At 62.4% G+C, this 57671-nt stretch carries 39 protein-coding genes and 1 pseudogene (1 of these 40 running past the window's edge); 11 read left to right on the plus strand and 29 right to left on the minus strand.

The features are described 5' to 3' along the window. Positions 1-603 (minus strand): pyruvate dehydrogenase (acetyl-transferring), homodimeric type (locus H7A19_16500; GenBank protein MCP5476431.1); only part of this gene is annotated, 603 nt, incomplete at its 3' end. Positions 604-975: 372 nt separating this feature from the next. Here H7A19_16500 and H7A19_16505 point away from each other — a divergent pair. Beyond that, entirely contained in the window at positions 976-1515 is a 540-nt protein-coding gene (locus tag H7A19_16505) for a transposase (protein ID MCP5476432.1), read from the plus strand. A gap of 227 nt (positions 1516-1742) precedes the next feature. Beyond that, positions 1743-4061, plus strand: coding sequence for a hypothetical protein (locus H7A19_16510; protein MCP5476433.1), 2319 nt, complete (start codon positions 1743-1745; stop codon positions 4059-4061). A gap of 50 nt (positions 4062-4111) precedes the next feature. Here H7A19_16510 and H7A19_16515 read toward each other — a convergent pair whose 3' ends face one another. The 5 genes from H7A19_16515 to H7A19_16535 form a co-directional block, all read right to left on the minus strand. Beyond that, the gene (locus H7A19_16515) at positions 4112-4279 is read right to left on the minus strand and encodes a hypothetical protein (protein MCP5476434.1); all 168 of its coding nucleotides are present in this window, start codon (positions 4277-4279) and stop codon (positions 4112-4114) included. Next, positions 4276-4518: an AbrB/MazE/SpoVT family DNA-binding domain-containing protein gene (locus tag H7A19_16520; protein MCP5476435.1), complete on the minus strand. Its 243-nt coding sequence runs from the start codon at positions 4516-4518 to the stop codon at positions 4276-4278. The genes H7A19_16515 and H7A19_16520 overlap by 4 nt, the downstream gene beginning before the upstream one ends. 62 nt (positions 4519-4580) lie before the next feature. Beyond that, the gene (locus H7A19_16525; GenBank protein ID MCP5476436.1) at positions 4581-5921 is read right to left on the minus strand and encodes a copper oxidase; all 1341 of its coding nucleotides are present in this window, start codon (positions 5919-5921) and stop codon (positions 4581-4583) included. A 106-nt stretch (positions 5922-6027) separates the two neighbouring features. After that, positions 6028-7473 carry a TolC family protein gene (locus H7A19_16530; protein MCP5476437.1) on the minus strand — a complete coding sequence of 482 codons (1446 nt, stop codon included), beginning with the start codon at positions 7471-7473 and terminating at the stop codon, positions 6028-6030. 63 nt (positions 7474-7536) lie between these two features. Then, positions 7537-9135, minus strand: coding sequence for a solute:sodium symporter family transporter (locus H7A19_16535; protein MCP5476438.1), 1599 nt, complete (start codon positions 9133-9135; stop codon positions 7537-7539). 323 nt (positions 9136-9458) lie between these two features. On the opposite strand from H7A19_16535, the gene H7A19_16540 reads away from it, so the two are divergent. Then, positions 9459-10250, plus strand: coding sequence for an RcnB family protein (locus H7A19_16540; protein ID MCP5476439.1), 792 nt, complete (start codon positions 9459-9461; stop codon positions 10248-10250). A 303-nt stretch (positions 10251-10553) separates the two neighbouring features. Here H7A19_16540 and H7A19_16545 read toward each other — a convergent pair whose 3' ends face one another. The 14 genes and pseudogenes from H7A19_16545 to H7A19_16610 form a co-directional block, all read right to left on the minus strand. Then, a complete protein-coding gene (locus H7A19_16545; protein MCP5476440.1) occupies positions 10554-12215 on the minus strand; it encodes a serine hydrolase in 1662 nt (553 codons plus the stop codon). Between the two features lie 102 nt (positions 12216-12317). Further along, positions 12318-12725 carry a glutaredoxin family protein gene (locus tag H7A19_16550; protein ID MCP5476441.1) on the minus strand — a complete coding sequence of 136 codons (408 nt, stop codon included), beginning with the start codon at positions 12723-12725 and terminating at the stop codon, positions 12318-12320. Between the two features lie 119 nt (positions 12726-12844). Continuing rightward, entirely contained in the window at positions 12845-13045 is a 201-nt protein-coding gene (locus tag H7A19_16555) for a hypothetical protein (protein MCP5476442.1), read from the minus strand. Between the two features lie 136 nt (positions 13046-13181). Next, positions 13182-13652, minus strand: coding sequence for a hypothetical protein (locus tag H7A19_16560; GenBank protein ID MCP5476443.1), 471 nt, complete (start codon positions 13650-13652; stop codon positions 13182-13184). Positions 13653-13722: 70 nt separating this feature from the next. Then, the gene (locus H7A19_16565) at positions 13723-16239 is read right to left on the minus strand and encodes a serine/threonine protein kinase (GenBank protein MCP5476444.1); all 2517 of its coding nucleotides are present in this window, start codon (positions 16237-16239) and stop codon (positions 13723-13725) included. 9 nt (positions 16240-16248) lie between these two features. Beyond that, a complete protein-coding gene (locus H7A19_16570; GenBank protein MCP5476445.1) occupies positions 16249-16818 on the minus strand; it encodes a sigma-70 family RNA polymerase sigma factor in 570 nt (189 codons plus the stop codon). A gap of 168 nt (positions 16819-16986) precedes the next feature. Further along, positions 16987-18342 carry an NADH:flavin oxidoreductase/NADH oxidase family protein gene (locus tag H7A19_16575; GenBank protein ID MCP5476446.1) on the minus strand — a complete coding sequence of 452 codons (1356 nt, stop codon included), beginning with the start codon at positions 18340-18342 and terminating at the stop codon, positions 16987-16989. Further along, a pseudogene (locus H7A19_16580) lies at positions 18326-18609 on the minus strand (PIN domain-containing protein). The gene H7A19_16575 and the pseudogene H7A19_16580 overlap by 17 nt, the downstream one beginning before the upstream one ends. Positions 18610-18653: 44 nt before the next feature. Continuing rightward, positions 18654-18890, minus strand: coding sequence for an antitoxin (locus H7A19_16585; protein MCP5476447.1), 237 nt, complete (start codon positions 18888-18890; stop codon positions 18654-18656). Positions 18891-19045: 155 nt separating this feature from the next. Further along, positions 19046-19957 carry a hypothetical protein gene (locus tag H7A19_16590; GenBank protein ID MCP5476448.1) on the minus strand — a complete coding sequence of 304 codons (912 nt, stop codon included), beginning with the start codon at positions 19955-19957 and terminating at the stop codon, positions 19046-19048. Next, positions 19954-22716, minus strand: a complete 2763-nt coding sequence (locus H7A19_16595; GenBank protein ID MCP5476449.1) for a hypothetical protein — start codon at positions 22714-22716, stop codon at positions 19954-19956. Before H7A19_16595 ends, H7A19_16590 begins: the two co-directional genes overlap by 4 nt. A gap of 262 nt (positions 22717-22978) precedes the next feature. Further along, positions 22979-23560, minus strand: a complete 582-nt coding sequence (locus H7A19_16600) for a hypothetical protein (GenBank protein ID MCP5476450.1) — start codon at positions 23558-23560, stop codon at positions 22979-22981. Further along, positions 23557-24807, minus strand: coding sequence for a hypothetical protein (locus H7A19_16605; GenBank protein MCP5476451.1), 1251 nt, complete (start codon positions 24805-24807; stop codon positions 23557-23559). The genes H7A19_16600 and H7A19_16605 overlap by 4 nt, the downstream gene beginning before the upstream one ends. A 126-nt stretch (positions 24808-24933) precedes the next feature. After that, positions 24934-25716, minus strand: a complete 783-nt coding sequence (locus H7A19_16610) for an SDR family oxidoreductase (GenBank protein ID MCP5476452.1) — start codon at positions 25714-25716, stop codon at positions 24934-24936. 425 nt (positions 25717-26141) lie between these two features. On the opposite strand from H7A19_16610, the gene H7A19_16615 reads away from it, so the two are divergent. Next, positions 26142-27377: an acyl-CoA dehydrogenase family protein gene (locus H7A19_16615; protein ID MCP5476453.1), complete on the plus strand. Its 1236-nt coding sequence runs from the start codon at positions 26142-26144 to the stop codon at positions 27375-27377. Between the two features lie 13 nt (positions 27378-27390). Continuing rightward, positions 27391-28209, plus strand: coding sequence for an IclR family transcriptional regulator (locus H7A19_16620; GenBank protein ID MCP5476454.1), 819 nt, complete (start codon positions 27391-27393; stop codon positions 28207-28209). A 145-nt stretch (positions 28210-28354) separates the two neighbouring features. Here the strand turns inward: H7A19_16620 and H7A19_16625 are convergent, their stop codons facing one another. The 7 genes from H7A19_16625 to H7A19_16655 all read right to left on the minus strand — a co-directional run bounded on the left by H7A19_16625 (position 28355) and on the right by H7A19_16655 (position 39514). After that, positions 28355-28789, minus strand: a complete 435-nt coding sequence (locus H7A19_16625) for a type II toxin-antitoxin system VapC family toxin (protein ID MCP5476455.1) — start codon at positions 28787-28789, stop codon at positions 28355-28357. Then, positions 28789-29043 (minus strand): type II toxin-antitoxin system Phd/YefM family antitoxin, encoded by a 255-nt coding sequence (locus H7A19_16630; protein MCP5476456.1) that lies wholly within the window; start codon positions 29041-29043, stop codon positions 28789-28791. The genes H7A19_16625 and H7A19_16630 overlap by 1 nt, the downstream gene beginning before the upstream one ends. Positions 29044-29247: 204 nt before the next feature. After that, positions 29248-32133, minus strand: coding sequence for a PQQ-binding-like beta-propeller repeat protein (locus tag H7A19_16635; GenBank protein MCP5476457.1), 2886 nt, complete (start codon positions 32131-32133; stop codon positions 29248-29250). Positions 32134-32274: 141 nt separating this feature from the next. Further along, on the minus strand, positions 32275-35298 hold the full coding sequence (locus H7A19_16640) for a hypothetical protein (GenBank protein ID MCP5476458.1): 3024 nt from the start codon (positions 35296-35298) through the stop codon (positions 32275-32277). A 345-nt stretch (positions 35299-35643) separates the two neighbouring features. Then, the gene (locus H7A19_16645; protein MCP5476459.1) at positions 35644-35883 is read right to left on the minus strand and encodes a hypothetical protein; all 240 of its coding nucleotides are present in this window, start codon (positions 35881-35883) and stop codon (positions 35644-35646) included. Next, complete coding sequence (locus H7A19_16650) at positions 35884-38364, minus strand: hypothetical protein (GenBank protein ID MCP5476460.1); 2481 nt, start codon at positions 38362-38364, stop codon at positions 35884-35886. 175 nt (positions 38365-38539) lie between these two features. Beyond that, positions 38540-39514 carry a tyrosine-type recombinase/integrase gene (locus H7A19_16655; GenBank protein MCP5476461.1) on the minus strand — a complete coding sequence of 325 codons (975 nt, stop codon included), beginning with the start codon at positions 39512-39514 and terminating at the stop codon, positions 38540-38542. 1208 nt (positions 39515-40722) lie between these two features. Between H7A19_16655 and H7A19_16660 the strand changes: the two genes are divergently transcribed. Further along, complete coding sequence (locus tag H7A19_16660) at positions 40723-41028, plus strand: transposase (protein ID MCP5476462.1); 306 nt, start codon at positions 40723-40725, stop codon at positions 41026-41028. A gap of 120 nt (positions 41029-41148) precedes the next feature. Here H7A19_16660 and H7A19_16665 read toward each other — a convergent pair whose 3' ends face one another. Both H7A19_16665 and H7A19_16670 read right to left on the minus strand, forming a co-directional pair. Beyond that, positions 41149-41586 (minus strand): hypothetical protein, encoded by a 438-nt coding sequence (locus H7A19_16665; GenBank protein ID MCP5476463.1) that lies wholly within the window; start codon positions 41584-41586, stop codon positions 41149-41151. An 11-nt stretch (positions 41587-41597) separates the two neighbouring features. Next, positions 41598-51734, minus strand: a complete 10137-nt coding sequence (locus tag H7A19_16670; protein MCP5476464.1) for a VCBS repeat-containing protein — start codon at positions 51732-51734, stop codon at positions 41598-41600. 504 nt (positions 51735-52238) lie between these two features. On the opposite strand from H7A19_16670, the gene H7A19_16675 reads away from it, so the two are divergent. The 5 genes from H7A19_16675 to H7A19_16695 form a co-directional block, all read left to right on the plus strand. Beyond that, complete coding sequence (locus tag H7A19_16675) at positions 52239-52823, plus strand: recombinase family protein (protein ID MCP5476465.1); 585 nt, start codon at positions 52239-52241, stop codon at positions 52821-52823. Positions 52824-52951: 128 nt separating this feature from the next. Continuing rightward, a complete protein-coding gene (locus H7A19_16680) occupies positions 52952-54544 on the plus strand; it encodes a hypothetical protein (GenBank protein MCP5476466.1) in 1593 nt (530 codons plus the stop codon). Between the two features lie 218 nt (positions 54545-54762). Beyond that, entirely contained in the window at positions 54763-56223 is a 1461-nt protein-coding gene (locus H7A19_16685; protein ID MCP5476467.1) for a hypothetical protein, read from the plus strand. Positions 56224-56366: 143 nt separating this feature from the next. Next, positions 56367-56969, plus strand: a complete 603-nt coding sequence (locus H7A19_16690) for a sigma-70 family RNA polymerase sigma factor (protein ID MCP5476468.1) — start codon at positions 56367-56369, stop codon at positions 56967-56969. Between the two features lie 2 nt (positions 56970-56971). Continuing rightward, positions 56972-57671, plus strand: partial view of a serine/threonine protein kinase gene (locus H7A19_16695; protein ID MCP5476469.1) — the 5' portion only. Its footprint extends 1193 nt past the window's final position; only the first 700 of its 1893 coding nucleotides appear in the window; its start codon is at positions 56972-56974; its stop codon lies off the right edge, out of view.

The raw sequence follows: 57671 nt of genomic DNA on the forward strand, positions 1-57671 counted from the left end.
GATCGGCCCGAGTCCCATCGAGCCTGTCGGAAACTGCCAGAAATCCGGCATCAGCCAGGGATGCGGGTAGGAACACAGCCCGGGCTCGCCGATCTCGCGTCGATAGCGGGCGAGGCGTTCCTCGGATAGAAAGCCCTCGAGAAAGGCACGGGCGTAGACGCCGGGCGAGGAGTGCGGCTGGAAATAGACCAGATCAGAGCCGTCAGCGTGCCCGTCGGCCTTGAAGAAATGATGGAAGCCAACCTCGAACAGATCGGCTGCCGAGGCGTAACTGGCGATATGTCCACCAAGCTCGCCGGCCTCGGTGTTGGCGCGCACCACCATGGCCAGTGCATTCCAGCGCATGGCCGCGCCCAGACGGGCCTCCAGCTCCAGATCGCCGGGATAAGGCGGCTGTGCGCTGAGCGCAACGGTGTTGCGGTAGGGCGTGATCCGCGCCCGGGCCGATTGCACGCCACGGGTGAGCGCGTGATCGGCCAGACGGTCGAACAGATACTGGGCGCGCTCCTTGCCATCGGCGTGGACCACCGCATCCAGCGCGTCCAGCCATTCCCCGGTTTCGGCAGGATCGACATCATCGATGGCAGGCGCGGCCGCCAGCACGCGCTCGGCGGCCCGGGGGAAATCGCGGTCAGGATCGCTCGGATGCATGGACGGCTCGGTGGCAATGGGACTGGCGCGAAGACTAGAGCCTGGGCGGGCTCGATGGGGTCAAGACCGAAGAATCTTCGGCGGGACCGACGTTGGGCACGCTGCGCTTGGCCCAACCCACCACTTCGGCGCGATCGACGTTGGGCACGCTGCGCTTAGCCCAACCTACCACGCCTGTAGGTTGGGCTAAGGCCAAAGGCCGTGCCCAACAGGCAGTCCCTTGCAGATCTTGTAGGAAATTTCGGACAGAAAGATCCGAAATCACGGATCGATCAGCGGCGCAGAGGAGCGAAACATGGCGATACCTAGGCTGGAGGCCCTGCCATGCGCTACAGACGCTGCCTTGAAGGCAACTGCTACTTCTTCACCGTGGTCACCTTCAATCGTCGACCACTCTTTGCTGACACCCATCTGGTCGACAGACTGCGCATGGCGTTTGGCCATGTCAGGCAGAAGGCCCCATTTTCCATGCCCGCGTGCGTGGTATTGCCCGACCATCTGCACTGCATCTGGACCATGCCAGACGCTGACTCCGATTTCCCCAGACGCTGGTCGATGATCAAACACCGTTTCAGTGTGGGCCTCCAGCTGGCGGGCGAAACCACCAGTCAATCTCGGCTGCGAAAACGCGAGCGAGGAATCTGGCAACGGCGCTACTGGGAGCATCAGATCCGGGATGACGTGGATCTGGCGCGGCATCTGGACTACATCCACTTCAATCCGGTGAAGCATGGCTATGTCGCGACGCCCTGGGACTGGCCATACAGCTCGTTGGCCGCATGCGCTCGACGTGGCTGGTATCTGGCCGATTGGGGCAACGAGCCCGCGGATGTCGCCGAAGCACCTGCTCAGACGGGTGAATAGCTGGTTCGAGCGATGTTGTGCACGCTGCGCTTGGCCCAACCTACCACTTCGGCGGGACCGATGTTGGGCACGCTGCGCTTAGCCCAACCTACCACGCCTGTAGGTTGGGCCAAGGCCAAAGGCCGTGCCTAACAGCATCGCCAGCCGAACCCTGTCATCAGTCAAGGTGGCGCAGGCCCGCCGCAGGCGCTAGCCTTCCTCCACCTTCAGGATGATTCGAGGTCTGCATGTCCGCCCCAACCAGGATCGCGGCTGCTGCCGCACTTTGGCTTTGCATGTTCGGCACCGCCGTCGCCACCGGTCCGGTTCTGACGCCTGTGGCGACAGTGCCACCGCTTGAACCTGTCAGCTGGCAATTGCCGATCCCCTTGGCGGAAAGCTATGAGGGCCCGGAACTGTCTGACGCCGAACCGGTGGATCCGGCCGAACAACGAGTACAGACCATCCCGCCGCCGCGACCGCTGCAGCGCGGCAGCGGCAACGCCTGGGTGCACCTCGGCCCATCGCCTACCCGAAACGCCCAGGTGTCGGTGCCCCCCACCAACGAGGTGGCCGGCGGTGTGCATCGCCTGGCGCCGCATCCGAGCAACGCCGACGTCCTCTACATCGGCTCGGTCAATGGCGGCATCTGGAAAACGACCAACGCCACAGCGACCAGCCCCACCTGGATTCCGCTGACGGATGATCAGCCCTCGCAGTCCATCGGCGCGCTGGCGCTGGACCCGCTGGATGCCAGTGGCAATACGGTCATCGGTGGCACCGGTCGCTGGAGCAACTTCGCCCAGCGCGGCGATGACGAGATCGGCGTCTACTACTCCACCAATGGCGGCAGCGCCTGGTCATTGCTCGGCCAATCGGTCTTCGTCGGCCAGAAGATCACGGCGGTGGCCGCACGCGGCGCCACCTTGATGGCCGCCACCCGCGGCAATGGCCTGTTCCGAAGCGTCAATACCGGCGCAAACTGGACCCAGATCTCCGGCAACGGCAATCTGGCCTCCGGCGCCGTCAGCGATATGGCGGCCGATCCTGCCAACACGGCGCGCTTCTACATTTCGGTGATTGGCGCCGCGCCGACGGTTTGGCGCAGCGACAACACCGGCGCCACCTGGACGGATATCACCACCGGCATCAGCGGGCTCAGCAGCTCGACCGGCACCATTCGTCTGGGCGTGGGTCCGAGTGGCGTGGTCTTCGCCGCCGTGGTCAACAACGGCGTGCTCGCTGGGGTCTACCGATCGGCCAACAATGGCGCCAACTGGACCTCCATGGATGTCCCGGCAGTGCATCCGGGCGGGCAGGGCACCACCAACACGGCGCTGGCGGTTGACCCGACCGACTCGAACATCGTCTACATCGCCGGCGATCGCATCACCTCCAGCCCTTTCACTGGCAATGTCCAGCGCGGCAACGCCAGCCTGGCACCCGGCAGCCAGTTTTCCACGATCGTCAATGCCGGAGCGGCCAGCAACTCGGCGCCACACGCCGACAGCCGCGACATGGCTTTCGATGCCAACGGCAATCTGCTGGAGGTGGATGATGGCGGCGTCTACCGTCGCACCAATCCGCGCTCGTCCACAGGCGTGTGGCAATCGGTGAACGGTGATTTGTCGGTGCTCGAAGTGCACGATCTGGACCACGACCGCGTATCCAACATCGTCACCATCGGCACCCAGGACAACGGTACGCACATGCAGCAAACACCGAACGATCCGGTGTGGACCTTCATCAACGGTGGCGACGGTGGCGATATCGCCGTCAATGATGAGTCGCTGGGCAGCAGCGGCAGCTATCGCTTCATGAGCAGCCAGAATCTGGGCGGATTCTCGCGTCGCCAGTACAACCCGGCCAATGCCCAGGTGGGCAGCATCGGCATGCCCTCGATCAGCGGCCCACAGTTCGTGACGCCGGTGGAAACCAATCTGGCGGCGGCCAACCGACTGCTGGTCGGCGGCACCAGCCTGCTGTTCGAATCGCTCAATGCCGACACCGCCAGCCCGACATTGACCTCCATCGGCGGCCCGGGGGCCAACCGCAACGCCATGACCTATGGCAGCAATGCCAACCCGGATGCCGGTTACGTCGGCAAGAACGCGCAAGTCTTCCGGCGCGACCCCGGTGGCTTCGTCGCCACCAGCGCACTGCCGGCCGGTGCCGCCACCATCACCGATGTGACCATGGATCCGGACAATCCCAGTCTGGTGTTTGCCGTCGACGACAATCAGGTGTTCCGCAGCACGGACGCCGGCGCCACCTGGCAAGACGCCACCTTCAATCTGGCCAGTATCTCGGCGCTGGATTTCCGCACGATCGAATTCATCGCCCAGACCAGCGGCGACGTGGTTGCCGTGGGCACGCGTTCGGGCGTGTTCGTGCTGCCGACTTCAGGCAACACCTGGTCGATGCTCGGCAATGCCTTGCCCGACGTGCTGGTATTCGATCTCCGTTACCAGCCGAGCAACCAGACGCTCTACGCCGGCACCCTGGGACGGGGTGTCTGGAGCTATTCGCTGGCCGTGGATACGCTGTTCGCGAACGGCTTCGAGTAGGCGATCGAGAACCTGACGGCGCCCCGAACAGGAGTTTCGGGGCGCCTCTGTCAGCCGATCAGCACCATGCCGGCGTCGCGGGCGGCGGCTCGATCGAAGGTCACGAATCCAGGCTGCTCGGCATTCAGAGAGTGCATCAAGGCATCGGCCAGACTCGCCTGACCGGGATCATCCTGCATGATGTAGCGAGCCAGGACATTGGTATCCAGGCCGATCATTTCGCGGCTGCGCCGCGTGCCGCGATGGCAGCGTTCATTTCCTCGATGGTCACAACCGTCGTCGCCTTGCCGAACATGCCCCTGAGCGCAGTCACCGGTTCGGTGGCAGCCACCAGTTCGAAGCGTCCCGGCTGAACTTCGATGAACTCGACGCGATCGCCCGCGGCGATCTGCATGGCTTCACGCACGGCCACGGGGATCGTGATCTGGCCCTTGCTGGTGACTGTTGCGGCGCCCATCGCCTCCATTCCTTACATTGACGTAAGGAATTCTAGTGCGCAGCTTGGATCTGCAGTTCCCTTCAATGCCCCTCATGCCGATGCCGCATTGGCTTGGCCTGACTCATCGGCGCGTCGGCCGGTGGCAAGGGTTCACGTCGAACCGGCTTGCCGAAATCCGGATCCTGGCTGATGCAGCGGGCCACCGTGCCTTCGGGGTGCGGGTACCAGCCCGGATCGCTGTAGTCGCCGGTCTTGAGGTCGTCGCGCACCTTGATCACGGTGAACATGCCACCCATTTCCAGATTGCCGAACGGACCCACGCCCATCATCATCGGCAGGGTGTTCTCAGGGCCCGGCATGTGGCCCATCTGGGTGTGGTCCTGATGTTCGGCCATGCCGGTCTCGCCCATGGCCATGTAGCCCGGCAGCAGCCTGCGGATCTCGGACTCGACGCCGCTCTGGTCCACGCCCAGCGTGTTCGGAACGTCATGGCCCATGGCGTTCATGGTGTGATGCGACTTGTGGCAGTGGAAGGCCCAGTCACCCGCCTGGGCGATGAACTCGATATCGCGGGTCTGTCCCACCGCCACGGTCTCGGTAACCTCGGTACGCCACAGATTGCGGGGCCAGCGCCCGCCATCGCCGCCGGTCACCCAGAAGCGCGGCCCGTGCATGTGGATGGGATGATCGTGCATGGACAGATTGCCGATGCGGATGCGCACGCGCTCGCCACTGCGGGCGACAATCGGATCGATCGCCGGGAACACCTTGGAGTTGAAGGTCCAGAGGTCGAATTCAGTCATCACCGAGGGATCCGGCCGCCAGGTGCCCGGATGCAGCGCCCAGTTGTGCAGCAGCAGGGCGTAGTCGCGGTCGATGCGCTCAGGCTCGGCTTGCCGCGGATGAATGATGAACAGCCCCATCATGCCTACCGCCATCTGCACCATCTCATCGGCATGCGGGTGGTACATGTGGGTGCCGTGCTGGCGCAGCGTGAACTCGTAGACATAGGTTTCGCCGGGCTTGATGTGCGGCTGGCTCAAGCCACCCACACCATCCATGCCCGAGGGCAGATCGATGCCGTGCCAGTGGATGGTGGTGTGCTCGGGCAGGCGATTGGTCACCAGGATGCGCACCCGATCGCCTTCGTTGACTTCGATCGTCGGCCCCGGCGTGCTGCCGTTGTAACCCCAGCACTTGGCGCGGGTGCCCGGCGCAAATTCGTGTTCGATTTCTTCCGCCACCAGGTGGAATTCCTTGACCCCGTCTTTCATCTGATGGGGCAAGGTCCAGCCATTCAGCGTGCGCACCTTGGGATGGCGGCGTGGGCCACTGGCAGTGGCTTCGGCCAGCGCCGCGGCCGGCACGGTCGCCGCCAGCGTGGCGGCGCCGGTGTTCAAGAAGAAATCACGTCGATTCATGGCAGTTTCGCTTCGTAGTTCAGGTGGCGCCAAGGGCGCTGCCGGACGTCGTTGATGCGGATCGCTGAGTCACCTGGACCATTGCGCAGCCAGATGACCGAGGTTTTCAATGGTGGTGGTGCTGATGCCAATCGTCGGGCGCCTCGTCGGTGTCGGGAAGCACCGCGTCGACACCGATGCTGGGCTCGCCCCTTTCCCCGTCATCGGGCAATCGTCCCCCCACCGCGCGGCGCAGCTCGGCCCGCGCCACCCAGTAATCGCGCACGGCTTCCAGGTAGTCCTGATAGGCGGCGTACTGCTCCTGTTTCACCAGCAGCAGCTCGAACGCCCCCTTGAACATGAAGTTCAGCTCGCGCTGGGTGCCGTCGACGATACCTTCGCGCTGCGGCAGCAGCCGGGACTGGTATTGCCCGGCGACATCGCTCTGCATCTGCAGGCGCTCCAGGGCCAGATCCACCTGGTTGTCGATGGCCAGTTCCAGTTCCGACAGCCGCGCCGCGGCAGCGTCGCGCTCGGCTTCGGCTCGGGCGATGGCGGCCTGTCCCTGCTGGAAGATCGGCAGTTCCAGACTGGCTTCCAGACCGCGAAAACGGGCACCATCGGTCTCGGTTTCGCGTTCGACGCCAAGCTCGATCTCGCCCAGCCAGCGCCAGTTGCGGGCCAGCTTGAGGGCGTCTTCGCGCATCGCCAGCTCGGCCTGGGCGGCGGCGTAATCGAGTCGCTGCTCGTGTGCAAATTGCACCAGGGCCTGGCCATCAAGCGTCCCTGAAACCGGCCCGGGCAGCCGCGCAGGAAGGCTCCATGGCATGCGGCTGCGCAGGCCCAGCAGCGCGGCCAGCTCCGCGCGTGCCTCGGCCACATCGGCGCCGGCCCGGCGTGCCTCTATGCTGGCCTGGGTGGCTGCGGCCTGCTCCATCAACAGCTCGAGGCGCGGCAAATTGCCGGCCGCGTGGAAACGCTGCGCCAGCTCGGCCGACAGCTGCGCGGCATTCGCAATCGCCTCGCGCATGGCTTGGGCCTGCAGGGCCGCCACCGCACGGTACCAGGCCACTTCCACATCCACCGCCAGATCCAGCACCGCGGCACCGATCTGCTGCTGGGTGCGCGCGAACTCGGCCTTGGCCATCTGCGTGCGCGCCGGCAGCAACAGCAGCTCGGTGAAGCTTTGACTGATATGGCGGGTGTAGCCGCGACCGTCACCACCGCCTTCATCCTTGCGCAGCAGGGCAAAACGGGGATTTGACAATCGGCTGGCTTCGATCAGATCGGCGCGGGCGAGTCCAAGCTGGGCATATTCAGCCTGCAGACCCGGGTTGTTGATCAGGGCCAGCTGCAGGGCTCGCTCCAGGGACAGTTCGCCTTGAGCGAGTTCGGCGACCCGCGTCGCCACCGAAGCGGTGTCGGCGCCCTCCGGCGCAGCCGTGGCCGGCAACCGGCTGGCCGTCAGCTGGTCCACCGCCAGGCGTCCATCCTGGCGCGAAGGGCTGGCGCAGCCCGCAAGCACTGTCAGCATCAGGGCCATGGGAAGGTATCGCCTGTGTGGGTTGGTCATCGACACTCCAAAGTTCGCTGTGCCCGCGACTGTCAAGCAGGATTCGCGAATGCGGCTATACCCTCAGTATTGGGCAAAGCCGATATAAATCAGCAACACGATCAGGATCAGTGCGGCACCGGCAGCCCGGGCCAGCGGCCAGGGGCGGAGATCGACTTCGCCGCTGTCCTGCTGCACCCAGGGCTGCGGCAATGGCCGTGCCTGTCCTATGGCCAGCATCAGCAGCACCAGCGTCACGAAGACCGCACCCAGGAAATGGAATTCGTGCATCGCCGCTACCATGCGATCGAAGGGGGGCACGAAATAACCCACCGCGATCAGCGCACAGCCGCCAATCAGAGCCACCTTGGCCGCCACGGGCGGCACTCGTCGTGCCAGCATGCCGACCACCACCACCGCAAAGATCGGGATGAAATAGATGCCATTCATCTTCTGCAGGTAGCCAAAGATGCTGCCGGTATGGGCCAGCAAGGGCGCGATGGTCATCGAGACGGCGGCCAGCACCCAGCCAAAGACCTTGCCCGAGCGCACCACGCTGGCCTCATCCGCATCGGTGCGCAGTACCGTCTTGTACAGGCCCAGACTGAACAGCGTGCAGGTGGAATTGAGCGCCGAATTGAAGGAACTGAGGATGGCTCCCACCATGACCGCGGCGAAGAATCCGGTGAGCGGGGCGGGCAGTACCTCGTGCACCAGTCGCCCGTAGGCGTGGTCGGGCGCAATGCCTTCGGCCGCGAACAGCTGCCAGGCAATCATGCCGGGAATGACCAGGTACAAGGGGCCGAACAGCTTGAGTGCGCCCGTCAGCAGCACACCCTTCTGACCCTCCGCCAGACTGCTCGCACCGAAGGTACGCTGGATGATCTGCTGGTTGGTGCACCAGTAAAACAGGTGAAGCAGCAGTACGCCGGTGAACAGCGTCGAAAACGGTACCGACTGCTGCTCGGTGCCGACCGATGTGAAGCGTTCCGGTTGTGCCGAGACCAGCAACCGCCAGCCCTCGGCCACGCCGCGTCCGTCACTGACCGCCTGCAGGCCGAACCAGGTGATCAACAGGCCGCCGATCAGCAAGCCGATGCCGTTCAGCAGATCCGAAACCGCCACGGTGCGCAACCCTCCGAAGAGCGCGTACACCGAGCCGATGATCCCGACCAGCCACACCAGCAGCCAGAGATTGGTGGTCGGACTGTCGATGCCGGTCAGTGCCGGCACATCCAGGATGCCGCTCAGCCCGGTGGCGCCCGTGTAGAGAATGATTGGCAACAGGATGACCGCGTAGGCAACCAGGAAAATCAGGTTGGTGATGACCTGGGTGCCGTGGTCGAAGCGCAGCGCCAGATACTGAGGCAGGGTGGCGATGCCGCTCTTGAGAAAGCGCGGCAGGAAGAACAGCGCCATCAGCACCAGCGCGAGAACCGCGATCACTTCCCAGGCCATCACGCTCAAGCCATCACTGAAAGCAGCGCCATTCAGACCCACCATCTGTTCGGTCGACAGATTGGTGAGCAACAGCGAACCGGCAATCAGCGGGAAGCTGAGCGTGCGTCCGGCGAGAAAATAGCCCTTGCTGCTGGCATGGTCATCGCCGCGGGTGAACCACCACGTGGTCAGTCCGACCAGGCCCGTGAACAACACGAAGGAAGCGAGGGTGATCGTATGCATGGCAGCCCGGCAAGTGGTAGCAGGGGCAGCACGCACAGACGCTCGGCAGTGCGGGCCCGGATCGGCGGATTCGAACGCTGCCCAAGGATACGCCGCAGACACAGTCGGTCAATCGAGAGCACCGAGCATGTATCCGAAGCAACGCCGGCCCTCGGGCATCCCTCGGCATTCGACAAGGGCAATCGTCGCCCAAAACTGAACGGGCCGGTCCCGTTCAGCTCAATTCGGGTGTTCTGTTCAGGCAACGCGATGCAATCTGAGCGCACGGACGAGGTCAAACGCGGGGTTTGGCGGCTGCCCGGAAGGCTTGAGGAGACCAGGCTATGAACAAATTGATGGTGGCAGCAGCGGCGCTGCTCTTGGGTGCGACTGCGATGACCGCGACCGCTGACAATGGTCGTGGCCGGGACGAAGGTCGCGGACCGGGCTCCGAGCAGGGTCGCGGTCATACCCAATCGCAACCCGCTCAGAAGGACCGTGGCAACTACGGCGGCCGCGGCAACAACGAGGGCCGTCGAGGCGGCGACCACAACGGTGCCGCTCGCGACTATGGTCAAGGCCAGCGCGACAACCGTGGCAATCGCGGCGGCCATCAATACGGCGGTGGCCAGGCTTATCAGCAAAGCCGCGGCAACCTCGGACTGGCGTCATCGGGTGCGCAGAACGAGTGGCGTGGTGACGGTCGTCGCGACAATCACGACCGTCGCGGTAACAACGATCGTCATTACAATGGCCGCTCCGGGTATGGCAATGACTACGATCGCCATGGTCGCGGCAATGGCTGGAATTCCGGCTACCGCCAGGGCTATCGCAACGATCACCACTCGCGATGGAACAACGATTGGCGGCGCGGCTGGAACCACGGCTGGTCAGGTCACCGCTACCGCGCACCTTCGCGCTACTACTATCCACGCGGTTACGGCTATCGCAGCTGGTACATCGGCTATCGCCTGCCGGCGCCCTTCTACAGCTCCTACTACTACGTCGACTACCGGCCCTACGGCATTGCACCACCGCCCTACGGTTGCCGCTGGGTGCGCATCGACGGTGATCTGGTTCTGGTCGAACTGGCGACCGGCGTCATCGTCGACCTGCTGACCGGCTTCTATTACTGAGCCGAGCCCAGGTCCGGCACCCATGCGGTGCCGGACCTTGGGTCTCCCGGAACCCATTTCCCAAGGCGTTGACGCGTCACCGCGAGCCACCTTGGGTCGTCCGACAGTACTCATGGGCCCTGAACCCGGCCCCTGGGGGAGCGGCTTCAGCCGCAATGCCTGGCCCCGAGCACCCACGAGCGTCGATCGCGGACAAAGTCCGCTCCCACAGCTCGGCCCGGGGCCGCGTCTTGGCGAACCGGGCCTGCGCAGACAAATCAAGAAACTTGCGACACGGGCTCATGGAGCGACACCCACCCGCATTCACTCTGCCTTGCGCGTGAACTCGATCACGGCACCGCCCTGCTTCAGCGTCAGTGACGGCGCCGGGTCACCGGCGGCGAATTCCAGGGTGGCGTCGACGACCGTCAGGAAGAACTGATCGGGACTTGCGGCAAGCAGATCGAAAGCCGGTTGGCCGCTGAGCTGCACCTTGAGCTGGTCGTTGTCGACGAATACGGTCATGGTACCCGGGCCTGCCAGATAGGCCCCGAGTACCCGCTGCAGCTGGGCGGCGTCCAGATCGATATGGGCGCGCTCGGAGGGCAAGGGCTCATCGGTGCGCTCGGCAAACTGACCCTCGCCTTCGCCGTTCTGGAACAGCCGCATGCCGCTGATCTGGTTGTCATCATCCCGCTCGATGGTGAGCCGGGTCAGACCATCGTCAAACAGGAACACATCGGCTTCGATCGGGGTCAGTTTCAGCTGCTGGCCACCGCTGCGTTGGGAGGTCAGCGCGCCATCGACCAGGCGCAGCGTGCGCGTGTTCTGCTCGTCGATGCGATAGACGCCCTCATAACGTGCCAGTACCTCGGGTTCGACAGCGATCGCTTTGGCCTCCGGATAGGGATCGCCCAGCGCGAAGGCAGCGAGCGTGACCGCGAGGGTGGCGACGTCCGGACCGTCGTCCGAATTCTGCAATATGACGACACTGATCTGGTCCTTGGGCAGATACAGCAGATGACTGGAGAAACCGTGGATGCCACCACCGTGAGAGAGCTGCGCACGACCGCGCACGGTGCCGGGCCCGATACCGAATCCGTAGCCAGCGTCCTTGGCAGCACCGGTCGGCGTGATCATCTGTTCATAGCTCTCAGGCTTCAGCAACTGACCGCCGTGCAGGGCGCGATTCCAGTGGAACAGATCATCGACGGTGGACACCAGCGCCCCGGCGGCGTGGGGCTGGGTCATGCTGAGATAGGCAGCGGGAATGACCTTGCCGCCCTTGCTGCCGTAGCCGCTGGCCATGCCGGCGATCAAGACATCATCGGCGCCGAGACGGGTGTGGTTGAGGCCAGCCGGCGCCAGCACCAGCTGCTGGATGGCGGCGTCCCAGGATTCCCCCGTGACCGCCTCGATGACGGCACCGACCAGCACATAACCCGAATTGTTGTAGGCCCAGGCCGAGCCGGGCGCGAAATCCACCGGCAGGTTCTTGAAGGTATCGATCAGCGCCGAAGTGCTGAGATCCATGCGGATCGGCCCCGCCATCACGCCAGGAATGCCGGTGTAACTCTTGACCCCGGAGGTGTGATTGAGCAGCTGCAGTACCGTGATCTTGTCACCGTTCGGATAATCCGGCAGGAACTTGCTCAAGGGATCATTCAGGCTGAGCTTGCCCTGATCGATCAGCTTCATCACCGTGGCTGCAGCGAACTGCTTGGTCACCGAGCCAATGCGGAACACCTGCTCGGGCGCCAGCGGCACCCCCAGTTCGACATTGGCCAGTCCGCGGGCACCGCGGTACAGCACCTCGTCGCCGCGGGCGACCAGCACCACCGCTCCCGGGCCGTCGGACAGATAACTCTGTTCAAGCAGAGTGTCCGCGTAGTCCTTCAGCGCGAGCACGTCCGGTGTTTTCGCGGCCGAGGCCGAGAAAGCGTTCATCAGCAAAGCGCCCGCGGCCGCCCAGAGGGTCATACGCATCAATGCATCTCCCTTATTGGTCAAGACCAAAGGTTGGAAGCCTTCAGCCCGCACGTCCTTTTCACACTAGGGCACCATGTCCGGGCGTGACAGGTCCGAAGGTCATGGACGCTTGAGCGGCGACTTCAGCCAGGTCCGCAGTGCCCGCTCATCAAATCCGTTGATCCGGGTGCTGCCAACCAGCACGGTAGGGACGACCTTGACGCCCAGCTGGTCGGCTATCACCCGAGCGTGTTCGGACTGATCGACGGTCAACTCGGAAAAGGGAATACCATTGGCCTGCAGCCAGCGCCGGGCGCTGGTGCAGGCGGGGCAAGTACTGTTGGCAATCAATACCGGCGTGTACGAGGCCGGCAGGTCGATGGACGCCGGATCAAAGTCCTGAACCAGCGGCGGGATCTGCGACTGCTGCCAGCGCTGTCCAGCCCAGCTGCCAAGCGACACTGCCAGGCTGACGAGGGCCAACGAGAAGAAGACGTCCCGCAGGGAACGTCGCAACGGAATGTTCATGGGTTACTCAAAGATTGTGGCCGGTCGGGAGCCAGCCTGCCGAGTGCAGCCTTCGGTCGTTGCCGAAGGCTGCCATTCACCGACCCGAAATCATCGGGCCCCTCTTGGCTGAGTGCCGATCAATACAGCGGCGGGCAGCCGTTGCGGCGCAGACAGATTTCGTAACGCATGGTGCACTGGTCGTTCTGTCCGCCACCACACTCCTGCCAGGCGTTCTGACAGGCCTGACAGGCCGGCGTAGTGGCAAATCCCGAGGTGGCAAAGCCAAAGCCGGCGGCAGCGGCAATCAGAGCGACGGCGAGTTTGATGCGCAGGTTCATGAAGGTGTCTCCTGAATCATGGGGAAAGTAGGCGAGTCGGGGTTCCGACCCGAAGGGCGCGCCGGTCATGTTGACGTTGTGCGCGCCCCGCAGACCTACTCGCCATCCCCCGAAAAACTCGATCACGGAAACTGAGTTACTGATTGGCTTCGCAGAGGAAGCGCTCACTGGTGGCTGTGCTTGAGAGTCCACTGGGTGCGATGACGGTCACGGCTACCTGGGCCAAGCGCCCCACACGGCAGCTGCCGAGCAACAGCGGGTTGTACTGGCCGCCCGAACTGGCATCGGTCACGCCGCTCAGCACCTTCCAGACATAGCGGTAAGCAATCCCGTCGGATTGCGGCCACGCCTCGCACGCAGCATTGCCAGAGCCACTGGAACAGAGAATTTGCGCGACTGGCAGGCTCGTCTCGTAGACGCAGGTTGTCTTGTGAGAAGGATCACCTCTGGGACAATCTAGCTGGTAACCAATCACCTGACCAGGTATGGGACAGGACAAGGTGTCTCGCAGGTCGCAGGTCGGCGGTGATTCGCCGGCAGCTTGCGCCTCGGGCAAGCACAGCACCGCGGTCGTTGCCAACAGCAGACTGGATATCGACTTCAACATGAGTGCACTCACTTGGTCAGGGGAACACAAAGTACTCGAACGGTCACTCGCCTTCTTGCGAAAAACTCGATCATCGGGCTTGAGCCGGCAGGTTCGCGGCGCGCTGAATCCAGTCCTTGGCACGGGCACAGGCGGAATTAGCCGCGTTGCCACAGCCGGTCTCTTTGGATAGCTGATCCAGCGTCAGCAGATATCGGCCGCGGTTGTCGTCACTGGCGCGCTCAAGGCCTGCCCAGCCGTCCGCTGGAGTAAGCAGTTCGAAAGCTTCACCCTGACGACCGCGTTCCTGCAGGAACCGCCCGAGATACAGGCGCACATAGGTGGCCATTTCGCTTTGCTTGCCCGATCGCTGCTCGGTCAATGCCAGTACTTCCCGGTAGAGCGCTTCGGCCTCCGCATCGTGCTGGCCGCTGGCCTGCAAGGCATAGGCGAGATTGAATTGCACCCGGCGGGTGTTGCTGTGATCCAGTCCCTGCGCCCTCTGGGTGGCCGTCAGCGCCTGCCGGTAGGCCCGGAGGGATTCCTCGGCCCGACCGCTGACTTCCAGAGTGCGCCCGAAGGCATTGTAGGCCAGGGCGGCCTCGGCGGTATCCGCGCCAAAAACGTGGACAATCTGGTCCACCACGCTGGCGGCTTCAGCGGCCGCTTCGTCAGTGCGATTGAGCGCGCGCAGGGCAGAGACGCGTCGCATGCGCGTGCGCAACACCTGAGGGTGACTATCGCCGAGACGCTGTTTTTGCCATGTCAGCGTCTCTTCGAGCGTTGCCAGTACCGCCGCCTTGTCGCCGGCGAGACCCAAACCCTCGGCCAATGACAACCGCACAGTGGTAGCGAGTTCGTCGTCCGCAGATCGATCGGCGACACGTTCCATCACCGTCCGCAGCATCTGCAGCCCGCGATCGAACTCCTCGCGGATACACCAGAGCCGACCCTGCAGCACCTGCCATTCGAGGCTGGAATCACCCGGACTCAGGGATCTGGATGCGTCCAGCGCCTGTTGCGCCTGATTCAACCGATCAGCATTGATCAGCGCCCGCGCCCTCAATGCCAGCAGATGGGCCTGCGCGCCGGCTTCCCAGCCAGCCCGCACCGCCGCTTGGCGGGCGCGATCGAGCAGGCTCGCTGCCTGATCGGACTGTCCCAACGACAAGTCCACCTCGGCAATGGATTGCGCCAGTTTGGCGAACAGCGCCGGTTGATCGGCATCGATCCGGTCCAGTCGCTTGCGCGCCGATTCGAGAATCTGCCGAGCACTGATGTCAGCACCCGAGGCTCGGATCGGATCCGCTTCGGCAAAGGCGTCGCGCATAATGTCCAGCGTCTGTTGCGACACATCACGCTCTTGGCGCAAAGCCAGGTTCTGCTGCCACAGCATCAATGCGGCGAGGCTGAGCGCGAAGACCGAAGCGCTGGCGATGGAAACTGCCCAACGATGGCGGGCGACAAATTTGCGCAAGCGATACCAACTATGGCCGCGTCGCGCCGCCACCGGAAGGCCCTCGAGATAACGCCCCAGATCTTCGTCCAGCTGATCGACCGATCCGTAGCGTTCCAGCGGTGACTTGCGCAGACAGCGCAAGACGATGCCGTCGAGATCTCCGCGCAAGGCACGCCGACGGGCACGACCGTCGGCCATGCCCGCCTCGATGCGGCTGCTGGGTGCCTGCGGCGGTGTCGCCTCGAGCAGCACCTCGATCTGGCCCAGGCTGAGGCCGGTGAAATCAAAGGGCCGCACCCCGGTGAGCAACTCGTAAAGCAGCACGCCGAGCGCGTAGACATCGCAGCCCACATGCACGCGCTGGCCGCGGAACTGCTCGGGTGCGGCGTAGCCGGGCGAGAAGAACAGCCGCCCGGTGCTGGTCTGTGCCGCCCAATTGGCCGCCGTGACCGGACTCAGACTCTTGGCGATGCCAAAATCGAGCAGCTTGGGCAGTCCGTCGCCGGTGACGAGAATGTTCCCGGGTTTGAGATCACGGTGCACGATCAGGTGCCGGTGCGCATGCGAGACCGCCCGGCAAACCTGTCGCATCAGGCGTACGCGTGTGCGCAGGTCCAGGTTCTGCTGGGCACAGTAGTCGGTGATGGGTACACCTGCCACAAATTCCATGACGAAATAGGGTGTGCCGTCATTCAGCTCAGCCGCATCCAGCAGGCGCGCGATATAGGGATGATCGAGCGTTGCCAGCGTCTGCCGCTCCAGCTCGAAGCGCCGCAGCACATCGGCATCAAGGTACTCGCGCCGCACCACCTTGATGGCAACCTGCTGTTTTACCGGGCCATCCACGCGTTCGCCGCGGTAGACCACGCCCATGCCGCCCTGTCCGATTGGCTCACACAACTGAAAAGCGCCCAGTCGCTGGCCCGGCTGCAGCCGGCCATCGCTGCGCGCGGCAGCCATGGCAATTGCTTCGGCGCCGACCTGCTGCACCGTGGTATGCGCCAAACGCTGGTCGACCGCCAGCAGGCTGCGCAACTGTTCGCGCAGGGCCGGGTCGTCCGCGCACTCGTGGTCAAGAAAGGCCTTGCGCGCCGCACGGTCAAGGTCGACGGCACTGTCAAACAGCTGCTGCAGGCGACTGGTTTGCATCAGCGGGACTCAGGGCTCGCTATCGTCCACGCCGAGACGCTGCCCCAGCCAGGCGCGTGCCAATCGCCATTGTCGACCCACAGTGGCCACCGAACTGCCCATGACCTCGGCGATTTGCTCGGTATTCAATCCGGAAAAGAACTTGAGCTCAACCAGCCGGGCACCCACCGGGTCGAACTCTGCGAACTCGTTCAAAGCCTGGTCGACACTGATCCAGTCCACCGATTCGTCAATGCCCGGGGCATCACGCTCGTCGATCTCGTCGAGGGAAACAAAAGGCAGCTTGCCGCCACGCTTGTCACGATGGCGCAAGCGCAAATAGTCCACGACCACGCGTCGGATCACCGTCGCGGCAATGGCGTAGAAGTGTTCGCGACTCTTCCAGTCCACACTGCGTTGCTGAATCAATCGGGCGTAGGCCTCGTGCGCCAACTCGGTCGCCTGCAGCGTCAAGACTCCGCCGTTGCGTCGCGCCTGGGCGTGAGCCAGTTCCACCAGCGTCGGGTAAGCCAGGTCCATCAGAGCCTGTTCCACCTCCCGGTCACCCGTCTTCCAGCGATGCAGCAGGTCGGTGATCAAGGCGGCGTCCGCGCGATCAGAATAGAAGCGGGATTCTAGCGAAGGCCAGGGCACCGGTGTCTGAAGCATTGCTCAGTTTGCTCGGACCAATCGAGTGTAGATAAGTCCGGGGATGGAGCAAAGTGCCAGCGAACGGGCCCCGAACCCTGTCCAGGTGAGCGTCGCACATCAACCCCGCCGCATCCGAGCCGCTCTCCACAGCTCATTGCGCCAGAACATGGCGAAGGCCGTGAGCATGCCTCGATCGAGTCTTGGTGGCAGTCCGTCGGCCAGTTGATGGATGTTCTCGTAGTACCACTGCTGGCCGCCGAGCACGTTGATCACCCGCATCAGCGTGAAACGACTGGTGGGCGAGCGCCAGCCACGCTCGGCCAGATGCAGCCCGGCCTCGAAAGCGGGCAGGGCGTCGGTCTCACCGGCCAACAATGATCCTGGTGAATCCGGATGGGTGCACACCGGGCGGGCAATGCCGATGAGGTCGCAAACGCCATCGCTCAGGGCCTGGACCATGCCGGCGCGGGAACGGAAGCCGCCGGTCACCATCAGCGGCATGCGCGCGATCTTGCGGATATCTTCTGCATAGGACAGAAAATAGGCCTCGCGCAGGCGCGTGCTGGTGCGCACCGGCATCACCGAATCGGGCTTGCCTTCCATGCCGAGCAGGCGCGGTTGCTCGTAGGTGCCGCCGGAGATCTCCAGCAGATCGATGCCTTCGGGATTGAGCAGTTCGACCACCTTGAGGCAATCGGCGTGGCTGAAGCCGCCCTTGCGGAAATCATCGGAGTTGAGCTTGACCGAGATCGGGTAGTCGGCACCGACGGCCGTACGCACGGCACGCAGGATCTGGATCAGGAAACGTGCCCGGTTGTCGACACTGCCGCCGTATTCATCCTCGCGCCGGTTGGTCACCGGCGACAGGAAGGAGCTCAGCAAATAACCATGGGCCGAGTGGATCTGCACGCCGCCGAAACCACAGTCACGGGCGACCATCGCCACCTTGGCGAAGCGCTGCACCAGTTCGGCGATCTCCTCGCGCGTCAAGGCCACCGGCGTGGCGTAGTTGCCGAGCAGGTCCAGCTGTACCGCCGACGGCCCGCGTGGACGACCAGTCACGTAGCGCGGCGACTGCCGCCCGGCGTGCGAGATCTGCATCCACAGGGCATTTCCCGCCACGCTGCCAGCCTGCGCCCACGCCCGCAGGCGTTCGCGAGCTTCGGCGGACACCGTATGCGGATGGGTGGGATCGATCACCACATTGGCCGGATTCTCCAGCACCGAGTGTTCGACCATGACATTGCCGGTCAGCGACAGCCCGATCCCGCCCTCACTCCAACGCCGGTACAGATGCGCCAATCGCGGCGTGGCCAGATGATCGCGGTCTGCCAGACCCTCGGTCATCGCTGCCTTGGCCAGACGGTTTGGCAAGGTAACGCCGCAGGGCAGGGTAAAGGGCTGCTCGATCATGGCGCTTGTCGGTGTTTGTGAGTGATCTGAGTCTACCCGTGCGCTATCGAGGCTCGGCATGTCCGGCAATCATCTGTCGTAAGAGCCAATGGGTAATCCGCGCGCGTACAGCTCAGCTCGCACCTGGCCGAAGTGGTAAGCGGCCTCGTCATCGAAGTTCAGCACCTCGATCCGCGCCAATAGCGATTCGATATCCTTGAGGTTGGTTCTTCGCCGCGACGAGCGTTCCGCGCCGTAGACCAGTTCGCCCAGCGTGACGCCGGAGATCGCCATGTGACCATCGTGCAGAATGAACTGCTCCCGCACTCGCGCAGGTCGATTCTTCATCGTGTAGATCACGATGTTCGTATCCAGAAGGTACTGCAAAACGGCTAGAACTCTTCGCGTTGCTGATCTGCCGGCTGTTCGCGTTCCTCCATGAAATCCTCGGTCACGCCGGGACCGTCGAACCACAGCGACCAGGATTCGCCCACGGGGGCGATCACGCGGGTATTGCCGATTGCCGTGACGCGGACCTGCGTGACCGAGGCCGGCAGTTCGAGCGCTTTTGGCAGGCGTACCGCCTGGCTGGTATTGCTGCGAAAGAGTGTCGTGAGCGCCGATTTCATGGGGTCACCGGGCGCCTGGAGGTCTGGATATGGAGGAAACATATTACATTCTCCCAAGCCTCGGCGGATTGGCAAGGACCACACAGTCAGGGACTGCTCGACGGTGCCGCACTCAACCTGGAAACCTCAATCCAGCAACCGCAAATTCACAAGAATCAACGCCCTACGAGTTTCGAAGAGCGGTCAACCATGGTTTCCAGGTTCAACCACACCGCCTCATGTTCCAGCGCCGCGCCCTCGATGGCCATGGTGCGACACAAGGACTGAAGTTCGGGCTCGGCGCCCAGTTGTTCTAGCGTCAGGCGGGCGCGCTCGACATCGGCATGGCAGCGCTGCCATAATTCGCGGTTGCCGTAGCGTCGCAGCAGATCGGTCCAGCCCGGCATCAGCCAGAACGTGCAGGCACCCCGGGTGGCGGCGTGCAGCCGCGCATAGTTGAGCAGACCGGTGCCATCGTAATCGGCAAACAGCACCACCCTGGGGGCGCGCGGAGTGTGTGCCAGCCAGCCCAGCAGCTCGCCGCTGAGCTGCCCGGCATAGTAGGCCACGGTCGCCGGACCGGCATCGGGAAACCAGTCGAGGCGATCGAACAGCGCCTGATTCTCGACCAGCCACAGCGGCGCCTCGCTGTGCCAGCCATCATCACTCGACAGTGCCAATGCCGCCGCGCCGGTTTCGCGAACCGCTACGCTCAGGTCCAGGCTGCGCTCGCCTCGGGTCCAATGCACCGGGCTGCCGACGGTCTTGCACAGCAGATAGCACTGGACGTGACGATGCCGCCTGGCCTTGCTGTCGCGACTGCCGGCGATGTTGGCAGCTCGCTGTGGCAGATCCGGATCGATGGCATCAGCGGCCAGCGGTCGCAACGCCGACAGGTGCTCCTGCAGTATTCCGGGCTGACGTACGCAATAAACACTGCCGCCGCCCCTGGGTTCACGACTGAGGGCACCCGTGCGCTGAGTCAGCTGATCCAGGGCCCGGCGCTGCGCATCACTGAAAGCGCTGGCGCGCAACTCCTCAGTGGCCGCCAGCAACTTCTCCAGCGCGGCGATCAGCGCGCGACTCATGCCGGCAAGTCTTCATTCAGCGGTTCCAGGATTTGCCAGCTGCGGCGGCCGATGTGGTTGTCGCCGTTGATCGTGGTGATCGGCACACAGTAGCGCGCGGTAACCAGCGGTGTGGGCGAGGCGAAGATCAGCGCGAAGCCGAACTCGGCGGCGGTATCGATCAGATGCCGTTGATTGCGCAGATCCAGCGCCGAGGCCTCGTCCACATAACAGACCGCCTGCACCTGATGACGTTTGTCCTGCATCAGATGCAGCAGCGCCAGGCCGGTCACCAGCTTGGCCATCAGCACCGTGCCGTTCGATGCCGCGCTGTCGATGTCGCCAAAGGCTTCTTCGGGCCGACCCTTCTTGCCAACCACGAACTGCAGCCGGAACAGGTGCTCGACCCGCAGACAGCCTTTTTCCTCGCCAACCCGGATCAGCAGCGCCTTGGCGCGGTTGAGCGTGGCATCGTCGAGCACGGTAGCGTGATTGAACAGCTCGAAGCTCTCGCCGCTCTGCACCTGCTCGGCGGTGCTGATCAGCGCATTGATGGCCTCAACCAGCGCGCTTTCCTCGACTGGATCGATGCGAAACACCGACAGATCCGACAGCTGGCGCCGATTGACCAGCCGGTTGAAGTCGCGCATGCGGCTCTGGAAAGCCAGCAGGCCGTCGCGCAACTCGCGCAGACACAGGGTGACATTGACCACGGCACTGCGAGCCTTGCGCTCCAGTGCTTCGGCCTCCTGCGGCAGCAGGCTGGCAAAATCGATCATGCGGCCGATTTCCTGTTCGCTGCCACCGAGGAACTGGAACTTGGTCAGACCGCCAGCATGCAGCTGCGCGCGCAGCGTTTCCAGTTGCTGATCCAGCCGCAGCAGCTCAGCGCAATCGGACAGATAACCTTCCAGCAAGCCACGCAACTGCGCCAGTCCCGGCACCCGGGTGGACACCCATGGCGTGTTCGGCAGATCGGGCAGATGGGCGAAAGCCGGGCCATCGTCACGGCGCTGTTCGCGCCGTTGCACGATGACTCGATGATCGTCTCGCAAAGCCTGCAGCTCCGCCTGCAGTTCGCGCTCGCGCAGGCGCAGGGCCCGGTCATGGGCGCGGGCGCTCTCGATCTGCTGATGGATCTGCTGCAGCTGCTGGTCGACGTCGACCAAGGCCTGCTGGCGCGCGGGGCTGGTTTCGGCCAGCTGCCGGTACTCGTCATAGCGGGCCAGCCTGGCCTTCTGGATATCGACTTCGCTCTGCAGACGGGCTTTTTCGCGCTGCGCCTGATCCAGATCGCGGGCGGTCTCCAGTTCCTGCTTCAAGCGCGCAATCTGGGCCTCGACCTCGCCCAATCGCTGCGCCAGCTCGGCGGCGTCCGGCTGGCTGTGCTGGGGATTGAGTCCACCCAGCTGCAGGCGCAGGCCGGGCAGCTCCAGCGTGTGCTCGGCGCTGCCTAGCCATCGTTTCAGGGCCTGCTCGTCGGCGCTGAACGCGTCGCTGCCCAGGGTCAGCACCTGCGCGCTCAAGGCCCGATTGAGCCGCTCCAGCTGAGGCGCATCGAGCACCGACTGCAGATACAGATAGAGATTGTGCGAGAGGTGCGCCTGCGTACGCCGTAGCTGCTCCTGCTCGCGCAGCGCCGCCTCGATTTCACGGCTGATCGCGGCCGCGCTGCGGCTACCGGCGCTATGCAGACGCGCGGTCTGCTGGTCCAACCGGTCTTGCGCCAGCCGCAGCGCCGATTCCAGATCGGCGCGGCCGCTGAGCAGCGCAAATTCAGTCTCCAGATCCAGACAACGCTGCTGGCGTTGATTGGCCTCGGCCTGCTGACGTGCCAGGTCGGCGCGATTCTCCGACAAGGCCTGCACCCGTGACAGCTGCTCGTCCAGCTCGTTCTCGACCGCCTGGATTCGCTCGGCCAAGGCACTCTCGGACTGCTCAAAGTGCGCCTGCCAGTCGGCCAGCAGGGCATCGAGTTGCGGCCGCTGAACCAGCAGCTTGCCACGCAGGGTCAGGCGCTTGCCCTGCAGCTGCTCCATGGTTTCGATCTGCCCACGCTGGCGCAGCGCCGCCTCATACTGAGCGCGATCGGCATTGACCTCGGCAAAGGCCTTGTCCCATTCGGCCTTGAAGTCGATGTTCGAATCGGGAAGATCACGCCGGAAGATGGTCAGCAGATAATCCTTGACCTCGGCCGAGCGCAATCGGTCCAGCCGCAGCGTGCGCGTCAGGACCCGGCGATAGGCTTCCGCCTGGCTGGGATGGTCCAGCTTGAACAGGGTGATGTCCGGTTCATTGTCGCTGGCGCGGCGGCGGCTGCCGAAGATGGCCTCGGTGAACTCGCGGGTGCTGTAGCTGTGCACCAGTTTCCCCCGCTGCGCCATGTGCGCGTGCAGCTGCGGCTGCGCCACCTGAGCGCCTCCGGGCGAGCGATAGTCCTCCAGATCGAGCTGCCCGCGGTAGGCGAAATAGCTGTATTCGTGGCCTACGCCCTTGCCCACACAACCGAGCACCACGCTGCCGTGCGGCAGGGCCACTTCCAGCAGGACGTAAGCGCTGTTGTTGGGAAAATAGAAGCGCCGGCTGGTTTCCAGATCGTGGGCGCCAAAGTCCATCTGCCGGCGGTCGACGATCAGCAGGAACTGCAGAGCGTTGATCAGACTGGTCTTGCCGGCATTGTTCGGCGCGATCAGCGACACCGCCGCGTCCAGCGGCAGTTCCGCGCGTCGATAGCCGGCGCTGCCGAGCAAGGCCAGGCGCTTGAAGCCATAGGGGTTCATGAGCCGCCGCCTGAATCGGCCGGGAACTCGGTGGGGGCTGTGCGAGGCGTCATGGTGCGCCACTCGCTTCGGCCCGGAACTGCACGCGGGCCTTGAACCGGCGTCATTGCGAGGAGCGCAGCGACGAAGCAAACCAGGGATTTGCGGTCGTGCATCTGGATTGCTTCGCTGCGCTCGCAATGACGCCGGTTCAAGGCCCGTGCGCAGAGTCGAGCCGACACAGCGGACTCGCGCTGATGCATCGAAAGACGGACCGTCGGTTTCACGGATTATCTCCTTCCGATGAGTCTGCAGCCCCGTCGTCAAGCTCGTCGTCGCTGCGCGTCAGCGCCTCGAAGCGGTCGAGATAACGGTATACCGCGGGCAACAATCGCCAGGTCTGACCATCGGCCTCGGCAAAGCCGTAGTTGGCAGCGCTGCGCATGATCGCCATCAGCGCGTCCGGATCAGCCAGGGCTTCGGCTTCGAGCAGCAGCTGGTGCTTCTCGATCAACTCCGTCAACAGTGCCCGGTCGATGCGCCAGTCGCCAAAGCGACCCAGATGACGCCCGGCGTCGGCCTGATGCTCGAAGATCAACAGCAACAACAGCGCCAGATGCCGGGTGGCCTTGGACATGGCGCTGCTGCTGTCCTCGAAATGGAACCAGGCAAAGCCGCGATCGTCGATGCGCAGATCAAAGCCCAGGCGCGCGAACAGCAGCTCGTAGGCATCGCGCTCCCGTTCCAGCTCGGTCCACAGGGCCAGGTCGTGCAGCCGGTTCAGATGGCGCCCGGCGTTCAGAGCGGCGAACAGCTCGGCGAGGGCACCAAGGCGTTCCAGATTGAGGTTCAAGGCAGCACTCATGTCCCGTCGGCGATCACGGCGTGGGCATGATAGGTCACCCGCAATCGCTGCAAATCGCGTCGGCAGCTGGAATCAGCGATGCTCAGTTGCCAGGTGTGCTGTGCCAGAAGCGCGTGATAAAGCCGCAGCACGGTGCTGTCGCTGTAATCCGGATAGCGCTGCTGCACCCAGACGAGCAGATCGTCCACCGGCAGCACCGACTGCAGTTCCGCCAGCAGCGCCGCCTCGTCGACATGCTCCAGATCGAAGGTGGCGGCGACCGCTGCGTCATCGGGAAACGTCAGCGTCGGCGGCTGATAGTCAAGCGCCTGCGCCATCCACGCGCCTACTGCGGGGCCGACACTGATACGCCGCGGCTGATCGCGGCGCCAGCGCGGCAGGTCGCGAGCACGCAAGGTGGCGGCGAGGCCACGCCTGCGCACCCGGCCCAGCAACTGGCTGATGGCGCCGGACAGGCTGTCGTGCTGGCGGATCTCCTCGCGCAAGGGCAGCAGTGTGTCCGAGCACTGCTTGAGCACCTCGCGCCCCAGCCGGCGCAACTCCTTGGCCCGAAAGGCCACGTGGCGCAGATTCTGGCGATCACCGTAGAGCCCGCCCTGAACCGTCAGCGTTTCCACGGCATGATCGAGCGCCTGCTCGGCCGCTTCCAGATGCCGGTAGAAAGTGCCGCCGGGGCCGGTGTCCATCATCTCGGCCATGGGTTCCACATAACGATCGAAGGCTTCCAGCACCTCCCGATAGCGCCGGGCGATGGGCAGATTGGCGTCTGCGGCCTTGGCGCGTTCGGCGATGTCCAGGATGGCGTGACGATCCTGATCCAGCTGCTGGGCGATCTGCCGAAACAGCTCGGAAAGCTGAAACCCAGCCTGCCGCAGCTGATCGAAATCGCGTGCCTGCAGGCCCTTGAGCAGCCGCGCGCTGGCCTGGGTGATGGCCTGCACCCGCGCCTTCAGCACTTCGGACAGACCGAGTTCGTGCTCGCGCGTCAGCCCGCGCACGAAATCCAGTACCAGCGGATGCAACTGCAGCAGGGTGTCACGCGGCAGCGCCTGCAGCAGATCAGCCCCGATCATCTGCCGCAGCACGGCCTCTCGCGCCTCCAGCGATCGCTCGGCGCCCGTGCGCGCGAGGATCGCCAGCACCTGCTCAGGCGAGAAGGCCGAATGCTCCCGAGCCAGCACCACCAGATGCTCCACGGCTTCCCAATGCGCCTGCAAGGCGTTGATCAGGGTCTTTGGACTGGGCACGACAACGATTGACCATGAATCGACGGGGTCTCATTGTCTCAGCTTGTCGCGGTCTGCGCAGAGGTCAGCCGTTCGTGGCGCCGGCGGTGGAGATGACCGCCACTTGGCCGCGTGAGCCCACGGCGCTCATACCGCAGACACGCCGCCATCGACCGCCAGCACCTGGCCGGTGATGTGCTTGCCGGCGTCGGAGGCAAACAGCAGCGTGGCGCCCTTGAGGTCTTCGTCGTCGCCGAGTCGATTCAGCGGAGCCTGGGCCGCCATCGCCTGCTCGCCGATCGCACTGATCAGCCCCTTCGACATGCGCGTTGGAAAGAAGCCCGGTGCCAACGCATTGACGGTGATGCCATGGATACCCCATTCGCTGGCCAGCGCACGGGTGAAATTGATCACTGCGGCCTTGGAACTGTTGTAGGCGATGGTCTTCATCGACCCCGGCGGGTTGCCAGCCAGGCCAGCCACTGAAGCGATATTGATGATTCGCCCATACTTGCGCGGCAGCATCGAGCGCTTGCCGATGGCCTGGGTCAGCAGGAACACGCTGCGCATGTTGAGATTGAAGACCTTGTCCCAGGCCTCGATAGGGTAATCCTCGGCCGCCGCGCCCCAGCTGGCACCGGCATTGTTGATCAGGATGTCGACCTGTCCGAGCGTGCCCATGGCGGCGTCGGCCAGCGTCTGGATGCCTTGCTCCTGGCCAGCATCAGCCGCAAAGATATCCACTTTGATACCCCGAGCCTGCAAGTGCGTGCGCGCCGCCTCCAGCTCATCGGCTTTGCGCGCCGAGAGCATCAGACGTGCCCCGAAGTCACCCAAAGCCTCGGCCATCTGCAGCCCCAGACCGCGTGACCCGCCGGTAATCAAAGCCGTGCGGCCGTCGAGATCGAAGAGTTTTCGTGCGTTGGTCATGGTTTGGGCGGCTCTTGTTTGGGGAAAGAGGTCTATTGCCGCGTCATTGCGAGGAGCGCAGCGACGAAGCAATCCAGTGCTCCTGTGACTCTGCGTCTGGATTGCTTCGCTGCGCTCGCAAAGACGCCAGTTCATGAGCCGTGGGCAGTGTCGGGCCGAAACAGCTGTCCTGCAATCACACAGGATGCAGCCCGATCATCGCGCTTCATGTTCCGTATCCCGGACCATGATTTTGCATCATGAGTCCACTCTACGTCGACGCGCCATTCCGTTCAAGCATTCGCCATCTGCTCGGTTGACTTTTTACCACTTTGTACGGGCTCGCAATGTCGCTTGCGTAGACGCACCCAGGCGCCTACGATTCGTCATTATGTGGACCAGTGTTCCACAATACAGAACAGTCTTAGCCCACAGGGGATCCGCTGATGGACTTTTCCTACACGCCCAAGGTCGAAGAACTGCGCAAACAGGTTCAGGACTTCTATGCCCGAGACATCCTGCCACTGGAGGACCAGGTCGAGCAGGAAATCCTGGAGAACCGGCGCCAGGGCAGGGCGTGGACGCCGATCAGCCTGTTTGAGGACCTCAAGGCCAAGGCCCGCGCCCAGGGTCTGTGGAATCTGTTCCTGCCGAAGTCCGAACGGGCCCCGCAGGGGCTGTCGAATCTGGAATACGCACCGCTGTGCGAGATCATGGGCCGCACCCTGTGGGCGCCGGAGATCTTCAACTGCAGCGCGCCGGACACCGGCAACATGGAAGTGCTCGAACGCTACGGCACCGAGGCCCAGAAAGACCGCTGGCTGGAACCGCTGCTGGCCGGTCAGATCCGTTCCGCCTTCCTGATGACCGAGCCGGCGGTGGCCTCATCCGACGCCACCAACATCGAGTGTTCGATACGCCGCGAGGGCGACGAGTACGTCATCAACGGACGCAAATGGTATTCGTCCGGCGCTGGCGATCCGCGCTGCGCGGTCTACATCGTCATGGGCAAGACCGATCCCAACGAATCCAGGCATCGACAGCAGTCGATGATCCTGGTGCCGGCCGACGCCCCCGGCATCGAGGTGATCCGTCCGGTCACGGTCTTCGGTTACGACGAAGCTCCGCACGGCCATATGGATATCCGCCTGACTGATGTGCGGGTGCCGGCGGAGAACATCCTGCTGGGCGAAGGTCGGGGCTTCGAGATCGCCCAGGGCCGCCTCGGCCCCGGCCGCATCCACCATTGCATGCGCACCATCGGTGTTGCCGAGCGCGCCCTCGAAGCGCTGTGCCAGCGGATCACCACGCGGGTCGCGTTCGGCCGCAAGATCAGCGAGTTCTCGGTCTGGCACGAACGCATCGCCGAGGCCCGCTGCATGATCGAGCAAGCTCGATTGCTGACGCTGAAGGCCGCCGACATGATGGACAAGGTGGGCAACAAGGCGGCCCGCAGCGAGATCGCGATGATCAAGGTGGTGGCACCGAACATGGCTTGTCAGATCATCGATTGGGCCATCCAGGCTCACGGCGGCGCCGGTGTCAGCGGCGACTTCCCGCTGGCGCACGCCTACGCCATGGTGCGCACGCTGCGCCTGGCCGATGGCCCCGACGAGGTTCATCGCGACATGATCGCCAAGCTGGAACTGGCAAGGCATGCCGTCAGCGCGCCGGCGCACTGAGCCGGAGATCAGCATGGGCAAGCCGCGCCGCAGTGCCGACAGCTTCGAGGGACCGATCGATGCCAGTCACCCGCAGTTCGTCAACGCCGTCGGCCGCGCCTTTTCCATCCTGCGTTGCTTCGAGCACGGCGACGCCCACCTCGGCAACCAGGACATCGTGCGCCGCACCGGGCTGCCCAAACCAACGGTGTCACGCCTGACCTTCACGCTGGCTGCGCTCGGCTATCTGCAGTACGCGCCCAGCCTGGAAAAGTACGCGCTGGGACCGGCCGTGCTGTCGCTCAGCCACGCTTTCGTCCGCAGCCACGATGTGGTCAGCGTGGCCCGTCCACTGATGCGCGAACTGGCCGAATACACCAAGGCGGCCGTGATGCTGGGTGCGGCCGATGGCCGGCGCATGGTGCTGCTGGAGGTGTTTCAGGGCGACGAGACCTTCCACCTCAAACTCGATCCCGGCGCCCGCGTGCCGCACGGCTCGACCGCCCTCGGCCGCGCCGATCTGGCGGCCCGGCCGCAAGCCGTGTTCGACCGCCATCTGGCCGACATCGAGCAGGAGTGTGCCCCCGAACAATGGCCGAAGATCCGCGCCGGCATCCTGCGAGCCCGCCAGGACTACGAAAACTACGGCTTCTGTTTCTCGCTGGGCGACTGGAACCCCGACGTCTTCGCCGTCGGCGTGCCCATGATCTCCGCCGACCGCAGTCGCATCCTCGCCTTCAATTGTAGCGGCCGCGTTTCCGCCGTGACCCGCGACAAGCTGCTCCACGATTTCGGGCCCAAACTCGTCGCACTGCGCAACAGCGTCTTCGACATGACCGGCGGGCGCTTCTGAGCGTCGCGGCTTGGGCCGGGAACCTGCGTACTACGGACCCATCCCGTTCCGTGCCAATGCGCCCAATCAATCTTATGTCAATACGTTACCAAATTCGAATCGCAACAGTCGGTCGTCAGATAACGAGAATCCGCCCTACTCGGGCTCATCCCCCCTCCACCGGATCTTGCCATGGATTCATGATTGCGGCCCCGGTTGGCTCAAAGTCCGCCACATTTCGCGTGACTACGGTCATACCGTGCACTATTGCCGTTGCTGCGATGAGTGCGTCGCGCTCTGCGCGTGGATCGGGCACATGGAGTTTGGCGCATCGCTGTGCGACCGCGAGATCCACGGCAAGCACTCGGCCAGCAAATGCCGGCAGCACCTGCCCCTCAAGCCAGGCACGCAATACAGCCCCCTGATCGGGATCACGCCGCTCGACCAGCAACACACCGGTCTCCAATTCCAGGATCGTAATCGCGGATACAAAGAGGCTGGCCGGCAGCACGCCGGCCGCCCAGGCCGTGACGTTGCGGTCGGCCCGACCTGCCTTTGCCTTGCGCAGTTCCGAGACCACGTTGGTATCCAGAATGAACATCAGGACAAGTCCGCAGGATGTGTCCGGATGTTCAAGCGCGGCGCGTCGAACTCAATCGTCTCGGCGCCCGGCAGAGCCAGCAGATCGATGATGCTGGTCGTGCCGCCGGCCAGCCGCCAGTATGCATCGATGGTCAGCAACACGTGCGCCGGACGCCCACGATCGGTGATGAAGACCGGACCGTCCTTGGCCGCGTTCTTGGCCTTACTGGCATCCTGATTGAATTGACGGCTGGAAAACGTGGTGATGGTCATGGCTGCACCTCGCGAGCATCGATGTAGTTATGTTGCTACATCAAACCGCTGAATGCAAACCGCGGCGTGTTGGTCTACGCGTGACGCTTCGGCAACGCCGGTCACAGATGCACCCGACGCAAAGTGGCTATCGCTGCTGGAAGCGATCAGCCGAGCGCCTAACTCAGCCTATGTCAATCTATGCGGTGTGCCGCCGCTGGCCTGCTACTCGAATCCGTTCGACATGCCTCCGGTGGCCACGATGATGACTTCCATGTTGTTGCCGAGGTCGGTGTCGCCAAAGGCGTATGGCGGATCGGCGCGAAAGACGCCACGGGCAGCGAAAATGCTTCGCACCTGCCGGGGTGTGAATCCGGGGTCGTGGACTTCGTAGACCAGATGCATAACGGCGTTCGGGCCGAGATCGAGCACCTGATCGAGTGAACCGCCGAGTACCGTCGGGCATAGCCCGGCGCCGGCGATCACCTGGCAGCTACGTATCTGCGCCTTCAGACCATCGTCCGGCGAGCTGAATCCCACAACCACGCCGGGCACCGCGCTTGTTGACGTGTTCGCCAGCTCGAATTCTACCAGCGTTGATGGGCCAAGCGCGGTGATGGGATCGGCATCACCCAGGTGGCGCAGTACGATGTCACCCGAGTCCGCGCCCACTGCAGGCCAGCGCTGCAGCCGCGGGGGCGACAGGCCGGCAGCATTCACGCTGCGATTCTCGACCTGCACCGTACCGTCCCCCGCCACGCCGGTCACACTGACGAGACTTCGCCCGGGGGAAGACAGCGGCAGATCGAGCTCCTGCACATACAAGTGTTCCGGCGAAAGGCTGCCGTCAGCCAGATCAATCTGAGTCAGCGCATAGCGCTCGTCGTAGCGGCCATCTGAGTCGTCGAGGTAGCGCAGGCTGCGCGCCCATTTCTTGCTGGGCGTCGCGCCGGCGATGGGGCGCACGCTCATCCAGCGATCGCGCGTTGGCAGCGGGCTGTGGATCCACTCGATCTGCCCGGAGCCCGCATCGATGCGCGCCCAAAGAGGCCGCGACGCGTTCGACAGATTGGGGTCGAAACTGTATGTCCGAGCCGTGAACAGGAGGTCGCCGCCGGGCAGCGCCGCAAAGACCGGCGTGCGCACGACATCGTTTGCGGGGCCCGGCCGCGTGATCCACAGCGGCAATCCGGTGCCGGCCTCGCGGCGATCGATCTCCGATTTCAACAAGCCCGAGACACTGAACTGTCTGATGGAGAAAACATCGCCATTGGCCAGCGCGATGGCTGCCGGCAGGGTCGAGTTCGCCGGCAGCGATTGTTGCCAGAGATCAGCCCCACTATCGGCATCCAAGGCCTGCAACTGACTGAAGGGTCCGCTGCGCCAGACGATCAAGGCGCTGTCGTTTGCCGCCAGGGGATAGACGTCCAGCTGGCGAGACCACAGCAGGTGACCGTCGCCCGCCGCGTAATGCCGCTGCAGCGGCACCGCTTGCAGGCACTCCGGCGGACTCAGGCATTCACTTGCGCGGAGGTACACGCTTCCGTCGCTGCCCACCGTCCGCCAATCCGTACCCAACCGGTGCGCTCGTTGCCAGACCAGCTCACCATCGCTGCGGCGGATGTAGAGCAGGGCCTCCCGCAACTCGGCAGTCTGCATCGCCACCGAGTCGTAAGTTGCGATCAAGACCAGATGCTCAGGGGAACCTGCTATCAGCGAAGCACTCAGCAGCCGAAGCGGGGTCTCCGCCAGTTGCAGGCCTTGCGACCAGACCACAGCGCCACTCTCCGGATCCAGACGTCGAATGTTGACCCCGCGGAGATCGGTGTCGAGACCGATCATCGCTGCGAAAGGAATGCCGTCGATGAACTCGACGTCTTCCTGGCGCAAGACCAGGCCCTTGGCCAGCGCCACATGCGCTTCCACGAGGGCTCCCGTCGCACTAGCACGGCGTTGAAGATGCAGCTCCGAGGCATTGCCGCTCGTGGACCAGGCAATGCGCAGCTCGCCATTGACCACCCGCAAATCGACTGAGCTGGCTGGAATGGCTTGCATCCAGTCAATGCTCCCGTCACTACTGCTGCGGCGCTCGACCACCGTGACGTTACTGCCACCCAGCAGCTGTTGGCTGGCTACCAACACAGCGCCGTCCTCGGCGGGCCTCAGCTTGGCCGGCTGGGCCGTGGGCAGCTGGGTTCGCCACTGCACCGTCCCAGCATGATTCAGTGCGACCAGTGTGGATTGCCCGAATTCATCACGCGAGGACAGCGCCAGAACTGCGCTGGTGGCCACAAATCCGCAGGGCCCATCACTGTAATCCACGGCCGACACCCGCGTGGCCCACAAGCGCGCACCGCTTGCGCCACTGCGGCGTTCAAACACCACATCGGCCTGGCCGCCCGCGAGTTCAAAAAAAGCATGCACGCTGTCGGCACCAAGGCTCACTGGCGGGCAAGCTTCAAACACCCTCGAAGGCGAGGAATCGCGATGCAGTTGCCATTGCAGGCTGCCGGTCGCGGCGTCCAGTGACACGAGAAGCGGGTCGGGAAAACCCTCGCCCCCGGCACCCGAGAGCTCGCGATAGGACAGCGACAGCCTAATGGCGGTCTCGATCCGAGCTGGCAATTGGACACTGACCGCCACCGGATTTGGGCGCAAGTCGAGCAGGTTTCGCAGCCACACGAGGTCGCCGTCATTGCCGCGCAGGCGCATCAGCTCGCTTCCCGCCACGAGCAACACGTCGCCATTCGCCAGAAAGCGCGCCTGACTCCCGTAGCGCGGTCGTACCCACAAGACCTGCCCCGCCAAATTCACCATCGCCACCAGCGAGCGCTCGAATTCGCGTTCGCTCATCGTCAACAGTACCCGATCGCCCTGCGTGGCCAGTACTAGCTCTGGAGACAGGCGACCGAAGGCCCCGGACGAGTAGCCGAATTGCCCGGGTGCAGCGCTGCCATCGGCAGCCAGTCGCAACGTGCCGGCGAGGCCGGAACGAGTGGATTCAGCGGCGACCATAAAGGCACTGCCGTCCTCCAGCAGGATGTGGTGAGCGCGCGAGTAGCTCGCGTCGAACGGAACTGCTTCCGATTCTGGTGAGGACCAGATCGGCATGACCTGGGCCGATAGTGATCCAGCAAGGAACCATCCAAGCAGACAAGTCAACAGACGCATGGGAGGTAATGGCCGTTGGCGAAGCGTGCACTTTACACTCCGCAACACAACCGTGGGCAGTATCTCTCGTCCAGGGGTCCTCTACTCAAATCCGTCCTGGAACACGGATGTCGGGTCGGGTGCAAGTCGTTCGATCAAGAAGACATTCGGGCCAGAATCTGCATGGGCGACTCCTGGAACCAGATCAGCTGCGGCGGCGCTGAAAGTCACTGCGCGTCCGTCGCGGGTGATCCTCGCTTTGGTCGAATGTTGTCCAACAGTCACGTTGGGCTGACCGCTGACATGCGACAACAGACTGACGGTACCTGTGCTGGCATCCCACAGAAACGTATCTATCCCGGTGCCGTTGCTGTCAACTTGTTCCGGGACCAGATTGGTCGCCATGCTGTCGAATGCCACCCAAAGGCCGTCACCACTGATAGAACCACCCAGCGAACCAAAGTTGGCCGTCGCCGATGCCACGCCGGCTGCGGCGCTCACGACGCTCACCGTCTTGCTGGCGCGATCAAGAAGGAAGATGTCGTCCGCGTTGTTGGCATCGCTGACACCGTCCACCAGATCGGTAGCCCTGCTGATGAAGGCGATGCGCTGGCCATCCTCGCTCATGCCCAAGGGAATGGACGCGGCGTTCGCGGCAGTGCCGGGGTTCGTCGCAGAGGTCGAAACCAGTGTGGTAACGCCGGTGTTGCAGTCGTGAATGAAAACATCCAGCTCAAAATGGTTGTCGACGATACCAGCGACCAGGTCCGTGGCCGTGCTGGCGAACAGCACCTGACACCCGTCGCTGGTCATTGCCGCCGGTATACTGCGACCATTGGCTGCCGTGCCGGGAAATCCTGCGGCATGTGATATCAGCGAGACGCTATCGGTGACTCGGTCGTAGACGTAGACATCGCTTTCCGTATTGCTGTCGGAATGGCCCGCAATGAGATCTGTCGCCCAGCTGCCCAACAACAGGTGGCGGCCGTCGGGACTGATGGCCGCCAGATAGCTATATCCATTGGCACCAACAACGGGCGATGAGCTGGCGTGACTGACCAGCGTCGCGCCGGTGCCGAGTCGATCGCGCAAGTAGACGTCATAGCCTTCGCCATTCATGTCGACCATTCCTGGCACCAGATCCCGGGCGGTGCTGGAGAAGCTGATCCAGCGTGCATCTGCACTCATCTCGGCATTCACAGAGTGGCCGTTGGCAGAGGTTTGTGGCGATCCGGGAACATTCGAGATCAGCGTAGATGCACTTTGGTCGCGATCGAACAGGAAGATGTCGTCCTGAGTCAGGTTGTTGTCGATGAATCCTTCAACCAGATCGCTGGCGTTGCTTTGGTAGAGCACCCAGCGCCCGTCTGCGCTTGTCCTGGCCCCGGATGGCGCCGAATCCGCGGTGCGCCGCGGATGATTCCAGCGATGGGTCACCAGTTGGGTGGCCCCGAGCACACGGTCTCGCAGGAACAGGTCTTGCCCTTCATTGCTGTCGACGACACCGGAGACGATGTTGGGTGCGGCGCTTGAAAAGAGTACCCAGCGACGGTCATCGCTGACCGCATCCACCCGCGAATTGCGGCCCACTGCCACCGGTATGCCCGATGCGCGGGACACCAATCGACTGAGCCCGGCAACTGGCTCGTAGAGCAGGATGTCTTCCGCACCATTGCCATCATTGATACTGGCAATGAGATTCGTCGCCAGACTGCTGAGCATCACGACAGCACCATCGTGACTGAGTCCTCGTGCAGTTGACCGATCGTTTCCGGTGCTTGCAGTCGTCCCCGGCAGGGGCGCAACCAGCACGGCGGAGCCTGTCTGGCGATCGATGAGATAAGGATCATCGCTGCTATTGTTGTCAATGAAGTTAGCAACCAGATCGGTCGCGCTGCTGTTGGCCAACACAGAGCGTCCGTCGCCACTCAGGGCAACCAGATGTGAGCCGCCGTTGGCAGTGGCGCCAGGCATGCCCAGCGCTTGACTGGCCAGGGCTATGCTGCCGTTGTCGCGGTCAAAAACGAAAACATCGGCCGACAGGTTGCTGTCGTTCAGTCCATCGACCAGGTTCGTGGCCAAGCTCTCGAAAGCGACCAGGCGACCGTCGCCAGTCATCGAAGCCGAGTTGGCAAGCGAACTGGCGTTGGCCGTCGTGGTCGCGGAGTCGGCGGACTTCGAGATCAATGTCGATGCCTGCGAATCCCTGTCCCAAAGAAAAACGTCCGTTCCCGAGCCATTCGGATCTGCTGCGGCGATGTCGCTGGCCTGACTCTGAAACAGCACCCAGCGTCCGTCATCACTCAGGCTCAACGATTCGGTTGCCGCATTGGCCGTGGAGTTCTTATCAAGCCACGCGTGCGACACCAGCAAGCTGGTGCCGGCAAGGATGTCGAAGAGGAAGACGTCATCGGCATTGTTGGTATCAGCCACGCCGGCAACGACGTCGCTGGCCCGGGACTTGAACAGCACATGCCGTCCGTCGGCGCTCACCGCTATGGGGCTTGCTGGCGCGTTCGCCCTGATCGTGGGATTTCCCAGCTGTCGTGACACCAGCACGGAAGTCTGGCTTGCGCTGTCGTAGAGATAAGCGTGTTCCGTACCCTTGATCCCGACTACACCGGCGACCAGATCGCTGGCCTCACTGCGATAGACGACAAAGCGGCCATCGTCGCTGAGCGCAGTCGCCAAGGAGCGATCATTCGCTGCCTGAGAGCCGGTTGACGCGCGTGATACCAGTTGCGTGGTTCCAGCAACACGATCATGAAGGAACACATCCCATTCACCGTTGGTGTCGCTCAGACCGGCGATCAGGTTGGTTGCCTGGCTGTGGAATAGCACCCAACGTCCATCTGCGCTGGTCGCGACAGGGGCAGACGCGCCATTTCCGGCGACGTCTGGCGCGCCATGGACGGTCGATATCATCGAGACTGTGTCCGTATCCCGATCGAACACGAAGGCATCAAAGTCCCGATTCTGGTCCCGCAAACCGGGGATCAGATCGGCAGCGGCGCTGGTGAATGCCAGATAGCGGCCATTGGCGGCACTGAGGGAGCGCGGGTAGCTGGTAGCACCCGCAGTATCGCTCGGCGCACCTACCGAAATCAGTTCGGTAGAAAATTGCACAGCCGCCGCCGATTGGGTGCAAACCAGCGAGAAAACAGCCGCAAGTCGGAGCAGTCTCAACCTGGCGCTCCCGAAAAAGCACGGCGAACAAGGACGATGTTTCATGGGATGGCTTCAGCCGGGTTCATGGCATTGATACGCGGAGCATGCCGATTCAATTCCGAGCTTTGCAACAAAATGAATCGAGGGCGGACTTCGAACCAGGCGCTCGCCGTATTGGGCCGAGATCGGACAACTCGCACAGGTCGTCGCGGACGGACGTCACGTTCCGTGTGGTCTTCGCCACATGACTGGCCGGTGAGCGCAGCGCTCCCCGACGACCCGCGCCCTCACAAACGCGGCCCTCTAGATGAAGTTGAGATCCTGTACCTTGAGCGACGCACGTCGTCCGAGCGCGCGGTTCTTGGTCGTACAGCATCCAAATTCCAGAAGATGGGTCTTGGTCGGATGCAGTGACAGCGCGAACGCCGCCATTCGCTCGGCCAGCCCCACCACCAACCGTCTCGCGTCCTGCTCGTGCGAGAAGTCCGGCACGATGTCATCTGCGTAGCGCACCAAGATCACGCGGCCTGGCGCGTGGCGCAACTACTCGAATCCGTTGCTGAAGATCACGTTGGTGACGATTGCCTGATTGACTGTCACGCAGTTGCCTACTTCCGAGGTGTCGCCGCTGGCGCTGGTCGCTGTCGCCGAGATCCTATTCAGGGCGACATTGGCTGGCGCGGTCAATGTAGAGACGATGATCGCGCTACCGCTGCCGTTGGTATTGACGTTTACCCAGCCCAGATGGGAATAGGCATGACCCCGCCCCGGGGCGGTCGCATCACATGCGGTTGCGAGGTAATAGTCGATGCGGAAGCTGGCATTGGGTGTACTGTTCAGGTTGCCGTTGACCGTGATGCTCGGGTTGGCGCCGCTGCTGCGTGTGGCCTGGGTCAGCACGGGGTAGTTCTGCAGCTGATTCGGACCCACGGCGGGATTGCTGGCTTGATTGCTGCTGGGGCCCGCGCTGGCGAGGTCAATGTCCACGTTCTGGTTATCAAGAAACTCATTCGACAGCACGCGGTTGCCGTTGCCTCCACTGGGCGATATCCAGACGCCCGGACCTACACTGCGAGCGATGAAATTGCCGCCGTAGTCGCCAAGTAGCGGCGCGCCGATGGCGGTGTTTCGCGCCGCGAAATTGATGGCCACCCCGGCGCCCTGGTTGCCCGGCAAGCCCCCGGTATAGTCCTGTCCGATGCGGTTGTACTGCAGGATGTTCCCTGTGGAGGCGGCGCCGGAAATGGTGACGCCGGTGGCGCTGCTGTTCGCAATGTAGTTGTACAACAGATAGTTGTTGGGCGAATTGAACAGGTACACGCCGATCTGGTTGCTCGCCGGGTCCAGGCCATTCCTCTGAAAGCCTATGATGTTGTTGCCGAGCACATTGCCGCCAGCAGCGTTGTCCAGATAGATGCCCGGCGCCGAGCTGCCGGCGATCAGGTTGACCGCGGTCGGGTCGTCGAATCCACCGATGGTTGCTCTGCCGGAGCTGTTGCTGACACGCACAGCCGAGGCATTGGTCGACGTGAATGGAATGGCCCCAAACTGATTGCCGGAGATGCGGTGGTCGCTGCCCCCATCCAACCGTATGGCTGCATCGGTGAAGCCGGCGAACATCATGCCGTGCACGGTCAGCCGCGCATTGCTGGCACCGGAAGGCACGTGAAAGGCCCAGGGCGTGGCCCCGCTGCCGTTCACGACGAGGCAGAGATTGGCATCAAAACGGCCGTAGTCGCTGTTGCCGGTCCAGCCAGACAGCGTGCGGGCATCAATCGTGACCTGGCCGGTGACATCGAGCATTTCGGTGCTCATGTTGATGATGTGCGGACAACCGCCACTGAGCGAGAAGTTGATCTGGTAGGGGCCGCTGGCCAGATTGGCTGACCGGATTGCTGCCCGCAGCGATCCCGCCAGAGGGGCGGAATTGTTGCCGTTGTCGCCGGTGTTGGTGACGATGGCCGTGGTCAGATTGTTGAGCGAGGATTCGATCGCACCCCGGTCGATCTGGCTGCCGATGACGCGGACGCCGTTGAAGAGATCGTGGGCCGGCAAGCCGTAGAGTTGGTAGAGCAGGCCGCTGTTGATGGCGGGTGAGCCGACTGCCAAACCGTAGTTGTTGGCGGCACTGTTGATGAACTGCGGGTTGACGGTGAGATTGGAGCTGTCCAGCGGCAGTGCATAGTGCGCCACGTTGTAGATGTTGCCTTTGATCAGCAGGTTGTTTTCGGTGCTGAACGTGCCCAGTTCGATATCGGCGCCGGCGTTGTTGACCACGATGTTGTCGGCAATCTCGCTGGTTCGGTCGCTGCTGGTAACGCCGTTGACGGTGATGGAGTTGACGACGATGCCGGGCGCGCCGGTGTTGTCGGCGATGGTGTTGTTGTTGACGATGGCGAAGGAGTCGAATCCGTCGGCGTAGAAGAGTTGCACCATGCCGGGATGGAAGGTGTCAGTCAGCGTGTTCTTTGCAATCAGATTATTGAGGACCTTCATCTGCGCCCCGTACATGTGGATCAAGCTCTGACCGCCGGTGTTGTTGAGAAAGCGGCAGTACTTGACCGCGTAGATGCCCTCGTCGCCGTGGGTGACGGCGCCGACCGAGAGCACGTCGAATTGGTTGGTGTTGAACCGAGTCAGGGTGACGCCTTCCAGCAGGAACACAGCATCTGCATTCATGCGGAAATTCAGATAGCTGCCGGGCTGATTGAGCCCATCAAGCACGGTGTTGGTCGGGTTGACAGTGCGCGCCGTGCAGCCGGCGTTGTACCCACCCAGCAGCTTGAGTCCCGCCGTCCGGCCGTCTCCGTCGAAGAATCCCGACATCGTGCTGCCGAGCGCATAGGTGCCTTGTTGCAGACCAATGACCACGTCGAAGTTGAGTGTCTCCCATTGATGCAGGGCATCGAGCAGCTCCGCGGGAGTCGAGACGCAATAGTCCGGGGCGGCGGCGGCCTCGGTGTTCCATGCGCATGACCAGAGGACGATCAGGGACAGCAGTAGGCGACGGAAATGGGCGTACATGAGTGCATCTGGCTACCGAAGGTAAGCGTAGATACGCAAGTCGGCGGTGATTGCTGCCATTTGCAGACGTGGCGAGCGCAGGCAGAAAGGGTTGCCCTCAATCACGGAGATCCCCGGCATTCAAAGCGAGCCCGCCTCGACCGGATGCCCGAGACTCTCTGGCATTCCGCTTTCCTCAATACGCCACTTTGAACGTCGGCGAGTCCTCCGGCCGGGTCTGGCGCCGGTCGTAGATGCGAGTCGTCTGGATGTTGGCGTGGCCCAGCCATTCCTGGACCTTGGCGATATCGGCGCCATGTTCGAGGGCATTGGTGGCGGCGGTGGCGCGCATGGCGTGCGGGCCGAACAGCGGCAGATCGGTGAACCCGAGCGGCCGACCGTAGTGCAGCACCACATTGCTGTAGACGCCTTTGTCGCTCAGCCGACCATCGTCCCGCGCATTGCGCAGCGCCCGGAACAGCGCCCTCCCCTTGTCGCCGGCATGACCGGCCAGCGCCAGATAGTCCTCGACCCGAGCGGCGGCGGAAGGATGCAGCGGTACATAGCGCAGCGTGCCGCCCTTGCCCTGGATGCGTAGATGCTTGACGCCGCGGCGCTCCTGCAGATCACCGACATCCAGCGCGCACAGCTCAGCGCGACGCACGCCGTGATAAAGCAGCACCGCGAGAATCGCCCGATCACGTTTGCCCTTCGGCGTGGCCGCATCCGGCGCATCGAGCAGCTGGCGCGCCTGGCTATCGGCCAGTGCCGGTGTCTTGCCCTCGTAGGTGTCGACCGCCGGCCGCTTCACCCCTTTGACTGGGTTATGGGTCACCGCCTGCCGATCGCACAGGTACTCGTATAAAGAGGAGAGCGCGGCGAGCTTGCGGCGAATGCTGGCGCCATGCAGCCCACGCTGTTCCAACGATTCACGCCAGGCCAGCACATGCGCCCGGGTCACGCCGCGGAACTGTTCCGGCGACGCGATGCCGACAAAGGCCATGAATTCCTTCAGATCGCCCTGGTAGGCACGCCGCGTCCGCGGGTTGTCCAGGTTGGCGAACCATTCGAGTTCCGCCGGCACCGCCGTCAGCTGCTGAAAGCGCGCCTCGCCCAGCAGCGAGACCGCCCCACCCTCCCCGCCCACGACCAGTTCCGTCCCCTGCCCCATCGCCCCACTCCTGCGTTGTTCTTATGCCGATAACATATTTTATCGCTATATTTAGGCAGCTGCATGCAAAAATTTGGGCTACCCCGGACGGTAACCCCATAGATGTCGATTGTCAGTCCGAAAACGACACCAGAACTCGCAGGAAAGATCCTACAAGGTGGGTGTCCCAGTCTCCTCTGAACATGACAAGCAGCAGGCACGCCAGTGCGGCCAGTAATCGGATCATGGGACTTCCACTCGAAAGGCAATACGGGATGCAGGCAGCACCACCAACTCAGTCGAAGTGACCCAAATGGAGCGGGCTGCACGGCAGGATGCGGACGCTAGATCTTTAGGTTACACATGCCAACAACTGCGCCTAGAGTGACATCGAACGTAACCTGTGCTTGGGTGATTGCGCTAGCGCACAGAGTGCGGCCCACCCGCAGACAGTGTTGATCGACCAATTCGTTTGCCGCGAATGCCCGCCATGCCGCTGTCCAGGACGGCCGCGCTGGCCGTCATCCACCAGCGAGGGCCTGGGTGGAAGAAGCCTGATACCGCGTACGATGTGAACCCCATTCAGCCGGGCCAGACACCTGCCCGTTGCCAGCGGCCCTTGCACGATGCGCAGCGGCCACAGCAGAGGCAGCGCGCAACGCCGTCAGCCTCTCGCGGTCTCACTGGCCACTGTCAGACGGGCACAGCCAGCGTGGCCCGGGGGTTTGCGGGGACCTCGAGCGCAAAGCGGATCCCCGCGTCGCCTTTGTGTTGCCCAAGCGACTTGTCCGCGCAGGCGAAGGCTACCGACGGCGAGGCGACCAAGGCATGGGGAAAGCCGATTCGCGACAAGCCGTGAAAACCGCACGATAAAGCCGCGCGGCTTCCATCCCACCCGAGAACCCACCTTACGCGTTCGTCGCTTGTCTTTCATCGATCATCCTCGATTTCTCTGGAATGCACCTATCGAGGTGTCCGAAACTATTAGACCAGCACAAAGCTCCTGATCCTCGCGACCAATCCCCACAGGCGGATTCCACCGCCGGCGAAGCGCCAAGGCCAGGTCGAGCCCAATCCGCGGTAAACGGTGGAATCCGCACGATAGAGCCGTGCGGGTTCCACCCTACCCGAGAACCCACCTTACGCGTTTGCGATGGCTGCTGGTTCAATGCGGCCAGTCGGTTGTGCAAAACTGCAGGTCGCGCGACGACGCGATCTCCAAGTTCGCCATGCGGCTGCTGGACGACAAGCACAAGAAGCACAACACCGTGGTGGTCGCCGTAGCCAACCACCTGGCCCGCCATGGCGCACTCAGCAGTATGAGTCGTGTGGGGAACTGCTGGGACAACGCGGTGGCCGAACGCTTCTTCCTGAACCTCAAGATGGAGCGCGTCTGGCAGCGCGACTACGCCAACGCCGCCGAAGCAGAGCGCGACGTCAGCGACTACATCGTCAATTTCTACAATGATCGACGGCTCAGCTCCAGGCTAAACAACCAGTCGCCCAACGTTTTTGAACAGCGTCAGGCGGCATAAAACGAACCTATCGGCGTGTCCGAAATAACTTGACCACCACACAACATCAAAACCGCCCGTCAGCAGGGATTTGACGGAGGCGTCCATACGTGTCCATTGTTGTTGCTACGCGGATCATCCTTATTGACGAGCATCGGAAAGAGTCAGCCGAAGCCGGCAACCGGCCGCATTATCAAGCTCTGTTTCTAAATTGTCCGCAAAATAGAACAAATATTCTCCAGACTCGTCAAACACCATCACCGCGTCCGGATTTCCATTCGTCCATTCCGTACCCTTAAGAAGGCCTACCTGGAAGCCAAAAGTATTGGGCTCGGACAATTCCAGAGTGGGATTATTTTGGCCAGGTACTTGCAAGTAAATATCACGCCCTTCATGGGAAACCATTGCATATTTCGCAGCGGGGATCGGCACCGATATGCTTACCCACATTTCCGGGTCATGATAAATAGTCCGCGCGGGCTCTTCGCAGGCGGTGATGTTAGTTCGCTTGACCGTCGTCTCGGCGGTGCAAGCAACGCTGACAGCAGCCAAAGCAAACGGCAATAATACGCTTCTCATGTTCACTCCTGTTAGAACTGCAAATGCCAATGGGGGGGGCTTGTCTCCAACAAAACAGACGACGCCGTTGCCTCAGCCGCAGTTCGAAATGCCTTTTTCTGATCATCAGTCATATCTCTACTACGAACGTCGACTGCTCCTGATTTTAAGTGCTTTGATATAAAGGTGCCCGCATCAATTTGACTCTGTATTTTGGCCGTCATCTGACTAACGCCAGTCGCCCGATCACTACCGGCATCAATTGCAGCCTTGTAAACGTCGTAGATTTCTTGTGCCGAATCGGTATCACGGTAAAGATTAACTTCGCCTTCGCCACCTGCCTGAAATTTATCATACATCGCTCCTGCCTGGCTTTCCGCTGTTCGTGTACCCGATGTAACAACAATCTCGCTTGACGTTGCAGCGTAGTACGCATCAGCAATTGTCGATAGACTACCTTCAATATCGGACGTCAGAGCAACGCCTGCTGCTACTGAATAACGCTTTACCGCGGCAGTCCCGTGGTTAAAAGCCCACTGGAATGCCGCAGTCTGGGCTCCATTGGCAAACTTTCCGCCGGCCATCTTCGACGCGGTTCCACCCACGATTACTCCCGTAATAAATCGACGAGAAGATGAGTTGCCAGCGGCGCGCATCACGGCGGGGCTAACCGCCTCGCCAAAACCGGCGCTCGCGAAGCTATGCCCGAATTTGCCGCCCTGGAGCATCCCCATTACGCCGCCAGCGGTTGCATGCGCGGCAATCTTTGCGCCGAACTGACCGGCAGTAAGACCGGTCCCACGAACGGCCCCCTGCACTGGCCCTTGAGCCATGTTTGTTTCTGCGATTCCGTCGAAGTGTGCGCCAATTCCATGAAACATGCCTGCACTGAACCCGCCGATCAGGGCGCCCTTCAGTGACCCGGATTGCACTGCGCCAGCGGCCATACCTGCCAGAATTTTGGCGGCAAGTGTCTTGATGCCGAAGTTCGAGGTCAGCATTCCAGGCATGTAGAAGCTGATCGCAATACTCGCCACCGTGCGCCAGTTATCCGACAACCATGAGTACCCGGATGGGTCCACATAATTCATCGGGTTGTTGATCACATAGCTGTAGCGGTTGAAGCTCTGGGTGTTGTTGGGCGCCTGTACCAGCGGGTCGGCGGACAGGAAGCGGCCGATGCGCGGATCGTAGACACGGCCGCCCATGTGAATCAGGTTGGCCTGATCAATGTGCTCGTGTCCGGTGTAACCCTTGCGGCTGTTGCTGGAGTTGAAGGCGGCGATCTGCGCCTGGGAGTATCCATCCCAGGTGCTTTCGTTACGGCGTTCGCCCCAGACATCAAAGCTCATGCGCTGAACGATGGTGCCGTTGCGGTCGGTCAGCACGTCGAGCGATCCGAGCTTCTCTTCAAAGCGATAGTGGCGGGTACTGCTGCGCACCACGGTGCCGCTCTGGCGCTCGCTGCTCAGCGTGATCACCAGATAGTTGGCGAGGTGGCGCTTGTACTCTCGGCGATCGGTCGTGGTGCCCTGATCGGGTCGGTAGTAGACCTCCGTAGCGCCGACGTAGTCGACTTCCGTATCGGTGGACGTTGCATTCGGGCCATCGAAGCGCTTGACGATCTCGCGACCGGGACCGTACTGGTAGCGGGTCAGCCTGCCGTTGGGACCGGTGGTGCGCACTGACAAGGGCTTGTCGTGCACGGCGTACTCGATCAAACGCTGATCTGCCGCTGTAGAGTTGGGATTGCCATCGCCAGCGCTGATCTGATTGCCGTTCTGGTCATAGCAATACACGGTGCTACCGCTGGCGGTGGTCACCCGGGTGACCATGTTGGGGCCTACCGTGGCACGCGGGCAGCTATGGACGACGCCGCTGTAGTTGCTGCTGCGGAATCCCAGATCCGCCTTGCTCATGAAATTGCCCAGTTGGTCATAGGCAAAGTTTCGGGCGACGGGATTCTGTCCGTTCAGCGTCACCGTGGCCGAGGTCAATCGATTGAGGTTGTCGTAGCCGAAAGCCTCTTTCAAGCCGGTGCGGCGGTCTTCCCGGAACTGCAGGTTTCCGAGTACATCGTAGCCGTTGGACGGGTTGTCGCGACCGTAGTCCAGATTCTGGATGGACCCACCCGGACCACTGAGCATGCCGGTCAGGCGACCGGTGGCGGCATCGAAGTACAGGGTACGCGCCAACGCTGCACTGCCACCACGGCGATCTTCAATCACCTGGCCACGAGCGTTGGTCTGAAGCACCTCATAAAACACGTCGCTGGGGAGCTGGGCGTTAACGATGCTCTGCTGATAGCCCTGGGCGTTGTAGTTGTACTGCACGCCTACCTTGCGATCGACGGTGGCGCTGACCGCATTGACGTCTCCGCGCACAAACACCATGTCCAGGCTCTGGAACAAGCGGCTGTGCTGGTCATAGCTCTGTTCCTGACGGTACGCACGCGTACCAATCTGCGTGACCGTGCCCACAGGACGCTTCAGTGAGTCGTACTCGAGACTGCGCGAGGTTCGAGTGATTGCGCCGACCTTTTCCGATTCGGAATTCAGCAATCCATATTGCTGCGAGCCCAGATCAAACTGCCACTGACTGCGGCTCTCCTCGTTGCCGGTGCAGGTTGCCGACCGAGTGTCGACGCGCTCAACCAGACGGCCGCGCACATCATAGCGAGAGGTCACGCACTGTCCATTGGCGTTGAGCTCGGCGATCGCTTCGCCAGCGGCGTTGTAGAGGTAGCTCCAGGTACCCATGTCCGGGTCAGTGAGACTGGTTCTACGGCCCAGGTTGTCGAATACCGCAGTCGTGACGATCGTCTGCCCGGCGCTGTCACCGTCTGTGGGCTGCCGGGTCACCTTGGCGAGATTGCCGTGGGCGTCGTGATCGAAGTAGGTTGCGAAGCCATTGGCATCAATGATCCACAGCAGATCGCCGAGAACGGAGGTGTTCTCGAAAGTGGACTGGTTCTTGGCATTGGTCACGCGCTTGGCAAAGCACCTGGAAACGCTGTCTTGAAAGGCACAATTGCGTGTGTAGTACAGCGTGCTGGTGCGAACCGGTCGAGAAGGCGTGTCGTCTGGATGGATCTCCAGAGTGGCGCGTCCGAGAATGTCGTACTGCACCTGGGTACACGGCACGCTTCCGCACAAACGCCGATCGGCGCCACTGCTGAAGTAGGGTTCGCTGGCCTGAATACTGCGACCGAGCCGATCATAACCCGTAGCAACAGCACTCCACTGACCGGCGGCATAGGCTTGCGTCTCGGACAGGATCTGGCGGCCGAGTTGATCGAAATAGGTGCGGCTTGTCGGGGCACCGCTGCGCGTGTTCTCCACTCGGTATACCGCACCTGCAGGGCAAACCACGGTAGAGACCGGCACACTGCCAGTGGGCTGGACGCACCAGTCGTAGCGGCTGAAATCCGAGACACCGCTGCCGACCACGTAGGTGTGATACTGCCGGCCTAGTGCAGTGTGCTGGGCGCGGGTAACAATGTCGTTAGCATCCCTGGTGCGGGTGGGCTCGCCGTAAAGGTTGCGCTCCAGGACCGTCAGAGCCGCGACGGCGCTAGCGGGACTGTTGGCACTGGACCCAGAATCAAACGGCGAGATGCTGGCATCGACAAAACGACGTGTGGCGTCGTAGACCGAGGCCTCATAGCGTCGGATGTGATAGGGGTTGAGTGGATCGGCAATCACCGATGCCGGTATCTTGGTACCTGATTGATCCATCCAGTTGGTGCACTGGCTGTCGCTAAAATGCGCACTGCAGGTGACCTTGGCGATCGCGACACCGTAACCATCGCGAATGGTGTGCACGTTGAGACGCTCGGTGTCGAAATTGCCATTCGGCTGAATGCGCTCCACCTTGACTGCACCGTAGCTTTCATATTCGAAATGGGTCTCTCGAGTCATGAGAGCGCCGTTGCGGGTGGTAGTGACCTTGGACGTTCCGAGGAGCCCTGGCACCCAGGTCACGCCAAGCGAACCTGGCACATAGGAAAAGTTGCTCTGGGCCCGCTGGCGTACCACATAGAGCATGTCGCGAATGATGGCGCTCGAGCCCAGCAGGTTTCCGTTCCCGTCATAGCCTGGTTGGTTCACTCCCTCTGAATCCAGGCCCTCAAAAACCGTCTCCTCGTACTTGAGCTCAGGTGAGGCAGTCAGGTTGTCGCTGCGCAGATCCGTGGTCGTCTTATTCGAAGCCCGTTGATAGATAAAGACGCTAGCCGGCGCGATTGGCAGCGTACCCGGCGACGATGACAAGGTGCTGAGCCCGGTACGAGCCCGGAACGTCCATTCGTCTACGGTCTTGGACATTTCGACGGCGCTCGAGGGAAGCGCGGCATCACAAACGAGCCTTGGGTCGCCTTGTCCACTGCCGTTCACGCAATAAGGTGCGCGCACAAAGCAACTTGACAGGTCACCGTTGGCGCTGACCGTGGGCCCGCCGCCGCAAGCGGAGAAGCTGGGCACCGAAGTGCCGAGATAGCGCGAGTAGGTGGCCTTGGCGCGGCCGGTCAGCGGCCATGCCTGCAGATACTCGGTCTGCGTCTCAATATTGGTCTGCAGATCCAGCGACCACACCGAACGCATGCCCAGTGATCCGCGGCCGCCACCCTGGGCCTTGGCACCGGCGTAGCGATAGGCGACACGTACCCAGGGGTCGGCTGGGCTTTCAATATTGGGCGCGCTGCTGGACACAAACTGCACTACATACTGCGGCCCCTGGACGTCAAACAAGGGCGCCCCTCGACCGACACCGGTCACGAATGGAGCGTTATAGTCACGCTTGTAGACTGTCGAGAACCCCAAGGGCGCGTAGCGAACTTCGGTTTGTGCGCCAAGACCGGTAGTGATCCGCGTCACCGCATCGCGTGGCTGCCACCGCGTGCTGCGGCGCGTTACCCGGTAACACTGCCCTGGCGTGGTGCATGTAGAACTGGTCGGGCGATCTGATCCCCAAACGTCGATCTGCCCATCGCCATCGAGGTCAGCCATTCCACTGATCCAATCCTGACCGAATGCAGTTAGATTATCCGGACACAGTGGGCTTCCGGAGAAGCCAGATTCGCTTCCCAGTTTCACCGCATAACGCTGGTTGGTTGAGCTTCCCCCGGCACAGATCTGATCGGCACCACCCTCCTGTCCGACCCAGAAATCGAGACGGCCATCACCGTTGAAATCCTGAAGGACGATGGTTTCACTGTTGTCTACTCGAGGACAGACGGACGCATTGCCGATCACATCTCCAGTTTCCAATGCACAACGGGCCGGCTGAAACCCGTCGCCACGATTCAGCTGCAAATACCATTCATCAGAGTTCTTCTTCTCGTAAACGACATCGGCGAGCCCGTCACCATTGATATCCGCTACACGGAAATTCTCATCAGCTCCCGACACGATGGCACCGGCGCCGTTGTGCTTCCATTGCTGATAGAGGCGAAAGGCCTCGGCCCCAGTGCCGTCGAGACCAGAATGTGTCAGGAGCACCCAGTATTCGTTGTTGCTGTTGTCGGCATCGTCACCTTTCGGTGGCACGTCGCCGTCTGCCCTTTCCATCAGGGGAATGGACTCATAGGCAACCACACCGTAGTCCGCGGAGGTAGAGGCAACAACTGCGGACCGCGATACGTTGTCAAGGCAAGCACTCGAACAGCTGACCGAGAGACGCAGGTCGGCACGCCCGTCGCCGTTGGCATCGAATGCCTCATAGCGTTCCACGTCCTGACCACGAAGTGTGATTTGGACTCCGCCGGGAAGATCAAAAGCGACGGTTCGCGGTGGGCCAAACTCATAAGGACAGGGCGCAGAGCTGATTGACGTATTGCACAAGGTGCCCTGCGTCGCGCGTACACCGAAGCGGATCTGCAACTTCACTTGCCCGCTGATCAAGGCCGGGGCTATGAAATCCACCAAACCATCGCCATCGAAGTCGGCAATCTGGGAGTCGGTGACCGCTTCCGCTTCACCCTCGCTGGTTGCAGTGAACGGAATCTGAGCAGTCAGAGGCGTGGTGCTGAAGCTGCTGCCGTTGGAAAGGAAGATTCGCCACTGCCCGCTGTAGGTGCTGGTGAACTGCGCCAACATCAGGTCATCACGACCATCCTGATTGTAGTCAAAGATCTGCCAACTACGTTCGCGATCAGCGTTGCGGTCGTCGACCTGAAGGCCCGTGGAAATGACGCTAAAACTGATGCCCGAGGCGCTGATCTGGGCTCGCGCAATCTTGAGGTCCAGCAGTGACTGGTTGCTTCCGGTTGCAAACACAATCTCAGGACGACCATCGCCATCGATGTCGCCGTATTTGAAGTTGTTCAGATTCTCGAAAGTGAACGCACTGCCGAACGAATACGGCGCGAAGTCATTGTTGGTGGTCGACCAATCGAACACCGTAGGCGGATTGCTGACGCCGGCGCCGTTATTCTCCGTAATTGACTTGAGCCGGGGACGACCTGAGCCGACACCCAAGTCCGTTGGCCAGTAATCAAGGTCATAGCGTCGCGCCAGTTGGCCATCCGCATTGAACGATTGCACGCCGATCAGCATCTGCGAAGAACGCATTCTTGCCCCACCCATGTAGCTGACCGAGGGATTCGGTCGCGCCATGTAATAGAAGCGAAGCGCAGCAGTCGGCCGCACGCCAAGGTCTGATCCCGAGTACAGAACCTGACGCAGCAAGGCCTCGCCGCTGCTCTGGTCGGTCTCGTAGGCAAATTCGATAGCGCCACGCATCGGGTCGCGACTGCGGATCTTCGACAACATCCACGACATGACTTCGGTGCCCGCAACCCAACTGCCATTCTCGAACTTGTTGCGGTACACACGCCCGTTGCAGGTGGCGGTCAGTCCGGCGACACCCGCTGGCGGGGCAACACATGCGACCTCGGCAGGCGAGAACTGGGTGGGGTAGTTGCCGTTGGGATATCCGTAGATGCGCTCAGTGCCATCCTTCGAAAACACCTTCCAATACGCGGGACCACCCGTAACGTCACTGCGGTTGTAGGCAATCGCGTTGGCCAAGCTATCAATCTCAGTCCGGTACGCAGTCCCGCCATCAAGCGCTCCCATCGGAATCAGTCGCTGACCGTCCAGGCAATAAGCATCCTGATCGTTGAACAACACATTGGTCTGCGCGTTGGCAGCCGCTAGACTGTCGCCATTCTCTGTCGTCTTGCGACAACGCGTGATGGCAGATCCAACGCTGAGGTTGAAGCCCACGCCAAGCAACCCGTCGCCGCCCGCACTGGAGTACTCAAGCGAGGCTTCCGGCGCCACGCCTCCAGTTGCCGGCGCGATGTATATCGGGATTCGATAGGTGGCGTTGCCACCTTCGTTGACCCGGAACTCGCCACCGGTGCTACCCACTTCAACCGAGCCCGCTGGCGACGCCAGGTCCACGACATTGGTGGGTGTTGGCGGTGTTGCAACCGCAGTGTCCAGCCAATCCTCGCCTGTCGGCGTTGAACTCGTGGCGACAACACTCGGTGATACGGCCAGATTCGCTGCTGTAGCGCTATCGGTCTGCTTCAGTTCGTAGACGTAGCTTCCGGCAACAGTCAGGGTGTCGGTGTAGTTGCCGATGGCGCTCTCGACTGGCAACTTTACCGAGCCACCGGGGCCATCAGTCCGGCGACGGTAGGCGCGAGCGGTGGTGTTGACGTTGGTGGACCAGTTGACCTGCACATTGCAAGGCGATGCACCGAGCGTGCAACTGGTGCGGTCGACGGTGATCTGGCTGGGAGGCAGCTGACCATTGATGACCACTTCGGCACTGTTTGCCAACACCTGCAGGCCAGAAACCCCGGGGATCGCCAAGTAGTAGCGATAGCGTCCCGGCGCGACAAAAGACTCTGTACTGCTGCCGACACCTGCTGCGGGATTATCCAACATGGTCCACTGGTTCGTTGCGAGGTCAACGCGATAGGCACGTGCCTCTGCAAGAGGGCCGGTCCAGCTGATCAGAATCTCGCAGGGGCCAGTGGAGAGCGTGCAAATCTGTCGATTGGCGACGATTTCGTTGGTACGCGCGATCTTGTTGATGTTCGCGAATGCCGTAACACCTGATGAAATTTCGCGGCGATGCCAATTCAGTGTCACATTACTATTCAGATGGCTGACATCGACTTTTGCCTGACCGGTCGCACCATTGGCATCAAATATCCTGGACAACCGACCGACATCGACAAGATTCAGGCAACCCGCACCCGAACAGGGGGTGATCGGGACGCTGTTATTGAACGGTGATCGCGTATAATAAACAGGAATGTCGGAAGCGCTCGCCGTAGGATCGGCCAGCGTGCTCACAACCCAGCGTGGTTGACCAGCCGTATCGTAGATATTGAGTGTCTGCGCTTCGCGTAGCGCCGATCCTGGCAGCGATGCCATGTAAACGGAGAATCCGAAACCGTCTACCCCGCTTTCCTGCCACGATCCCGTGTAGGCCTGATTGACGTTAGTAGATCGCGCAGCTACTTGGCGGGAATATTCGGATATGCACTCATCGTAGTAGGTTTGCGCTGGGGCTTCGTTCCAACTCCATCGGAGGGACGCGCGGGTCGCGTCGTCCGGCACAAAGCTGAGCGCCACCTGGCCAACGCTGGTCGATGATGCCGACTGCGTCGCAGAATTCCATATGAATTTCCGCAGAGCCCCTGTAGCACGCTTGACGGTCAAGCCTGACTCGACCGTGGTCTCGATCTGCATGACCGGCGCAACCAACCATGTCGGCTCGCCATTGCTGCCGAAGGTAGACCAGGTGGCGGTCACGGTGCCGTGGGGATTGGTGCCTTCAGGCTCGGTGAACAACAGATCCCAGCCGGTAGAGTCGCGCTGAGAGTTCCACCAGCGACCGCTGATGCCGGGGGTTGTTCCTGGGGATACCGGCACACTGGAGTTTCTGCAGGCTAGCGCCGGCTGAAAACCGATCGATCCGCCAGGCGGGGGAGTTCCGTTGCCGACCGTAATCGACGCGGTTGAGTAATACGATACACCGCTAGTTCGATGTTGAATCTGAAACTGCCAGACACCTGCGGTCAGCGCCGCGAGGAAGTTGCTACCGGTTTGAGCATTGCTCAAAACGGTTGTTTGCGCCGGGTTGGTATCGGTACGTACCTTGACGATAGAGACCCACGTGTAATTGGTACTCCAAGCGAGTGTTTTCAGGCAACTGGTTTGCCCACTGCCGATGGTGCAATTGCCCGACGGAGTTACAGAGAGGAAGGCAAAGTTTGCTGACGTTTGCGCCCCATTCAGGACTTGCACCGCACCGTTCTGTGCCAATGCCAGCCGCTGGTCGACTTCTGCCGAACTCAGCTCAAGACTGAGGACAGTTTCTGGCGTTTGCGATAGAGAAGGTGGCGTCAAGACGCCAGCCGGCCGCGCTGCTGAGATGCAACCCGAATGGGCGCAGATCGCCGAGGGCACGCCGCCAGGATAGTTTGAGTAGCGGTACTCGAGTCCGACCGGACTCCCCGAGGAAACACCCTGGGGACGGACGCCCACGGTCCAGACTGGCGCGCCTGCGGTGTCGAAACCAAGTACGGTGTATCGGTTTCCAGTCCAGCCTGCTTCGTCGAGCGAAGTTCCCATCAGCTCGAATTTCTGCGAGCTCGGGTCGATCCATCTCTGCGCACGCCATTGGGAACCACGCGCTTCGCCGAAAGCATCAACCAGGCACTCATCTATCGGAGGCAGCGATCCGTCGTTCAAGCCCCAGCGAATGGCGAGCTTTCCAGGTTCATCCTGCAAGAAGCGTATGGATACCGCTCCGACATCTACCGCGGCGGCGCGCTGATCGGTTCGCGGATCCAGGCTCACGCGCTGGATGGCGCTTCGCCAAGTCTGTGTCAGCGGGTCCATCTGGGCGACTGACGAGCGATACCAAACTGGCCGGCGAGCAGCGTCGTAGGTGTACCAGGTCACCGACAGGGATCCCTGCTCGTCATCACGATGCAAGTCCCAGCCTGTTCCAAATCGTTCAGGATTTCGCCACGCACCAGGAAGGGCATCCCGAATCGTATAAGCGGCGTCAGGCCTCGGTCCGGAACAGATCGTTGGCACCGGGGCGCCAATGTTCGACGCGGTGTAGCGTCCAACGCTGGCGACAGGGGCCTGTTCGGCGGCAAATGCTGGTGCGAACGCACCTACAAGCAGAAACACCATCGAAATCTTGAGTAGAGCGTATCGGAGCATGAGCGGCCAAATGTCACAAAGTGATTCGGAGCACGCTTGATAGCGACATTGTGTTGCGTTTGCAACCGAGTGCCTCGCGATTGCGAGCCACAGGATGTCGTGAATGTGACGTGGAGAGCCACCAAACATTGATGCTCAGGCAATGCTGGCCATCCAAACGCATTACAATTTGGCAAACGATGGCGTCTTGGCGGCGGCGACCAAGTCTTGGGTTTAGCCCGCTGAGGCTGGACCGAGCACGTGAAGACCGGCGCGACGTGCTGACTACTCCACCGGGTCTCGCCGTCGCAGCAGCTGGCGGGCCGATTGCCGGCATCGAGCACAGCTTTGCTTTGTCAGCATGAGCTATACCCCAACCAGACGTCAGGCAATGATCGTCAAGGCGTCAGATTAGAGTCGCATTTGGCTTTGATTGACATCCTGACCAGAGGATCTCAGAGTTCACCCTGACACTTCGTCTGGGGGAAGCCATTCTTGAACGGTCAACGCATCGGCTACGTCCGGGTCAGCAGCTTCGATCAGAATGCGGATCGACAACTAGATCAAGTTGCCGTCGATCGGCTGTTCACCGACAAGGCCTCAGGCAAGGACACGCAGCGTCCGGAGCTCGACGCATTGCTCGACTTCGTGCGCGAGGGCGATACCGTCGTCGTGCACAGCATGGATCGTCTGGCGCGCAACCTTGATGACTTGCGTCGCGTCGTGCAACGGCTGACCAAACGCGGCGTGCGCATCGAATTCATCAAGGAGAGCCTGACCTTCACCGGCGAAGACTCGCCAATGGCGAATCTGATGCTGTCGGTCATGGGCGCGTTTGCCGAGTTTGAGCGGGCGCTGATCCGCGAACGGCAACGCGAAGGAATCGCCCTCGCCAAGCAGCGCGGCGCCTACCGCGGTCGCAAGAAGTCGTTGCTGCCGGAACGAGCTGCGGAGCTGCGCCGGCGCGTTGGGGCCGGTGAGGCGAAGTCTCATCTGGCGCGCGAATTTGGTATGGGCGCTGATCGAGTCCGGTCATTCGGACCATCGAAGCGCTCGGCGAGCCTGCGACTACATGGCTGAGTGCCGTCCCCAGGACTCAAGCCTGTTCAGGCAGTGACGGCACGTGGGCATTGTCAGGTTCTGGCCGGAAAGGGCGTATCCAGGGTCCTCGCAGCCAAAGAAGATTCGCCATGCTCTGCAGAAGGCCAGTGTCACCGCTGTTCCTGTCCCGTCTCTGCGCTTTCCTCATCGCCGCCGCAGCGGTGCCTGCGCAGGCACAACGCATTGTCTTGGAGGCCACCAACCCGGGCCCGATCACCGGCACCGGTCGTGACCTGAGCTTTGACCTGGCGGCAGTGACGGGCGAGATTCGTGCGGCAAGGTTGGAGATGCAGATCAACTACAGCAATGCCGGCGAGCTTGATTTTGCATTGGTCGATGGATCAGGCGCCGTGCAGCTGCCACTGAGCCCAGTCGGCGGCGTGTCCAGCAGCGCCAATATCGGCATGGCGGGTCGTTATGTGATCAGCGATTCCGCTGTCACCACCTGGGGCATCAGCAGTGTTGGCCGGCCCCTGGTACCTGCCACAGCAGTGCGTGCCTATCAGTTCGGCAACCAGGGACTGTGTCTGAATCTGCTGGCGCGCTATCTGGAGTTTGACAGCAACCGCGCTGCGCCACTTACGCTCAGGGTTGGGCGCACGGTTTCGGCCAATCCGGGCTCGGGTGCCATCGTCAACGCGCAATTGGTGATCGACACCGATCGCAGCGCAGAGATCTTTGCCAGCGGCCTTGAGGAACCCGCTACGCCGATCCCGCGCTGCACGCCACCAGCGCTCAATGTGGTGCTCAACGACCAGATCGAGTCGATGTCCAGAAGTACTCTGACCGTCGTGAACAGCTCTGGCAATGCTGCGCCACTGCGCTGGTATGTTCGCGACTTCATCAATCCGGATGTTGGCCCCATTGAGTTCGGTCTGGGCAGCAATCCGGTCTATGTCGGCAGGTTCGGTGGGCGCTCCAGGCTCAATATCGGTTTCTGGGATGCCTCCACGGGCACCGTGAATTTCACCACGGGTGCCGGCGCACGCTCCATTGCGCTCGCGGGTGATTGGACGATCACGCCACATCGGGTGGTTCCCGGGGACTACGATGGCGACGGCACGACCGATGTTGCGGTGGCCTTTCTGGATGGCCAGTCGCGCTGGCTGGTCCGTATCCGATTCAGCAGCAACGATGCGCTGCGGGATCTTCTGGTCGATCCACGATTGTTGGCAGGCACCGGCTTCAGCTCGGCCAATATCGGCTTTGGCGCGGGACAGGACACGGATCTCAACGGCGTCGATGAAATCACGCTCTATGCCGAGGCTACCGGCGGTGTCATGCGACAGGTGCAATATGTGGTCGAGGATCAAGGACTCGCCAGTGCGCTGGTCGCGGCTGCCTGGGGTGAGCTTGGCGATCGCATGGTGCTCGGGCGGTGGACCAACAACAGCGCCGGCAACCAGCTTGGCTTGATGGTGGCCCGCCCGCGTGGCGTTGAAGCCAATATCCGCTGGTTTCTGTTTCCGAACAGCACGCCCACGCAATGGGGCAGTGAGGTCACCGACCAGCCCATGTCGTTCCAATTGGATGGCGACGTCCTGAACGACATCGCCGTGTATCGGCCCGGCGACCGTCGGGTCTATGTGATCGATAGCAGCAGCGGGCAGACCTTGATCCTGGAACCCTTGGGCGCGACGACCGGATTCAACGCCGCCCTGGGCGCAATCCAGGGCACGATCGCGCCCTTGCCACAATGAGTCGGCCACCACGGGCGTTTTCCGCGCCAGAGCACACCCGCAGGCGAAGGGCCAAGTCAGCTTTGCCCGGCAAAGGGCGTATGCAGCGGATCTTCAGCAAGGAACGAGGTCCGTTTGCCGTGAAATCCCTGACATGTCTCTGTCTGCTCTGCGCCGCGAGCAGTCTTTCCGCCGCCAACCTGGTGGTGAGCACGACCGCTGATTCTGGTCCAGGTTCCTTGCGTGCCGCGATCGTGCAAGCCAACAGCACCAGCGAGAGCGATACCATCAGTTTCGCCATTCCCAGCAGCGACTCCGGCTATCAGAGCGCCAGCCAGCACTGGCGGATTGACGTCAGTTCCGCGGCGCTTCCCGCCATTTCCGAGGCCTTGGTCATTGACGGCTACAGCCAACCCGGGGCTGTACCCAACAGCAATACCCCGGATCAGGGCGGCAGCAATGCGCAACTCAAGATCGAGCTGCGCAACACCACGGGGATGGCCATCATCGGCATCGATGGCCTGTCGAACACCTTCATGCTGCCCTTGGTCGTGCGCGGCTTGGCGATCCACAGTTTCTTTGCGCAAATCCAATTGGGCGGCGGCGCCGAGCAGCGGGTCGAAGGGTGCTTTCTGGGCACGACGATCGACGGCAACGCGGATGCCAATCCCGCCAATCTGGGGCAAACCGGCGTGCGCGTGCAAGGCAGTGGCCCGTATCGGATTGGCGGTACGACTCCGGATGCTCGCAATGTGCTCTCGGCAGACGCCTACGGTGTGGCGTTCTTCGCGGTCTCCAATGGAACCCGGATCGAGGGCAATTTGATCGGCACCAACGCCGCCGGTGCGGCTGCCATCAGCCCACGAGCCATTGGAATCAGCCTGAATGCATCGACCCAGGTGCGTATTGGTGGCGCCGACAGCAGCGCCAGGAATGTGATCAGCGGCAATGGCTTTTGGGCTCTGCAAGCCTCCGATGCCAGCGCCACCACGCGTTTCCAGGGCAATTTCGTGGGTACCGACTGGAGCGGCGCACGCGCCATTCCAAACGGACTCAATCCCTTCAGTCCGAGTCAATTGCTAGAGAACATTCGCCTGGATGGCGCTCAATGCGCGCTGCAATTGGGGGGTGTCCTGCCCGGCGAGTCGAATGTGATCGCCTACAGCCCGGTGGCGGGTGTCCGGATCGACTCCTGTACCAATGCTGCGCATCGCAATCGCTTCATTGGCAATGGCGCGATTGCCCTGGACAACGTCAGCGGCGGCGGCGCGTTGGGGCCGACGCCAAATGATCCGGGCGATCCGGACCTGGGCGGCAACGGTTTGCAAAACTACCCACGGCTGACGCTGCCACCGGGATTTCTGCCCGGCGGCGGCAACGCGGTGACGCTGACGTACGACGTCGATTCACTGCCCGCCAATTCGACCTACCCGCTGACGATCGAGTTCTATCGCGGCGCCTGCGGTGGTGGCAGCAGCGGCGTGCTGTTGGGCAGCGACAGCTATGAGGTTGCCGACGCCGGGCTGCCCAAGAGCCTTACGCTGGCCACTGCTGACGGCAGCTCCCTGCTGCCCTTGTTGGCTGTCGCCGTGGACGCAACGGGCCGGGTCAGCGAGTTCAGCCCCATGCTCGGCGACTTGATCTCCGACCACGGTTTCGAAGACGCGAGCTCACCCTTGCCGCCGGGCCGATGTCGCTGAAGACACAGGCGAACCGTGCGCGTGCAAACGAGGTCGCCGCTCGGCGACCGGCAGCGCCACCTTGCCGGTCGATTGCCGTTCAATGGCGCGAAGAATATGGCCCTATCATCGGCCACCATCTTTCGCGAGCACGAATCCAAACGATGCGGCAGCGGCAAACAGGCAGTGCCCCAAGACTGCCCGCTGCAGCTGAAGCAGAGCGTGCGGCCGTCACCGATTGGATTTGTCGCTGGCAGGCGGGCGACGCGGAAGCGCTGGAGCAGTTCTTGCCGCTGGTCTACGATCAACTGCGTCTGGTTGCACGAGCCGAGCTGCGACGGCATCCGGCAGAACTCACGCTGCAAGCCACAGCACTGGTGCACGAGTTGATGCTGCGTTTGCTGCCTGGCAGCGCAAGAATCCAGAACAGCAAGCACTTGTTTGCCACGGCGGCCAAGGCCATGCGACAGATCCTGCTCGACCGGGCACGCGCTCGCAGGCGCGACAAGCGCGGCGGCGGTGCGACGCGAGTGGCACTCACCGAGTTGGCCGGCCTGCCCCTGGCGGAGGATGTCGACATCGAAGCGCTGAGCGAAGCCATGGATGTCCTGGCGCACCTCGATCCGCAAGCGGTCGAACTGCTGGAACTGCGCTTCTTCGTGGGACTCACCATGCGCGATATCGCCCTGCTGCAAGACCGCGATGAACGCACGGTGTATCGAGACTTCGCCTTCGCCAGAGCCTGGCTGGCGCAGCGATTGCGCTAGCGATGCCGACCTACACCCAACTCAAGGCCTTGTTTCAGGCCTGGTGGGATCTGCCGGAGGCCGACCGCGAGGACTGGCTGCAGCATCTCTCGCCGGACGAGCGCTTGCAGCTGGCCCCCTTGGTGAGCGACTGCTCAGGGCCATATCCCTGGGAACGCGCGTTGCCGGAGCCATCTGCGCTGCTGATGCCGGGCGAGTTCGTAGGTCCGTTTCAGATCGTGCGTCTGCTGGGCCAGGGCGGGATGGCAACGGTGTACCTGGCCGAACGCCGCGAGCAGGAACTGGTCCAGCGAGTGGCACTCAAGCTGCTGCAAGGCGGGCTGTTCGCGCCCACCTGGCAGGAGCAATTTCTGCGCGAGCGTGCGTTGCTGGCGCGCCTGCACCATCCGCACATTGCGCGTCTGCTCGATTTTGGTCGGCATGGCGAGTCGCTCTGGTATGCGATGGACTACATCGACGGCCAAGACCTGCTTTCGGCAACCCAGGGCGCCAGTTTGCGACAGAAGCTGGAGGGCTTTCTGGGTTTGCTCGAAGCCCTGGGACTGGCCCATCGCAGCCTGGTGCTGCACCGCGACATCAAGCCCGGCAATGTTCTGGTCGACCGCGAGGGGCGATGGTTCCTGCTCGATTTCGGCATTGCCACTCCGCTCGACCAGGAAGCCGTGGCGCCGGCGCCCGAGGCGAGCCCGATGACCAGGCGCT

This window comes from Rhodanobacteraceae bacterium, assembly GCA_024234055.1.
In the GTDB taxonomy this organism is placed as follows: domain Bacteria; phylum Pseudomonadota; class Gammaproteobacteria; order Xanthomonadales; family SZUA-5; genus JADKFD01.

Bases quoted from the DNA above. Each gene is read 5' to 3' on its own strand.
- H7A19_16505 (MCP5476432.1), top strand. From the start codon at position 976: ATGCGCTACAGACGCTGCCTTGAAGGCAACTGCTACTTCTTCACCGTG.
- H7A19_16510 (MCP5476433.1), top strand. From the start codon at position 1,743: ATGTCCGCCCCAACCAGGATCGCGGCTGCTGCCGCACTTTGGCTTTGC.
- H7A19_16515 (MCP5476434.1), bottom strand. From the start codon at position 4,279: ATGATCGGCCTGGATACCAATGTCCTGGCTCGCTACATCATGCAGGAT.
- H7A19_16520 (MCP5476435.1), bottom strand. From the start codon at position 4,518: ATGGGCGCCGCAACAGTCACCAGCAAGGGCCAGATCACGATCCCCGTG.
- H7A19_16525 (MCP5476436.1), bottom strand. From the start codon at position 5,921: ATGAATCGACGTGATTTCTTCTTGAACACCGGCGCCGCCACGCTGGCG.
- H7A19_16530 (MCP5476437.1), bottom strand. From the start codon at position 7,473: ATGACCAACCCACACAGGCGATACCTTCCCATGGCCCTGATGCTGACA.
- H7A19_16535 (MCP5476438.1), bottom strand. From the start codon at position 9,135: ATGCATACGATCACCCTCGCTTCCTTCGTGTTGTTCACGGGCCTGGTC.
- H7A19_16540 (MCP5476439.1), top strand. From the start codon at position 9,459: ATGAACAAATTGATGGTGGCAGCAGCGGCGCTGCTCTTGGGTGCGACT.
- H7A19_16545 (MCP5476440.1), bottom strand. From the start codon at position 12,215: ATGCGTATGACCCTCTGGGCGGCCGCGGGCGCTTTGCTGATGAACGCT.
- H7A19_16550 (MCP5476441.1), bottom strand. From the start codon at position 12,725: ATGAACATTCCGTTGCGACGTTCCCTGCGGGACGTCTTCTTCTCGTTG.
- H7A19_16555 (MCP5476442.1), bottom strand. From the start codon at position 13,045: ATGAACCTGCGCATCAAACTCGCCGTCGCTCTGATTGCCGCTGCCGCC.
- H7A19_16560 (MCP5476443.1), bottom strand. From the start codon at position 13,652: ATGTTGAAGTCGATATCCAGTCTGCTGTTGGCAACGACCGCGGTGCTG.
- H7A19_16565 (MCP5476444.1), bottom strand. From the start codon at position 16,239: ATGCAAACCAGTCGCCTGCAGCAGCTGTTTGACAGTGCCGTCGACCTT.
- H7A19_16575 (MCP5476446.1), bottom strand. From the start codon at position 18,342: ATGCCGAGCCTCGATAGCGCACGGGTAGACTCAGATCACTCACAAACA.
- H7A19_16585 (MCP5476447.1), bottom strand. From the start codon at position 18,890: ATGAAATCGGCGCTCACGACACTCTTTCGCAGCAATACCAGCCAGGCG.
- H7A19_16590 (MCP5476448.1), bottom strand. From the start codon at position 19,957: ATGAGTCGCGCGCTGATCGCCGCGCTGGAGAAGTTGCTGGCGGCCACT.
- H7A19_16595 (MCP5476449.1), bottom strand. From the start codon at position 22,716: ATGAACCCCTATGGCTTCAAGCGCCTGGCCTTGCTCGGCAGCGCCGGC.
- H7A19_16600 (MCP5476450.1), bottom strand. From the start codon at position 23,560: ATGAGTGCTGCCTTGAACCTCAATCTGGAACGCCTTGGTGCCCTCGCC.
- H7A19_16610 (MCP5476452.1), bottom strand. From the start codon at position 25,716: ATGACCAACGCACGAAAACTCTTCGATCTCGACGGCCGCACGGCTTTG.
- H7A19_16615 (MCP5476453.1), top strand. From the start codon at position 26,142: ATGGACTTTTCCTACACGCCCAAGGTCGAAGAACTGCGCAAACAGGTT.
- H7A19_16620 (MCP5476454.1), top strand. From the start codon at position 27,391: ATGGGCAAGCCGCGCCGCAGTGCCGACAGCTTCGAGGGACCGATCGAT.
- H7A19_16625 (MCP5476455.1), bottom strand. From the start codon at position 28,789: ATGTTCATTCTGGATACCAACGTGGTCTCGGAACTGCGCAAGGCAAAG.
- H7A19_16630 (MCP5476456.1), bottom strand. From the start codon at position 29,043: ATGACCATCACCACGTTTTCCAGCCGTCAATTCAATCAGGATGCCAGT.
- H7A19_16635 (MCP5476457.1), bottom strand. From the start codon at position 32,133: ATGCCGATCTGGTCCTCACCAGAATCGGAAGCAGTTCCGTTCGACGCG.
- H7A19_16650 (MCP5476460.1), bottom strand. From the start codon at position 38,364: ATGTACGCCCATTTCCGTCGCCTACTGCTGTCCCTGATCGTCCTCTGG.
- H7A19_16655 (MCP5476461.1), bottom strand. From the start codon at position 39,514: ATGGGGCAGGGGACGGAACTGGTCGTGGGCGGGGAGGGTGGGGCGGTC.
- H7A19_16660 (MCP5476462.1), top strand. From the start codon at position 40,723: ATGCGGCTGCTGGACGACAAGCACAAGAAGCACAACACCGTGGTGGTC.
- H7A19_16665 (MCP5476463.1), bottom strand. From the start codon at position 41,586: ATGAGAAGCGTATTATTGCCGTTTGCTTTGGCTGCTGTCAGCGTTGCT.
- H7A19_16670 (MCP5476464.1), bottom strand. From the start codon at position 51,734: ATGGTGTTTCTGCTTGTAGGTGCGTTCGCACCAGCATTTGCCGCCGAA.
- H7A19_16690 (MCP5476468.1), top strand. From the start codon at position 56,367: ATGCGGCAGCGGCAAACAGGCAGTGCCCCAAGACTGCCCGCTGCAGCT.